Origin of the sequence: Siminovitchia thermophila (assembly GCF_016909185.1) — a bacterium.
Taxonomy (GTDB): Bacteria; Bacillota; Bacilli; order Bacillales; family Bacillaceae_C; genus Siminovitchia; species Siminovitchia thermophila.
This window is the reverse complement of sequence record NZ_JAFBFH010000021.1, coordinates 1-57,671: the sequence shown is the minus strand read 5'-3', so window position 1 is coordinate 57,671 and position 57,671 is coordinate 1. Positions and strand designations below refer to the sequence as shown.

The 57,671-nt window shown below is 40.7% G+C and carries 58 protein-coding genes; 3 read left to right on the top strand and 55 right to left on the bottom strand.

Features of this window, described 5'->3' with window-relative positions; genetic code table 11:
• Positions 1-42 precede the first annotated feature (42 nt).
• The 54 genes from JOC94_RS14490 to JOC94_RS14225 form a co-directional block, all read right to left on the bottom strand.
• The gene (locus JOC94_RS14490) at positions 43-1,245 is read right to left on the bottom strand and encodes a flagellin N-terminal helical domain-containing protein (protein WP_205179733.1); all 1,203 of its coding nucleotides are present in this window, start codon (positions 1,243-1,245) and stop codon (positions 43-45) included.
• Positions 1,246-1,675: 430 nt separating this feature from the next.
• Positions 1,676-2,539 carry a type II secretion system F family protein gene (locus tag JOC94_RS14485; protein WP_205179732.1) on the bottom strand — a complete coding sequence of 288 codons (864 nt, stop codon included), beginning with the start codon at positions 2,537-2,539 and terminating at the stop codon, positions 1,676-1,678.
• Positions 2,536-3,702 (bottom strand): ATPase, T2SS/T4P/T4SS family, encoded by a 1,167-nt coding sequence (locus JOC94_RS14480; RefSeq protein WP_205179726.1) that lies wholly within the window; start codon positions 3,700-3,702, stop codon positions 2,536-2,538. The genes JOC94_RS14485 and JOC94_RS14480 overlap by 4 nt, the downstream gene beginning before the upstream one ends.
• Positions 3,703-3,726: 24 nt before the next feature.
• Entirely contained in the window at positions 3,727-4,431 is a 705-nt protein-coding gene (locus JOC94_RS14475) for a flagellar assembly protein FlaJ (protein ID WP_205179721.1), read from the bottom strand.
• 41 nt (positions 4,432-4,472) lie between these two features.
• The gene (locus JOC94_RS14470; protein WP_205179720.1) at positions 4,473-6,416 is read right to left on the bottom strand and encodes a hypothetical protein; all 1,944 of its coding nucleotides are present in this window, start codon (positions 6,414-6,416) and stop codon (positions 4,473-4,475) included.
• 33 nt (positions 6,417-6,449) lie between these two features.
• Positions 6,450-8,204 carry a hypothetical protein gene (locus JOC94_RS14465; RefSeq protein WP_205179719.1) on the bottom strand — a complete coding sequence of 585 codons (1,755 nt, stop codon included), beginning with the start codon at positions 8,202-8,204 and terminating at the stop codon, positions 6,450-6,452.
• Positions 8,205-8,232: 28 nt separating this feature from the next.
• Positions 8,233-8,652: a hypothetical protein gene (locus JOC94_RS14460; protein WP_205179717.1), complete on the bottom strand. Its 420-nt coding sequence runs from the start codon at positions 8,650-8,652 to the stop codon at positions 8,233-8,235.
• 183 nt (positions 8,653-8,835) lie between these two features.
• Positions 8,836-9,012, bottom strand: a complete 177-nt coding sequence (locus JOC94_RS14455; protein ID WP_185830595.1) for a hypothetical protein — start codon at positions 9,010-9,012, stop codon at positions 8,836-8,838.
• 262 nt (positions 9,013-9,274) lie between these two features.
• Positions 9,275-11,932, bottom strand: coding sequence for a hypothetical protein (locus JOC94_RS14450; RefSeq protein ID WP_205179716.1), 2,658 nt, complete (start codon positions 11,930-11,932; stop codon positions 9,275-9,277).
• 457 nt (positions 11,933-12,389) lie between these two features.
• Entirely contained in the window at positions 12,390-14,447 is a 2,058-nt protein-coding gene (locus JOC94_RS14445; RefSeq protein WP_205179714.1) for a hypothetical protein, read from the bottom strand.
• Between the two features lie 17 nt (positions 14,448-14,464).
• Entirely contained in the window at positions 14,465-15,628 is a 1,164-nt protein-coding gene (locus JOC94_RS23225) for an S-layer homology domain-containing protein (RefSeq protein WP_205179712.1), read from the bottom strand.
• Positions 15,629-15,875: 247 nt separating this feature from the next.
• Entirely contained in the window at positions 15,876-16,535 is a 660-nt protein-coding gene (locus JOC94_RS14435) for a hypothetical protein (RefSeq protein ID WP_205179710.1), read from the bottom strand.
• 118 nt (positions 16,536-16,653) lie between these two features.
• Positions 16,654-17,400 carry a hypothetical protein gene (locus JOC94_RS14430; protein WP_205179709.1) on the bottom strand — a complete coding sequence of 249 codons (747 nt, stop codon included), beginning with the start codon at positions 17,398-17,400 and terminating at the stop codon, positions 16,654-16,656.
• 191 nt (positions 17,401-17,591) lie between these two features.
• Complete coding sequence (locus JOC94_RS14425; RefSeq protein WP_120118546.1) at positions 17,592-18,428, bottom strand: S1 RNA-binding domain-containing protein; 837 nt, start codon at positions 18,426-18,428, stop codon at positions 17,592-17,594.
• A gap of 858 nt (positions 18,429-19,286) precedes the next feature.
• Positions 19,287-21,014: a type IV secretory system conjugative DNA transfer family protein gene (locus JOC94_RS14420; RefSeq protein ID WP_236017104.1), complete on the bottom strand. Its 1,728-nt coding sequence runs from the start codon at positions 21,012-21,014 to the stop codon at positions 19,287-19,289.
• Between the two features lie 157 nt (positions 21,015-21,171).
• On the bottom strand, positions 21,172-22,002 hold the full coding sequence (locus tag JOC94_RS14415; protein ID WP_205179708.1) for a hypothetical protein: 831 nt from the start codon (positions 22,000-22,002) through the stop codon (positions 21,172-21,174).
• Between the two features lie 20 nt (positions 22,003-22,022).
• Positions 22,023-22,334: a hypothetical protein gene (locus JOC94_RS14410; protein ID WP_120118548.1), complete on the bottom strand. Its 312-nt coding sequence runs from the start codon at positions 22,332-22,334 to the stop codon at positions 22,023-22,025.
• 78 nt (positions 22,335-22,412) lie between these two features.
• Positions 22,413-23,081, bottom strand: coding sequence for a hypothetical protein (locus JOC94_RS14405; RefSeq protein WP_120118549.1), 669 nt, complete (start codon positions 23,079-23,081; stop codon positions 22,413-22,415).
• A gap of 36 nt (positions 23,082-23,117) precedes the next feature.
• Positions 23,118-23,684, bottom strand: coding sequence for a hypothetical protein (locus JOC94_RS14400; RefSeq protein WP_120118550.1), 567 nt, complete (start codon positions 23,682-23,684; stop codon positions 23,118-23,120).
• Between the two features lie 20 nt (positions 23,685-23,704).
• Positions 23,705-24,166, bottom strand: a complete 462-nt coding sequence (locus JOC94_RS14395; protein ID WP_120118551.1) for an RDD family protein — start codon at positions 24,164-24,166, stop codon at positions 23,705-23,707.
• Between the two features lie 96 nt (positions 24,167-24,262).
• Positions 24,263-24,457 (bottom strand): hypothetical protein, encoded by a 195-nt coding sequence (locus JOC94_RS14390; protein ID WP_205179707.1) that lies wholly within the window; start codon positions 24,455-24,457, stop codon positions 24,263-24,265.
• A gap of 19 nt (positions 24,458-24,476) precedes the next feature.
• A complete protein-coding gene (locus tag JOC94_RS14385) occupies positions 24,477-25,082 on the bottom strand; it encodes a restriction endonuclease (protein ID WP_120118553.1) in 606 nt (201 codons plus the stop codon).
• A 49-nt stretch (positions 25,083-25,131) separates the two neighbouring features.
• Positions 25,132-25,560: a hypothetical protein gene (locus JOC94_RS14380; protein ID WP_205179706.1), complete on the bottom strand. Its 429-nt coding sequence runs from the start codon at positions 25,558-25,560 to the stop codon at positions 25,132-25,134.
• Positions 25,561-25,861: 301 nt separating this feature from the next.
• Entirely contained in the window at positions 25,862-26,110 is a 249-nt protein-coding gene (locus tag JOC94_RS14375) for a hypothetical protein (protein ID WP_120118556.1), read from the bottom strand.
• On the bottom strand, positions 26,100-26,591 hold the full coding sequence (locus JOC94_RS14370; RefSeq protein WP_205179705.1) for a hypothetical protein: 492 nt from the start codon (positions 26,589-26,591) through the stop codon (positions 26,100-26,102). Before JOC94_RS14370 ends, JOC94_RS14375 begins: the two co-directional genes overlap by 11 nt.
• Before the next feature lie 21 nt (positions 26,592-26,612).
• Positions 26,613-26,864 carry a hypothetical protein gene (locus JOC94_RS14365; protein ID WP_205179704.1) on the bottom strand — a complete coding sequence of 84 codons (252 nt, stop codon included), beginning with the start codon at positions 26,862-26,864 and terminating at the stop codon, positions 26,613-26,615.
• A gap of 259 nt (positions 26,865-27,123) precedes the next feature.
• Entirely contained in the window at positions 27,124-28,152 is a 1,029-nt protein-coding gene (locus JOC94_RS14360) for a replication-relaxation family protein (RefSeq protein WP_205179703.1), read from the bottom strand.
• Positions 28,153-28,481: 329 nt separating this feature from the next.
• Positions 28,482-29,135 (bottom strand): hypothetical protein, encoded by a 654-nt coding sequence (locus tag JOC94_RS14355; protein WP_205179696.1) that lies wholly within the window; start codon positions 29,133-29,135, stop codon positions 28,482-28,484.
• Positions 29,136-29,442: 307 nt separating this feature from the next.
• Entirely contained in the window at positions 29,443-30,114 is a 672-nt protein-coding gene (locus tag JOC94_RS14350) for a hypothetical protein (RefSeq protein ID WP_205179695.1), read from the bottom strand.
• A 20-nt stretch (positions 30,115-30,134) separates the two neighbouring features.
• On the bottom strand, positions 30,135-31,166 hold the full coding sequence (locus JOC94_RS14345) for a C40 family peptidase (protein ID WP_205179694.1): 1,032 nt from the start codon (positions 31,164-31,166) through the stop codon (positions 30,135-30,137).
• Between the two features lie 83 nt (positions 31,167-31,249).
• Entirely contained in the window at positions 31,250-34,717 is a 3,468-nt protein-coding gene (locus JOC94_RS14340; protein WP_408021923.1) for a CD3337/EF1877 family mobilome membrane protein, read from the bottom strand.
• 91 nt (positions 34,718-34,808) lie between these two features.
• On the bottom strand, positions 34,809-35,450 hold the full coding sequence (locus JOC94_RS14335; protein ID WP_205179692.1) for a hypothetical protein: 642 nt from the start codon (positions 35,448-35,450) through the stop codon (positions 34,809-34,811).
• A gap of 85 nt (positions 35,451-35,535) precedes the next feature.
• A complete protein-coding gene (locus JOC94_RS14330) occupies positions 35,536-38,121 on the bottom strand; it encodes an ATP-binding protein (RefSeq protein WP_120118565.1) in 2,586 nt (861 codons plus the stop codon).
• Positions 38,122-38,138: 17 nt separating this feature from the next.
• Positions 38,139-39,494, bottom strand: coding sequence for a TcpE family conjugal transfer membrane protein (locus JOC94_RS14325; protein ID WP_205179690.1), 1,356 nt, complete (start codon positions 39,492-39,494; stop codon positions 38,139-38,141).
• A gap of 93 nt (positions 39,495-39,587) precedes the next feature.
• Positions 39,588-39,812, bottom strand: a complete 225-nt coding sequence (locus JOC94_RS14320) for a hypothetical protein (protein WP_120118567.1) — start codon at positions 39,810-39,812, stop codon at positions 39,588-39,590.
• A gap of 136 nt (positions 39,813-39,948) precedes the next feature.
• Positions 39,949-41,199: a conjugal transfer protein gene (locus tag JOC94_RS14315; RefSeq protein ID WP_205179688.1), complete on the bottom strand. Its 1,251-nt coding sequence runs from the start codon at positions 41,197-41,199 to the stop codon at positions 39,949-39,951.
• Positions 41,200-41,236: 37 nt separating this feature from the next.
• Entirely contained in the window at positions 41,237-41,461 is a 225-nt protein-coding gene (locus tag JOC94_RS14310; RefSeq protein ID WP_120118569.1) for a hypothetical protein, read from the bottom strand.
• 462 nt (positions 41,462-41,923) lie between these two features.
• Positions 41,924-42,475 carry a hypothetical protein gene (locus JOC94_RS14305; protein WP_205179680.1) on the bottom strand — a complete coding sequence of 184 codons (552 nt, stop codon included), beginning with the start codon at positions 42,473-42,475 and terminating at the stop codon, positions 41,924-41,926.
• A 123-nt stretch (positions 42,476-42,598) separates the two neighbouring features.
• Positions 42,599-42,970 carry a hypothetical protein gene (locus JOC94_RS14300; protein WP_205179679.1) on the bottom strand — a complete coding sequence of 124 codons (372 nt, stop codon included), beginning with the start codon at positions 42,968-42,970 and terminating at the stop codon, positions 42,599-42,601.
• Between the two features lie 60 nt (positions 42,971-43,030).
• On the bottom strand, positions 43,031-43,456 hold the full coding sequence (locus JOC94_RS14295; RefSeq protein WP_205179678.1) for a DUF5348 domain-containing protein: 426 nt from the start codon (positions 43,454-43,456) through the stop codon (positions 43,031-43,033).
• Positions 43,453-44,070, bottom strand: coding sequence for a thermonuclease family protein (locus tag JOC94_RS14290; protein ID WP_205179677.1), 618 nt, complete (start codon positions 44,068-44,070; stop codon positions 43,453-43,455). Before JOC94_RS14290 ends, JOC94_RS14295 begins: the two co-directional genes overlap by 4 nt.
• A complete protein-coding gene (locus JOC94_RS14285; RefSeq protein ID WP_205179675.1) occupies positions 44,070-44,927 on the bottom strand; it encodes a DUF6612 family protein in 858 nt (285 codons plus the stop codon). The genes JOC94_RS14290 and JOC94_RS14285 overlap by 1 nt, the downstream gene beginning before the upstream one ends.
• A 64-nt stretch (positions 44,928-44,991) precedes the next feature.
• Positions 44,992-45,423 carry a hypothetical protein gene (locus tag JOC94_RS14280; RefSeq protein WP_205179673.1) on the bottom strand — a complete coding sequence of 144 codons (432 nt, stop codon included), beginning with the start codon at positions 45,421-45,423 and terminating at the stop codon, positions 44,992-44,994.
• Positions 45,424-45,444: 21 nt separating this feature from the next.
• Positions 45,445-45,819, bottom strand: a complete 375-nt coding sequence (locus JOC94_RS14275; protein ID WP_205179672.1) for a hypothetical protein — start codon at positions 45,817-45,819, stop codon at positions 45,445-45,447.
• 21 nt (positions 45,820-45,840) lie between these two features.
• Positions 45,841-46,884 (bottom strand): ParM/StbA family protein, encoded by a 1,044-nt coding sequence (locus tag JOC94_RS14270; protein ID WP_236017106.1) that lies wholly within the window; start codon positions 46,882-46,884, stop codon positions 45,841-45,843.
• 67 nt (positions 46,885-46,951) lie between these two features.
• Positions 46,952-47,428, bottom strand: coding sequence for a metal-dependent hydrolase (locus tag JOC94_RS14265; RefSeq protein WP_205179669.1), 477 nt, complete (start codon positions 47,426-47,428; stop codon positions 46,952-46,954).
• Positions 47,429-47,776: 348 nt separating this feature from the next.
• Positions 47,777-47,959 carry a hypothetical protein gene (locus JOC94_RS14260; protein WP_205179668.1) on the bottom strand — a complete coding sequence of 61 codons (183 nt, stop codon included), beginning with the start codon at positions 47,957-47,959 and terminating at the stop codon, positions 47,777-47,779.
• Positions 47,960-48,033: 74 nt separating this feature from the next.
• Positions 48,034-48,285 carry a hypothetical protein gene (locus JOC94_RS14255; protein WP_205179667.1) on the bottom strand — a complete coding sequence of 84 codons (252 nt, stop codon included), beginning with the start codon at positions 48,283-48,285 and terminating at the stop codon, positions 48,034-48,036.
• Positions 48,286-48,322: 37 nt separating this feature from the next.
• Entirely contained in the window at positions 48,323-48,757 is a 435-nt protein-coding gene (locus tag JOC94_RS14250) for a MarR family transcriptional regulator (RefSeq protein WP_205179666.1), read from the bottom strand.
• Between the two features lie 231 nt (positions 48,758-48,988).
• The gene (locus JOC94_RS14245; protein WP_205179665.1) at positions 48,989-49,645 is read right to left on the bottom strand and encodes a helix-turn-helix domain-containing protein; all 657 of its coding nucleotides are present in this window, start codon (positions 49,643-49,645) and stop codon (positions 48,989-48,991) included.
• Positions 49,646-49,700: 55 nt separating this feature from the next.
• Positions 49,701-51,950 (bottom strand): SF1B family DNA helicase RecD2, encoded by a 2,250-nt coding sequence (gene recD2 / locus JOC94_RS14240; protein WP_205179664.1) that lies wholly within the window; start codon positions 51,948-51,950, stop codon positions 49,701-49,703.
• A complete protein-coding gene (locus JOC94_RS14235) occupies positions 51,943-52,911 on the bottom strand; it encodes a transcription termination/antitermination NusG family protein (RefSeq protein WP_205179663.1) in 969 nt (322 codons plus the stop codon). Before JOC94_RS14235 ends, recD2 begins: the two co-directional genes overlap by 8 nt.
• Before the next feature lie 100 nt (positions 52,912-53,011).
• Positions 53,012-53,287 carry a helix-turn-helix domain-containing protein gene (locus JOC94_RS14230; RefSeq protein ID WP_236017103.1) on the bottom strand — a complete coding sequence of 92 codons (276 nt, stop codon included), beginning with the start codon at positions 53,285-53,287 and terminating at the stop codon, positions 53,012-53,014.
• Between the two features lie 14 nt (positions 53,288-53,301).
• Positions 53,302-53,574 (bottom strand): helix-turn-helix transcriptional regulator, encoded by a 273-nt coding sequence (locus JOC94_RS14225; protein WP_213089069.1) that lies wholly within the window; start codon positions 53,572-53,574, stop codon positions 53,302-53,304.
• A 219-nt stretch (positions 53,575-53,793) separates the two neighbouring features.
• On the opposite strand from JOC94_RS14225, the gene JOC94_RS14220 reads away from it, so the two are divergent.
• The 3 genes from JOC94_RS14220 to JOC94_RS14210 all read left to right on the top strand — a co-directional run bounded on the left by JOC94_RS14220 (position 53,794) and on the right by JOC94_RS14210 (position 56,271).
• Entirely contained in the window at positions 53,794-54,171 is a 378-nt protein-coding gene (locus JOC94_RS14220; protein WP_120118585.1) for a helix-turn-helix domain-containing protein, read from the top strand.
• Positions 54,172-54,517: 346 nt separating this feature from the next.
• Positions 54,518-54,967 carry a hypothetical protein gene (locus JOC94_RS14215; RefSeq protein WP_205179662.1) on the top strand — a complete coding sequence of 150 codons (450 nt, stop codon included), beginning with the start codon at positions 54,518-54,520 and terminating at the stop codon, positions 54,965-54,967.
• Positions 54,968-55,062: 95 nt separating this feature from the next.
• A complete protein-coding gene (locus JOC94_RS14210; protein ID WP_205179660.1) occupies positions 55,063-56,271 on the top strand; it encodes a site-specific integrase in 1,209 nt (402 codons plus the stop codon).
• Between the two features lie 149 nt (positions 56,272-56,420).
• Here JOC94_RS14210 and JOC94_RS14205 read toward each other — a convergent pair whose 3' ends face one another.
• Entirely contained in the window at positions 56,421-57,386 is a 966-nt protein-coding gene (locus tag JOC94_RS14205) for an Abi family protein (protein WP_205179658.1), read from the bottom strand.
• Between the last annotated feature and the right edge of the window lie 285 nt (positions 57,387-57,671).

Sequence of the window (57,671 nt, the reverse complement as noted above, 5' to 3'; positions counted from 1 at the left end):
AGAGGGTTCCATGTTCCCTCTTCTTTAAGTAAGTCTGATCTGCTATGAGATTAATCCGATTATACGACTGCGATGCTCATCCATAGCACGAGTTAGCATATTTGCATTTACACTAGCCAACATTTGCTGTTTTGTCATTTCCATCATTTCTTTTGCTATGTCCGTATCTCGAACGCGATTAAGGTGATTCATCGCTTGATCATCCTCTTCTATAACCGAATTCAAACGATGTTCAAATCGGTTGGATTGAATACCTACTCCTGACCTTGCCTTTGCGATTGGTTCCAAAATATAGGTATCAATAAAATCTGTACTCAACAAGCGATCCATAACTGGATTTTTGGATTCCTTATCACTGACCAACTCTTCCTTCGGTTGTTGTTCAGTGATTGGATACTCTGTAATGGTTTCAGTGTGTTCGGTGGTTGTTTTGGATGACTCAACGACGACTTCAAATCCTCCCGACAGTCTTTCCTTCCAATCGCTTTTTTCCCCATTCGAGATTGCTTCTCTTACAATTCCCAACACACCGCCTAGAAGCCCACCAAGTTTTCCTGAAAGCCATTTACTCGTATTCTTTTCGGTTGAATTTTCTTGCTCGTATTCGAAACCGCCGCTTACAACTATTTTGTTATGCTCTTCCGTTATAGTTGTCGTTTTTTCTGTCACTTTAATCGAGTTGGAAGAGTTTGTTTCTGATTGCTGTGTTTCTTCTGATGAATTATTTGCAATTTCCTTCAACACATTCGCAGCTTCATTAAAATGGAGAGGTTCAATGGTGAGCGTATCCCCAGAACGATCACCTGCTTGTATGTAAACAGGGTCCTCACCAAATACATTCTTTTGATTGAAGGTAGTATTCTTGCTTGTATAATCCATTTCCTCCAAGAGAGACATGGCTTCCTTCTGGATAGCAGCTCGGTCATTAGAATGCAGGGTATCATTTTCATATTGAATCGACAATTCCCGAAGCCTTTGACCTAAGCTGTCCATCTTGGACAAACCACTTTCCTTCATTTCCAAAAACGATAAGGCGTCTTGAATATTTCGTTGAGCCATCCGGTTCCCTCGCATCACTGCTTCTGCCCTGCTCGCTTTTATTACATCAACAGGATTATCTATTTTTCCTTTGAAAGAATCTCCCGTTGAAATTCGTGACTTATGAACAAAAGCCCTTTCGTTTGCCATATTCATCTGATTGAACATTAATTTCGTTTGGCTCTCATAACCTCTACTGATATACAATTGGCATTTGCCCCTTCCTTTTGAATAACTATGATAAAATTTACTTTTAGAAGAAAGGCTTCCCCATCTAGCAAGGAAGCCTGTTTTCGTCTTATGGACATCCCGCCGTTTTGAGAGGATGCCGTTTCGCTTGGAAATAGTCAGTTACATAAACACTTTCACTTTGCATGTGCATTGTGATTAGTGATAAGTGGTAAAGGACAAAGGCAGGCAGAAAAAATACCTTTGACTCACCCTCAAACTGTGCCACATAAGGGACATTCTGAATTGTCAACTCTCCATTGACAAAATCCCGTAGTTCGATCGTTTCAGTATTTAACAGCAATATGGCAGAACCAATCAGCAGGCAATCCCCGGACTACTGGCAGGGCTTGAACACTTGCGACGATTCCATTTCTCTCCTTTCTTATGCGTAGCCGCTTATTTTTTCTTACAGGCGGACCGAAATATCGACCGCTTTCTTCTGCATGAAGTGCATTAGGACCAGATTCATTGCATAGAACGAACAAATGATGAAAATACTCGCCGCTTTATATGTGAGGAAGTCAGCCCATAGATTCGGCAGCATAAACGCCATCATGACAGCGATCGCAAGTACCATTCCTACCATGAACATAATGTTCATTTTCATGCCTTTTCGCTTTTTGAGCAGTTTGTCTCTTTTTTGTACTTCGCTTACCATGCGCCTTTGAATCAGATCGAACAATTCTTTCGCATCGCCCCCGCGATCATATTTGACTGCAAGGTTCTGATGAAACTGATTGAGCGAAGGGAAATCATACTTTTCGAAATGTGATGTATCAATCACCGTATCTTCCTTCAAAATTTCAACGGTCTTCTCTATGTCTTTCCCAATTTCAGGATTAACAGAATCGATGGACGCTTGAAGTGAACGCATAACATTCTCGCCTGAATGTAGGAGGAAACTCATATTGTTGACATACTTTAATAAATCCCGCAAGTTGTTCTGATAGGCTTTCAACTTACGATCTTTGTATGAAAAAACAAGGAAGAAAAATACAAGACCGACCGTTCCGAATACCACGCTGACAAACGGTTCCTTCGTTAGATAGTAAATATACGCCGTGTTCCCGCCGAAAAAGATAAGAAACAACACAATTAATTCAACAGGTGAATACAGGCTATAAAAGTTATGCCAGAATTGTTTCAGACGTTTCGAAATCGGTTCCTTTTCCAGACCCGCCGCAGGGGATCTTGTATTCTTTTGTTTTTTGGGTTTTTTGGAGCGCCTTTTCTTTTCTTCCTTCACAGCTCCGTTTCCTGTAAACATCATACCGCAAGCACTCCTTCCTCATTTTTCGGTAGGTATAATTCAGGAATCAAGTGATAGAGTTTCGCGTCCTCTAATCTCGACAGTAAATTTTCTGTCAGAGGGCTTGTTTCTTCCGTGAGTTCATACTCCTTCGTTTTTCTATTATATTTATTGGTTTTCTTATATAGATAATTCCCCTGTGCTCCCCGTACATCGTGGAATCCAGTAAACTCAACAATTTCCTTAATACCCCGAATAACCCCAACGCCTTCCTCTTCCCTAACATCAAGATGGACACCGATTGGTAAAAACTCAATTAATTCATTGGCGATCAGTGTATCACTCATATTCGAATAGGAGCCGCTTTGTCGAACCATCGACATATACCGGGACGGGATATTCATTGCACCTTTTGCGTGGAGTGTTGTAATCAGTGCATGGTTGGTCTTGGCCGCATCCAGCATGTCCGCAGCTTCCGCACCACGGGTTTCCGATACAATAAGCCAATCTGGTAAGTTACGAAGTCCTGACTTAACGAGAAGTTGTTGAGTGATTTTCTTTTCCCTTTCATCTGACATTAACACTTGAACACTTTTAATATTTTTGTTGGGATACAATGCTTTGATATGACTATCCCGCGTATCTTCAATAAGATAAATCTGCTGTTTATCATCAATGTATTTGACGAGCAACTTTTGTAATTCTGTTTTTCCAGAACCTGTAGCGCCACTAATGATAATATTTATTTTTGATTGGATTAGCACAGCAAGCAATTGTTCCACCGATTCTTGAATGATTGGATTTTCACTCATTACTGATTCCGCAATAGACTTCACTGCCAGTTTTGGCCTTGAAACCCGAAATGAAAATGTCATTCCATCAGGGCTGATCGCTTCGTGTTGAGCGTTAAGACGCAAATATCCAAAATCCGTATCTAAGATTGGATTTGCAACAGTTAATTCGTCATTTTGAAGGTCTGCGATCTGCTTAATAAGCTTTCGGACTTCCTCAATAGATGGATGTTTGTCCAGATTAATGGACCCTTTTTGATTGTGTTTAAGCGACAACTTTACTCCATCGAAGTTGATGTCCGTGATTCCTTCATCTTGTAAATATTCATGCAAGAAACTTTTCTCTAAAATCTGTTTTGCCCGTTGCTCAATAAACTCTTTGTCTTTATACAAACGCATTCACACCTTTCTATTTTTTTATCCACCAATATTCAAACTTCCCATGACTGGCCCGAACAATTTAATAATCATGACGACAAGGAAACCCATGACCAGATACATTGAAATGAAGATGGGAAGGAAACCGAGGTATTCCATGTCATTCATTTTTTTCGTGATGACTTCATCTTGCTTATTTGATTCAAGATCCATTACGAATCGTTCCAGCTCTTTCAACGGTTCTTTTTTGATTCCAAATTCACTAAACTGATAAATCATATCCATGACCATGTACGCTTCGCTTGTACCGATATAATCCGCAAAATCCATATAATGGTCCCGTCGGTTATCGTCCTCAATTTTCGCGATTAATTCCTCAAGTCCCGTACGTAATGGTTCTTTTGTGTATGGCAGCGTAGCAACAAGCGTCTGATAAACGTTCCCGGAAGAAGGTATCAAACCAATAAAACTTCCGAGAAAGTCCGGGAACAGGTATGAATTGTCATTGTCGATCCTACTCTTGTTCTTCACAATGTTGTAGTAGGGATACTTAAAACCAATTAGAAACAGCACTGGTAACGCTAAATAATATAATTGATTCCCCATCATATAAATCATCATTGCAGCAATGAGCGTGAGGATAATTCCATAGATGATACGGACTTTTAAGAAATCCTTTTTATCTTTTTTGAAGTAGGCTAAATGTTCATTCAGCCTACTTTCGTTTATTAATTCGAAGAACAATCATTCTCACTCCTTTTCTATAAATCTGTCAAACATGATTTTTAACGGTACTCGAATATGAGATCATATTGATAGCGGTTTTCGTAGGTTCTAGTATCCTCTCCTTTTTTTGTCACCGTCCCTTGATACTCCTGTGTATATTCGAACGTACGAGTGTCGCTTCCGCCTTTGGTAACCGTTCCCCCGTAGCGATATTCGCGAGTATCAACAGCAGGTTTTGTTACTGTGCCTTGATAACGGTAAACTCTTGTATCTTTTTCCGGTCTCGTTACGTATCCCTGATACCTATATTCCGTCTTTGTAGTCTGCGGCTTCGTCACGTACCCCACATAACCCATTTCGGTAATCATATAGTGGGTATTACTTACCCATCCACCGCTACTAACTTGTACCAATTTTCGAAGTGTACGCCAATCTGGTTTTAAAAATCCTGTTGCCATACCGTCATCATAATATAGCAAGCTCGGAAAACCGGAACCAGTATCTACTAAAACTTCTCTATCGATGGCTGAAGTAGTCATCCAATTTCCAGAGTTTCTTAAATCCCCAAGTGTCTTTATCCCGTTGTTCAAATCATTCCATACCTCAGAGCTTAACCGATATCCTCCCCACACATGATGGAGGTTCGTCTGTATCGGAATGTTTGTTTTCTTTTCAAAATATCCGTCCACATCTTCACATGGGTTTACAGGTCCCAAATCAGCTGTACAATGCTCTCGTGACAACTCCCCATTGTGAATACTCATAAGAAAATCCTTAAATTCATCATATACTGCCGAGTAATACTCTATGGCAAACGGACTTGGTATAACATCTTTCATTGTATGACCGCGATTGGTGTTCGTTATACCCTTATACATCATAATTTTTTGATGTTTATAGACCTTCTCTCCTGGTACTGTAACCTCTCTGTACTTATATCTATTCAATACTCCTTTATATCCTTCGGAGTTGTAGTTCTGCGATGTTTGATTTGTTACCCATTTTGTATCACTTGGAGTATAGCTACCGCTATGAACATACTGCGACAGTGTACCTCTGTACCCTTCTGAATCCGAATAGTTTGCCGAAGTTTGCGCTGTCACAAACTTATTCTGTGGAGGGGTGTACGTTCCGCTATGCACATAGCGTTCCAATGTGCCTTTAAATCCTTCGCTATCGGAATAATTGGGTGAAGTTTGATTTCCGACGACCTTTGTTTCACCGGGAATTAATTCTCCGCCCGTTTGCTTTGTTTTCATTTCTCCTGTTTTAGTAAGCGTTCCAACAAATCCATCCTTGTTATAGGTTATACTGTTTGGAATTTCAGATGACTTTGTACTAACCACCTTGTCGGTCACGATCTTTGTTTCATCCGCTTTTACACTACCACCTGTCTGGACACGTTCCTTCACGGAACCACCAGATGCTCGTATGGTCACGCGGTTTCCATCCACTTTCACTACTTGAACCGATCCTGTATTAGTAGTCACTCGAAGCAAATGATTCATATTCGGTATGATGAAGGTTTGCTCTTGCGTTGAATTACCGGATAATGTAGTTTTGGCTGTGAAAGTTTTTAGTTCACCACCATCAGTGTTTCCACCATTATTTCCTCCACCACCAGACCATCCCGGCGGATTTACACCATTCCGTTTTGCAATGAAGGCTTTATTCGTGGATTCAATCGTTTGGTCTTTGTACACACTTTTATAGGTGTACTTGAAATTTACATATACAGTATCACCGTAATTCATTATTCCGTTCACTGCTTGTCCAAACTGATCCTTGAATGTAATCACATATCCTTTTGGTTTGTAATCATTAACAACGGATTTGACTCGATCACTAACCCCGGCGTCTTCCTGAACAAGCTCTGTGATTTCCTTCGTTACTTTAGCAAAGGAGTTTTGATGCAGGCTGTCAATCGCAAACATCAAAAGTGCTGGGACAATAATTCCTATAAAAAACAAGGCAGTAAACACCGCTGACTTCATTTGTGACAAACTGAATTCCCTCCTTCCCGTAGATTAGTAGATTTACTCATATTCAAACGTCAAACGATATTGGTAATAAGTATCATAGGTCCGAGTATCGAGTCCCTTCTTGGTTGCAGTCCCTTTGTATTCTTGTGTGTATTCGTAAGTTCTTGTATCAACCGCAGGTTTCGTTACTTTTCCACCATAACGCCATACTCTTGTATCTACCGCAGGCTTTGTAACAACGCCTTGATACCGATACAATGGAATCTCTACAGCCGGGCGTGTCACATACCCTTCGTATCTCCACATCACCTCACCTTTTGAAAGATCATAGGCAGTCCCAGACAAAATAAGATGTGTTGTAATCTTATTAAATTCAATCCTATCCCCCTCTTTAGGGTTCGGAAATAAATGAGGGATTTCATCGACACTTACATTTCCTGATGAAGAAAGTTTCAACTCTTCTCTTGTTCCTGTTTTTATCCCCTCTAGGCTGGATTTGATTTTGTATTCAAAGTACGGTTGTTCTAACGTTATTTCCTCTCTTTCTGTATACCTGCCAAACCAACTTCCTTCTTCATAATAATTTGGCTGTCCACAACCTGATCCTCCCGATCTGCTCTTCCATCGACCATTTTGATACACATAATATCCTGAAGATATAGCATTATAGCAATTGATAGTTTCACTAACAGGCTTAGATGGGGCTGTCCCTATATAGCCGACATAATCGAGAACACCTACATATCCATCACGATTGTATTGGTATGTTTTCGAGCTAGGCTCGACCAATTTTCCCATCGCCGTTTCACCTGAATGGTTGAGTCTAACAAATCGGGTATGTTCAGGCGTCACTTCCACATCGTAAAGATATTTTGAAAGAATTCCTCTAAACCCTTCATCGTCAATATAATTTTGAGTTTCTTGCGCTTCCACAAATTTACTTTGCTCTGGCGTGTATTCCCCGCTATGCACATAGCGTTCCAATGTGCCTTTAAATCCTTCGCTATCGGAATAATCAGGGGATGGTTGGTTACCTACTTCTTTGGTTTGTGCAGGGATGAATTCTCCGCCCGTTTGTTTCTTATCAACGGCTCCGTTACGATTTAACGTTCCTTCATAGACATCTTCGCTATAAGTAATCGTATTTGGGAGGTCTTTTTCATTAGTCTTCACAATAGTTTCTGTTACGATCTTCGTATCGTCAGCCATGACCGTTCCACCAGTTTGAACCTTCTTACTTGGCGATCCATTTGTCGCTCTCACGGTGACACGGTTCCCTTCAACTTTCACCACTTCGACGGACCCTGTATTTGATGTGACGCTTCTTAATCGCGTCATACCCGGAATGACAAAAGTTTCTTCGTGAGTGACATTCTTCGATTCGGTTGTGAGCTTCACGACCGTACGTGGTTGCAATTCTCCACCATTATCCCAACCCGGTCTATTTTCTCCGTTGCGTTTTAGGATGAATACTTTATTGGATGATTCAAGTGTTTGATCTTTGAATACACTTTTGAATGTGTATTGGTAATGAACTTGTATTGTGTCTCCGTAGTTCGCGATACCGTTTACTGGTTGCCCGTACTGGTCAGTGAACGAGATTGTGTATCCTTTTGTTTTGTAGTCATTCACCACCGACTTCACACGATCACTGACTCCTGCATCCTCTTTAACCAATTCAGTAATTTCTTTGGTTGTTTTAAGGAATGCGTTTTGATTCGTACTGTCAATAAAAAACAACAGAAACGCAGGAACTATAAATCCAACAAAAAACAACATCGCGAGCAACATTGACTTCATTTGAGACATGTTTTCGCCTCCTTCCTTCTGTTGCTTATTAATTGCTTGGGTAGTTGAGCGCGAGCCTTCGTTCCGCCGTCGCTTTTACTTCCCCTTTATCATCCACATACTGCACCCGAAACTGGATGCCGCGGATCAGATTGTCGTCCTCCGTCACGTTCCCTTGATTATCAAGGAACACATAGTCAAGTTTCACATCGTATCCGAGTGTCTTTTGTGCTGTAGAAACATTGGCGACAAGGTTTGCGACAAGTTCTTCCTTATCAAAATGAAGGAAACCGTCTCCGCCTTCTTCCACTTCTCCACGGATGATGCCGGCACTGACACTTTCAGCCAACACTTCGATTTCGGATGTCGTAGTTGTAGCCGAGTTTTGAACAAGTCCGCGATAGGCAATAAAAAAGACAACAACGCCTACTGTTGCGGAAATGACAAACCATTTAAAAGGAGTGCTCATATTCACTCCCTCCCTTTTTAAATTTTTGTTGTTCTTTGTTCTTTTTAAAAAAAGCGCTTTTTTTAAAAATGCCCCTCACCAAAGGGAGGGGCAAAGACTAGGGGTGCAGATGAGATTGTGATTACGAAAATGAAAGATCATCTAATAGTGTTGCTTTAGGATAGTGGGTATTTTCCGAACCTATCAAGGCTGTGTTGGATTCTTCGGAATGTCAGTGAAGACATTTGTTACCATACCTTTGAATCCTTCGCCGATGTCTGTAAGGATTGGAGAAATGTAGTTTTCTCCGAAGAATACCCATACAGCGAATAGCATTAGAACTGCGATGAGTAATGTGATGGCTCCCTTATGCTCTGCCAATAGCTTTCCCTCCTTTTGTTAGTCTTTGAAACTCGCCATAAAGGAATCATCAGATCCGAGTTGCTTGTTTCAAAATATTTTAGTTGTACGAGGAAGTTTCACGTTTTGTTTGTCGCTGTCTTCCTTGTGACTTAATAATACCAAGCCCCGAGTACCTGCGAAGTCCGCAAAATGTACGCAAAATGTTCGCGAAAAGTCCGCAACAAAAAAGAAAAAGGAAGGACAGAAGCAAAACGCCACAGTTCTTCCTTTTCTTCAATATTCATTGGAAAAAGTCTACTAACCTATCTTTGAATGAACGATCAAGCAGCCTAAATTTGTGAATCCTCTCTTTTGGCCGTTTTCCTTCTTCCGCGGCAATGCGTTTCAGATCATCATATTTAATAATCACAGTATGAACTTCTTCGGGATTGACCCGAACTCGTGATTCCACTTGTTCGATTATCCATGCGTCATCCGCTCCTGACCCGAACATATACCGTTCAAATTGAAATGTTTGGTCGAATCGGAACGTGGCATCACTTAACCCCAAATTAGAAAGGACAATATGATTTCGGTATTGCTGGCCCGGATGTAGAATGGAATCTGGCGACACCGGCAACTGATAACGTTGCAATTTCTCCCGGTTATCCTTGCTGTCCGTATCTGTGTAAAGGACATCATCGACCAAACGGTATCCTGTTTCGCGCTCAAAGTTCAAAAGAAGTTTTGTTATGCCCTCAATTGTTACCATCGAAAAGGATGGAGATTCCTTATTCACAAGAATCGCTTCTTTTGCCGCATCCGCATATGGGTAGCCGACAATATAGCCTGTATGCTTCCCCATAAAGAAGAAATCACCCACGTAGTCCATGCTGAATGACCTCGTATTTCCTGACGTCCCCTTATCGGTCATGACATTTTGTTGTAAAGGGAACATGTACTTGTATTCCGTGTAAGCTGTCGTGTTCTTGTAGTCTTTTTTTAAACTATCATCAACATCCGGCGGAAAGAAAGAACCGGAACTCAATTCGTATTTCATCGGATGGAATGAAGGTGTCAGTTGCAAACCAGACGGAAGCGATACTTCATAGATTACCCCACCAACTGAAACTGGAATAGCCGATTGAGTTTTCAAAACGTGTTCTGATTGATAGTTGCTATCTGGGGATTTCCGCCACTGTTCGAAGAAATCTTTTCTTGAAAGCTTAGTTGCACCATTCCAACGATCTTCTTGCCCGACAAGCAACTTTTGTTTCAAGGCTTCTTCTAATGTTGAAAATTTCAAAGTGTCGCCCTGTCTATGATTCATCGTAAATGTATCCATAATTGCGAATGTCTTTCCAAGTTCCCATACAGGCGTACGATCCTTGAACTCCCATTTGAAACAATCCTTACCCTGCTGCTCAACACATACATAATTGTCACGATAGAAATTTGTATATTCATAGGAAAAGCCGTATTGATAGGTATCCCCTTTGACGAGCGATCCTGCTGCGACATCTTGTATCGGATTCTTTTGTTCTATGAAACGTCCTGCAAAATCAATGTGATGTTTTTGATTCCTAACAGCATAGTGCTTCCCTGTAATAGAGAATTGATTGCTAACGGACACATCACTTGCTTTCGATCGATCGTTCCGCCTCAGTTCCCAATAGGCAATCCCATCTGCCTTTCCGTCCGTCGTTCCCTTCTCTTCATAGTTTTTGCTCGGGTCAGGAAGGGATCTACGATACTTAAAATCTATGGTTATTTCTTTTTTTATGATTCCTTTGAAACTTTGGTTTGCGGGGGACGCGACATATGGATTTCCATCTTTATCTTTGAAAAATCCCGAGCCTTTTGGCTTTGCCGCAAACTCATGATTGAGAATAACCTTTTCCTTTTCGGTTCCGAGGACCTTCCCGGTATCACTATCAATATGCCGGATGATGACATCTATTTTCTTTAAGCGATAGCTCAAAGTTGCTGTTGTTCCTCCAAAAGTCCAATAACTAGAAGATGTCCACCGTACAGCATTACCGTCATGCGGACTTCGCACACCATACCAGACAGCGACACCCGTGCTCTCATCCTGATTCACACGTTGATATGTCTGACCCTGCACAAAATACTTGCGGTTCTCACTTGGATTAACCCCTCTCGGAACAGCTCTGCGGATCACGTTTTCAGCATTCATCACTAATTTGTTCGTATCCTCACCGCTATCAAGACTTAATTCACCATTAAGGAAATCCAGACGATCAAAGGCGAACGGCATGATAAGTTCATCGTAGACGATATGCCCGTCCACATTTTTCACAATGTAGAGAATCCAATCTTCTTCCTTATCAGGATCAGGAAACAATTCATCAAGAGGGAGCCATGCTTTAAAACCGACCCATTTGTATTCCATGTTGCAGACATCGGAAGGCACATTTCGAACGCTGCTACCACAAAGGTTGTTAATCGGTCCCGTCGCTGATGTTTTCCCAAATTCCATATCCTTCCCTGCATTAAGGTTGGTCATTTCCGCCTTCACGATGACCTCCTGCTTTGTCCGTTGGTTGACAGCAACGATATACGTTGCCTGATTATCACGATTATGATGCTGTCTCCCCTCAATGACACTCCAACCGTAAAATTGAAGGAAGGACTCCAATCCGCGCCCCTTGTTTGCTTTTGTGATGGTCCAACTCCGTTTCAGGGAATCGTTTGAAGCCCCTGAATAAACATCGTAGACGAGTTTTCTTCCTGTTCCGGGACGGTATTCTTTCCCACCCTTTGTTTTTCTCCAATTTTTCTTGACGGTAGAATCGACCGCAAACGGATTGAAATTGGCTCCCGTAGCATTGCTATCTGAAATAGCAGCTTCAATATGATGAAAGAGAGGAATAGAAAGCATTCCTAAAGCAACAAATAACAGAAAAAACTTTAGAACAAAACTCCTTTCGTTTTTCAACTAAAAGCCTCCTTGCTTGTTTATTAAGTTGTTAAAAGAAAATACAAATAGGCTGCCCTCCTTTTTCTACAAAAATCGACAGGCACAACAAAAAAGCCCCCACCAAACGTTTATTAAACGCTTAGTGGGGGCTATTCCAGAAGGTAAAAAGAAACATCTTTTCCGTTTTGGATTTACATAACACAACATGTTGTGCCTTTTTACGCTTCTGTTTATAAAATATACCATATATTGTAGACGCTTTCAAATCAAATTATCAGTTTTATTTTTTTTGATTCCTTTATCCTCTCTTACTCTCACTTTCTTCCTAAAAAAGCTAGGGAACATATGGAAACATAAAGTATTTTTTATGTCACTGATCAGAAGTGCCGTATGTATCATAATGATGACAGATAATATCCTATAAACAAAAAAAGCGTCTATCTTTTTAACTTCAAGATAGACGCTTTCTGTCTTTTTATAATCCGAGTTCAAGAACTGCCTTTACTTTATCGGTGAAATCCCGGTCCGCAAACCGGAGCTTGTGCATTTTCGTTGTGGTCCGGTTCATCTTCATTTGTGCGAGTTCTTTCACTTCCTCATATGGAATAAGAATCGTATGCACATTTTCCATTGAACCGATACCTTGCCTCGAATCGACTTGCTCGATGTAGAAGACGTCATCCGCACCTGATCCGAACAGGAATCGCTCGAATGTGAAGGTCTGATCAAATCCCACCTTTAAATCGCTAAGGCCCATGTTTTTCAGAATCGTGTGGTTCTTGTATTCTCGCATGGGTTCAAGTGGAGAATCAGGATCTACAGGAATCATATACCGTTTTAGCTTATTAAATTCGTTTTGATCAGTATATAAGATGTCGTCTTTATAAACTTCCCCGACTTTATTTGCAAATGCCGCTTCGGAAAGGCTTCTTCCTTGTGACATTAGCGAAGAATGTGATGGAAGACTTACATTGTTTACAACACTGTTTTTCACATCCGCCGCATACCCATAACCAGTTTGGAATCCGGTATGTTTTGTCGTGAAGAACAAATCCGTTTCGTACTTCCAATCAAATTTCCGTTTGTTTCCGCTCATGCCCTTGTCATTCATGATGCTTTGTTGCAATGGAATTGCATAATCATAACCTGGCTCACCTGTATTATTAGCGTATTCTGCTTTCAGACTGTCATCCACATCCACCGGATAATAGTGGCCGTTTGAGAGATCAGATCGTAATACTTTGTAGCCAGCATCCTTATGAGCTTCGGAAGGTACTTCAACTTGATATTCAAGATCACCCGGTAAGATAGGCAATGTAGATTGCGTTTTTAGTTCGTACCGTGATTTGTTTGTATTGCTGCTCGCCTTATTCCATTCTTCGTGGAACACTTTCGATGTCTTACTTGAATCGTTCCATAGGTCTTGGCGACCGACGACGAACTTTTCCGCGACTATATCTTCAATTGTATCTTTACGGATTGTATCCCCCTGTTTGTGATCTACAGGGATGGAGCCTGCAAGATTAAATTCTTCGGCCGCCCTCCAATCCGGGCTTGAATCATATTCACAGGTTTGTTCCTCCCCGGACCCCGTGCAGACCCAACCAATCTCTTTGTTTGTGTATTCGTAACCAAATCCATATTCCATGCTGACGCCTTTCGCTTCCTGCGCGTTCATATGAAATTGAATTGGTCCTTTCTGTCGGACATGCTTGCTAGCAATTGTGACGGTATGTTCCTCGTTTCGAACCGCCACGTGCTTTTCATATGGCACTTCGAACGCGCTGTATGCATACAGTTCACTTGGGGCATTTGGGTTTGTTCTTTGAAGTTCCCAATAAGCTTCCCCGGTAGAAGTCCCGTTTTCCTCGCCTTCCCAAGTTACATCGAATGTCATGGTGATATAGAAATCCAAGTTGTTATAGAAGTAAGCTAACTCCCCGTCTTGGCAATCTAAAGTTCTTGTGTCATTACTGTAGATTACATATTTACCTGTGGGACCATGGTGTGCGTTTTGTGGTGTATTGATAAAGCGATCGGGTATTTTTGAATCGGGATCGTAATGAAAATGTTGTCCCGACTCGACAGCCATATCATACAATTCCTGTCCGTATTTCGAAATAATTTCATTCCGGAATTTAGTGGGACTATGTGTGACATGACTATCAATGGTGTTCCATCTGTCGTCTTCTTCCCATGGTGACCTTGGGCTTCCATCATCATTATATTTTCGATTTCCGTTCTCATCAAAAGCTAAATCCCTGTTACATACAAAAGCAGCTCCACTCCAACCAGATCGTCCGGGTTCACTGGCCCCTCTTGTTTTGATCAATTGATGAATCTGATTCACATTTGTAGGTTCAACCCCATGAGATTCGCCTACAGTATCAGGATATAGCAATGTAAGAGTATAGGAATCAGTGACTGGTTCAGAAGCTGCTTTTACTGGTGCAACTGTGCTTCCGATAAACGAACTAGAAAGTAGAATGCCTGCACAAAAGGCAATTCCAGCTTTCTTGAAATACCTCTTCAAATAACGTCACTTCCTTTTTATAAACCTTTTCGGATTCCAGACAAATGAATTTGCCCATTTGTGTAGTCATAGAATACTGTGAAAGTTTTACCATCATGAACTTTTCCTGTGTCAATTGTCCAATTAATAATTCGAACAAGTTCATCTTTAGAAATCCCAATATATTCGGCATCCCTTTGAACTTTTTCATCTAAAGTCTTTGAGAGAATACTGAAAGACGCTCTAAAACCATGTTGGTTTTCTTTCATGATTTTCTCTACAATGGCATTTTGTTTTTCAAAATGTTCGCCTGGTACATACCCATCTGGTCTTGGCACATCATTCCAGTCCTTTACATCGCTATATTTAATTTTTGATTCATCTTCTTTCGGCTTTTCTGGCTTTGGATCAACAGGCTCATCAGGTTTTGGTTGTTCAGGCTTTGGTTGTTCCGGTTTTGGTGTTGGTTCAGGCTTTGGCTCCGGCTTCGGTTCTGGTTTTACAGGTTCGATCGGTTTTGCTTCAAAATCCTCGTCCAAATTCATCAACCGCTGCAAGAATGCCGCATAATGCGCCCTTGTGACCGGATTATTCGGTTTGTAGTAGCCGCCATCCCCCATCGCAATTCCATTGGAGTATAATGCACGAACATGTTTATTACCCCAATGTTTAGTAGGAACGTCAGGGAAATCATAATCTGCCTTCACTTCAAGTCCAAATGCCAAGTCCAAAACTTTTGCCATCTGTACACGGGTCAGTGGAGCTTCCGGGTTAAAGTTTCCTTTCTCATCCCCATCGATGATGCCTGCCATTTGTACCTTTTGAATGACGTCATGATACGGGTGCGACTTTGGAACATCTTTGAACTCCTTCGCTTTCCGTACCGGTTCTAATGGCAACGCTCGATCCAAAAGTGCTGCTACGTGTTTACGGGTAATGTTCTCGGATGGGCGGAATGTACCGTCCGGGTATCCGTTGATGATTCCTTGATCTCGCATTTCATGAATCGCGTCATATGCCCAATGCGATTTCGAAACATCTTTGAATGGAGAAGTTGCCTTGACATTCACCACCTGTAATTCCTTTGAATCGTTATTTTCCTTCGCCGCTTCGGAATGGACCGGGGCAACAGCGGATGGAATTGCAACCGCCGCGGCAAGTGTCGCCACAAATAATGCATTTCGTTTTTTCTTTTTCGTCATTTCGCTTTCCTCCTAATGGTAAATAATTGTGTAATGTCCTTTGACGCTTCCGAGGACAAAAAGTTCCCTGTATCGCCTTACAAAATTGTAAGTTGTCACAGATTACAATTCCGATTGCGTCGGTACTGTACCTTCACCATAGCACGCTGTTTATTAAGCCCTCCACAAATCGTAAGGAAGATATTTTTATGCAGAAGAGCCACAAACGCGAACACAATACACAATTACTCCCGTCACAGGCAATCCCTTAACTACTCGCTTCTTCTTTCTCTCCTTTTGTCCAAAGAGCCAATCCTAACCAGTAGAGGGCTTCCTTCTTTCGTTCGTAATAAAAAGTTCTTCCGATGTGCATTTCACTGTATACGAAATCATCAATTGGATAACTTCCTGACACTTGAATTTGAAGGTATTTCCTTTCGATGATCTCCCGATGAAGTTCTGGCAGTTCGTGAAGCTTGCTATGAAAGAAATCAATCCACTGTTTCGCCTGATAAGAATGACTATATGGATTTTCCACCCCTTCGGTTGTTGTTTTCTTTTCTGCTGCCAACTTCATTTCGTAATATTTACTGATCCACTCATCAAGGGCATACTTTACGAATCTTTCCTTTTCATCATTGAATTTTTTCTTTGCCTTCTTTTTGCTTGAATGGATTTCTAAATGTGTATTCACCATGTCAAAATCTTGATAATCAAAATCGACCAAGTTATGAATGTTCATATACTTGAAGATATGGGATAATTGGAATAGTACCTCATATGGAATAAAGCCCGATCCCTCATTGTCATCGCTTGGAAGATAAGGCACATTGAAGACTTTTAGATTCCCGTTATAGAATGTCTTGAATGCGATTTGTTTTCCAGGCTTCACTTGAAATATCTCGATGTCTCCTTTTCTGGTAATCATCAATACCGTCTTTCCCCCTAATCTATTGTTGTATCCTTTACCGCTACCTACCTTCGTAGAAGGCATCAGTAAAGAATCGACTAACTACACCACCCCCTATATCCCGTGACTCTGAAAACTACTGATCTTTTACGAAGTCCCCATCTTTTAAGAAATAGAAGATATTCTGAACATGTTCCGCTTCCGAGAGAAGATCGGAGTCGAGCGTAACTCTCGCTTTCAACGGGAGCAACGCATGTTTCAGCAACTCCAAATGGCGGATTTCTTCCGCGATGACAATGACTCGTTCATTGAACCCATCACCTTTCCATTTCATATACATGAGAAAATCGTTGATGTCGCCCCTTACCACGTATACATACAGAAGGGATTGCCTGAATTGGATTGCGCCGATGAATGGGTTTGGCGTAGGAAAGATGGCGGATACGGCTTTCTTTTCCTCCGCCCCGCTTCCATGAAAACGTTCGTACAGTTTAAAGAACAGGATTCGTTTCAAAACGTCTTCTGTTTTGTACTGCACCCAATAATTTAATTCATAAGCATCTTCCATTCCGGCGATTAGTGCACCGTTCATCCCGAGCGTATAGATGGGAATGATTTTTCCGTCGAGCCGCATTTCATGGCGTACAATCTTTTGCTCCGCGACCATGCGTTTCAGCCGTTTTTTGTCGATATTGAACAATTTTTGTAGCTGCTGCCCTCCGATGACACCTACTTTGCTAATCGCGTCAATTGCCTGTTTCTCCTTGTTTGACTCCGAACTGAAATGCTGAATGCGTTTCAAATTGGATGGTAGCCGTTCCCAATGCAATGTCCATGAGTGGGAAAGAGAAAACGGACTGATTGTTGCATTGGCTACATTCACTCTATTCACCCCCTTCTTTGCCGGATTGTCTGCAATTTAATAGTTGAAGTAAAAATAGCGGAATATTGCTACTGCACAGTTCAGGTATATGAGTGTTCTCAAAAGTTTCCAATAAGAAGGATGCAATGTTTGATCACCTAAATTCAGACGATTTGAAAAGGGATTGAATAACAACCCCTTTTCTTGTTTGCTTAATAAACAACACGTACAATTTTCGCCCGAATTTGTTGTTCCTTTTCGTCAATCCCAATAATCCGCACAAGCACCCGGTCCCCTCTTTGAAGGTTTTGATATTTCAAGTGGCTTGCAAGAGAGTCTACGCCAGCTTCTAAGTTGACGAATACGCCAAACTCACGAACACCGGAAACCGTTCCGACGTATTCGGCTCCGCGCTTATATCTAGCCTTGCAGTCCTCCCACGGATTCTTCATGAGTGCCTTCGCGCTAACTCTTACTTCTTTCTTCTCTGTATCAATATCCAACACCTTGACTCGTAGGTGGTCACCCGGCTTGACTTCTTCCGTCAAATCGTCGATCCATCCATATCGAATCTGATCGAGTGGCAATCTTACTTCAATGCCACCAATATCAGCACGGACGAGATTAGGACTGACTGTGCGGACAACAGCGACAATTTCATCTCCTGTTTTGATCCGGCGAAGTGTAATTTCCGCCATTTCTTCAAGAGCCGCTGTCCGGGACGCCATAAATATTTGCTTTTCTGCATCCTCGATATATTCAAGCACCTTAAAGGCTACTTTTTTTCCAGTCAACGCACGCAACTGACGCAAGTTTTCGACTCCTGTAAATTCCATTGGAATATAACCTTTGATCTTACCAACATGGACTACCGCACATTCCTTACTTCCGATATTCTCGATCCCAACAATTTCAGATTGGAGAATCTTATCGTTTTGCCTTGCCCCAACTACCTGTTGCCAATCTTTATCGTATTGTTCCTCTGGGGCGAGTTTCCTCGCGTCAAAGCCTTCAATCAACATGGAAGTGACATTCAATTCTTCCGCCATTCAACAAACACTCCTTTTTTATGTTTTGTATCGAAAAGCCCCCACGAAATGATTCATAGGGGCCTGATACTAAGATGAAATTGTTAATCGACTTTTTGTTTTCTTTTTCTATTTTTCAGCTGCTTCCTTTTGGACTTTTTCTCTGATTCGATCAATACCAAGAATATTTTTCTTCTGCTGTATCTGTATTTTTCACCGGCAAATATGCAGCAATCGTCTGTTTTGACATCCTATATGAACTTGTGCCTATCCACTCCTTTCCATCGTTTTGACTATTTTTCTGTATATACACAATACGAGTAGAATATTCGTATTATACACACATTGTAGACCAAAGGAAATACCAATACAACGGTTTGTGGAATTGAAAAACAAAAAATAACCCGACGGCACTTCCTTGCTTCGTTGCAAGAAAAACCGCTTCGGGTTATTTTTCGGAATAGATCACACTTCGGGAAAAGGTAGGTGCAATAGTTTCTGGTGTCTGTTCTACGGAACATGTTCATTACATGCCACCATTTAATGTCTAAATGTAAGTCGAAACATTTTGAGAACACCGCTTCGTATTATACAAGCCACAATTTATAAAAGAGTGAATTCCAAGGTTCAATTTATACCTGTATACGGGCTATTGATAGCAGCTGGAATGATGGCTTTTAATGGAGCGGATATGAGTCAAGCAACAGAAGTGTACCTTAGCTTCTTAGCTGTTGCGTGTCCGATCTATTTTCTCAAGTAATGCAGACAAACCATCAGCAAGACAGACACCAAAACTATTCATTTTGTGTAGCCCTGCGCCGACTACACCTTAATACTACACAATATGAATATAAAATACAACAGTTTGTGTAACTTTTTTTAGTCCCAGAACCCATCATCGGATCGTAGTACCACATTAGGCTTATCTTCCTCTTGTTTCGGTTGAGTGAACACTCCCCCTTCTTGTCGTTTCGAATATGCTCCATCCTCTCTTTTTGTCTTCGGGGATGGGGGCGACTGCTTCCGGTTGTCATACGTTTGCACTTCCCTTTGATCGGCACTTTCTTTCTTGACTCCATGAAGGGATGCCAGCTTAGGCTCCCGCATCTGTGTATCGGAAGTCGCAACCTGTTCTTGGGGGATTGCCTGCATGTGAGAATCTTGCGTATCTTCTTTTGGTGCTTCGATGTATCCGCTGATGACAGGTTCCTTTTTCTTGTTTTTTCGCTTATACAGCAACATATTCAAAACACGTTTCATATCTGCACGATTATTCTTCGTCGGACTTTCAGTTTCCCATTCTCTACGTTCTTTCCAATCTCTAGGGACGAATATTCCCTTGCCAATCGCAGGTTTTTGTGGTGTTCCATCTTTCAACAACTTGTGAATGAAATGAAACTTCGGCAGTCCATCCATTAAATCGGTATAATCAAATCTGTATTCCTCTTCTTCTGTATCTCTATAAGAATCAGGAAACAAGTTTGGTAACAGGATTCTATTTTTATAAGTGCTTTGTCGCATAATAATTTTATCTTTACCAAGTTCGTCAGCAAACTCTTTAGCATCTTCACTCTTTATCCCACCGAAAGTGATGATATTGCGGCAACCACCTAGAATCGCCCTTTTCATTGCTCTGGCGCTTAATTTTCCTGATTCAATTTCTAATTGACCAAGTGATTGAGTGGCAAATATTCCTGCAACTTTATATTCCGCCGCTAAGTTAAGGAAGATTTCAACATCTGGGTTAATATAACGCGAATATTCATCCACGATTAAGTAATGAGGAATTCGAGTGTCTTCTGTTCCTGGTCTACGAAACGTCCCATTTTGTAGATGCATGATTACAAACTGCCCAAAAGCATCGCCTGATGTGCGTAACTTACCCATTGCTGTATTCACAGCTAAGATTCCGCCATTTTCGAAATGTGCATCAATATCAATACTACTCTTTCCGGTCATGATGCTACGAAGTGCATCGTTTGATACCACGTTTTCAAGTTGGGCCCGTAAACCAATAACAAATTGACGGTACTTATCCCGCATACTTCCAAGAAGTTCTGATTCAAAGAAATGAACAAGATCCGTCATACCGTCTCTTTGTTTCAATTCCGCCACTTTCGCTTCAAGTACAGCTTGATCTCGCAGCGTGTTCATTACGTCTATAATATCCATGTTATCGCCATGAAGTTCTTTCAATAGCTTCGTGACGTTCCGTGCGGATAGCTCCTGTACAGTCGCAAAGAAGGCATCTTGCTTTCCAAATAAACCTTTCAGGACGACGACTGTTGCTTCCGCAACATCATTAATTTCTCCCTCCATCGGATTAAATTTATCAGTCGTATCAGGTTGCATTGGATCAATATGTGTATAAGGCAAGCCCATCTCCCTAGACATTTCTGCAACCATAGCAGCCACGTCCCCTTTCGGTTCAACAACCGATAGACCAAGAGGAATGCCACGTTTCTTTTGAAGTAGCAACTGATAGATGATCGGTTTTAATATCGTGGCGGTTTTCCCACAACGGGTCGGGCCGACAACCAACATATGGGTAAAACAATCACTTCCGCCCCATGTGATCGGTATGATCTGTGGATTCGCTAAACTCATGCAAATAAAACTCCTTTCTTTTTTAAAAAAACAACAACAAGCGACACCCTCTATGTTTTGAAGGCATCGCTTGTTATCAACTTTTTTATTGGATGTTCACTTTGCTATTTCTCCCGTCATACATTCGAAATGAGCAAAACATCTTTCTTTTTCGGACCTATAATCGTATGCTGTAGAAACCTCCGTATGGCTGATATACGTATACTGTTTGATAGGGACGGGAATCCCCACTTGCATTCTTTACTCGCCATGCGAATGGATTGACGCTCTTTACGTCCTTCCTTTTGAGCAGCTGCTCATAGTTCCCGGTATAACTGAAATAGAATTTCAGAAGCGGAATGTTCTTTTTGGAGTAATAGAAATCCTTGAACCGAATTCCGAGCAATATATAATAATGCAGATAATCATTCGTCATTTCCGACACTTCTATTGGCTCGTCGTGGCGTACACTCTTGAAAATATAAGCTGTCATATCAGGATCGAACATTTTGAGTTCATGATAGATGGTATCGGCAATTTCGATTTTCCGTAATCTTCCCTTTACCTCATAATTATCAGGGTGTGTTTTCTCCACTTTGAAGTATCCGTCTTCAATGAAGTGAACTTCGTCCTTACCCATGACAAGTTGCTTCAACCCTTTGTAGGCCACTGCATAATACTGATTTTTAAACCGTATGAACACATATTTGCTTTTCGGCATCAAGGCGTGTTTCACGCATTCTTCGAGAGTTTTAAAACCGTCGAAGAAACGGTAGCTGCCTTCGATATGGTCGAGCCATTGATTCAATTGAAAATCATTGATTTTGATAATGGGGTGCGCGGACCGAGCATTCTGCAAAGAATACAGAAATTGCCGTTCATCATACTCTCTAATTTTGCCGCTTTTCTTCAAATACGAAAGGAACTGTTGCTTATCGAAGGGATATTTAATATTTAGCAATTCCCTTCTTATTCTTGCATAATGATTGGACTTATCGGCATGGTTCATGTAAACAAAACTCCTTTTGTTTATTTAGTTTCTTTGTAATATCTGACTGATAGAACCAACAAAACAACAGCTACACTAAATTGGTACAATAGAGACAAAATGCTTCCAGATGGTGGTATTTTTAACAGTAAGAACAGTGATGTATAGACAAACAGCCAAATTGAGACAACAACTATTCCTGCAATCGCATAGCCTACAAACAACTCTTTCTTTGCTTTGTACATTAAAAACAACAAAATGAATAAGCCTACTGTTAAAGCGAACATGTCACCCACGATAAACAACCAGCTATAGATAACAAGCGAAATAATAAAACTAAATCCCTTATCCAATCTTATCCTCCCTTTCTTTTGCTTGAAAAATAAATACTAAAAAGCGACATCTTCTAATTCAGAAGACATCGCTCTTTTTCACTGTACAACTTTATTTATTAATTCCACTAATTTCTTGGATGGGTCAGCGAACTTTGGCAATACGCTTTCGAGTTCTGGAAGAATCGCTATGAGTTCCTTGTTCAACTCTATTCCCGGCTGTGGCATTCCCAACATGGCAAGTATTGTGACGAGCGATGAATAGGCATCCCCAATAAAAAGGGCTTGCTGATTGCAACGTTTCCGCATTTCCTCTCCGTTCGGGGCGGCTTTCGATTCCTCACCCTTCACCAACATCCCCACATCTTTGGATAATTGGTAGACGAGAAAGCCGAACAGTTCCTTCTTCTCATCTTCCGAAGGGATTCGTTCCCGTCGCTTGAACACTTGATCCGTATAGGAAAAGGACGTTTCCGCCGACAGTTCTCGGATAAGACCGAAACAGGAAGCTATCAGCGCATCCTTGATTTCCCTAAGCAGCCGCTCCGTCCGTTCGTTCTCACCTGCCTTCTGCATGTCCTCTTTCGAAAGACTTCGAAGCGCTTTGATGAGTGAGAAGGCGATCTGCGAATTTTGGGTATTGTAAAATTCCCTTTCAAAATCCTCTCGTGTGAGGGGAATTTCTACATTTTCCTCTTTTCGACCCACGTCTTCTTGCTGTTTCTTCTGTTTCTCACCTTTCTCATTGTCCTTCCACCATAGCCACATACCTTTTCCTCTCCTTCAAATCAAAATGTGTTTTGTTTATCCTGCAAATTGATACGTGATTCCGCCACTCTCGTCCTTTTCATATTCAAACCCTGCTTTATCAAGCACTTTCACCATCGCAGCATCACGCTTCTTCAAATGGGCGTTGTAATCCTCAATCGCTTCATTCAATTCTTCCAATGTTGTTTCTTTGGACACGAAGACATCCGCCACATGTTTTGCGATTTCTAATTGTTTCTGGTAATACTCACGTAAAGGCGTTAATTCTTCAATATCTGTCTCTGTTTTTTCTTCAAGTTTCGTAATAGCCTCTGTAAACAAAGAGACGGATTCCTCGCTTGGCTCCGCTTCCTCCATAAGCTTGTTCAAGTGATCGGCAAGCAAAGTATCCACATCAATACTAAACATCTTTTGTACGTACATATGAATTTCTTCTTTCAAGACATCTTCCTCCGACACCTGTTCAGCCTTCACTTTTTCCGTCAGCTTGTGTAAGGCATCCGGGAAAAGGGCGTAAGCAGATGCGAACACTCCTACGCCAAGGAAGAAAGCCAGAAATCCGAACCATAATTTGTTTTTTTGTTTTTGCTCCTTATTTTCCAAATCCATTTCCTCCGCTTTAATTAGTTTTTCACGACATATGTTTTTGCGATGAAGTCATGCAATGCACGTTTTTCCTTTGTGAATGCTGCCATGATGTATCCAACATAAAAGATCATGCCGGATAGATACTTACTGAAATATCTTCCGATGGCCCGTCCAACAGAAATACGTCCGCCATTTTCATCGACAACTTTGATACCGAATACCATCTTTCCAATTGTCGCCTGCTTCTTTGAACTTTCCATCAGAACATAGTAGATAATGGTCGCGATCATCGAAAATAAACCATTTACAAATACTGCTGTTATATTTGCAGCTGCCATTTGTGATTCGTTTCCCATTACAGGGACCAAAATGAGCAAATTAATAAACATTTGAATGAAGAACAGTGGGATTCCTAAAACAAAACCATCAATCAGAGATGCTACAAATCGAATCCAGAACCCCGCGTATTTTCGTTCTGCTATTGCCATGTTTCTCATCCGTTAAAACCTCTTTCGTTTTTCAGTTACTTCTACACTTTACGTGTAGGTTGAAAGCAAAAAAATGCAATTAACTACGCCTTTTTCCTCTTTTCCTTATTTCGTTAATCTTTCTTTAATCCGCAGAATGCTAATTACTACGACATAAAGAACAATCACAGACAAGATTGAAATCATGAGCAATAGAAAAAATTCTTTATTACTTCCACCATTAATCATAAAAAGAATATAGATGGCAAAAAAAACAATTAAGTTGAACCAAAATCCTCCATTTCTTGCTCGTTCCGTCATCTATTTCATCCTCTCTGCGTTACGGTTTTAATTGTTCATTCATTACTGCATATTTCCCTTCCTTCTCTTGCTTCGCTTCCACGTTTTTCCACATCGCTTCCTCAAACAGTAGCTTAATACTTTCCCTTACCTCTTTCGGGTCCGCATCTGGGTTCACGGTCAAAATCAATCTTTGCAATAGGAATCGGTCGATCAATTTCACCTGACATGCTTCGGCCAGAAGACGGGCGTTTTCCGTGAAGACAGTGTTTGTTATGAGCCAGGCTTCTTCCACTCCATGGTAAATACGCGCCGCCACGATTTCTTGAACTGCACGGACGCCTACCCGTGTATTTTCACCGAGACGATTAATCTGCAAAACGGCTTTTGTTTCCCCGTCCAAAAGGAAATCCGCCCCGAACAACACTTCCTGTTCCTCGACTTCAATGCTCTTGAACCCGACTTCTCTGAATAATAATTTGATGAAAGCACCGAATTCTTTTTCATCCATCCGGTCAATGTCCCGAATGCCGGATTTTCGTAAGTTCTTTTCGTAATTCCTTGCCCTCAAAACATGAACAAGACTTGAAATGGCAAGTGTAAGAACCAGCACTGATACTACCCATCCGATCAATTGTTGTGACAAACTTCTTTCTCCTTTCCTTTGTGTTTATTGGACTCCCTACCATGACGTTTCAAGTAACCCCAAGGTTCCTTTCGAGTAAGGAACGCAATTCTGAATGAATATCCTTCCTCATGAACGGCTCATAGTACATGAGATTGATAAATTCATAGCAAGCACGCATGTATTTTTCATCCTGAAGCGCTATTTCGATGTCCTTCATATTTTTCTTGTAAAGCTCTGTAGCTTCCTTATCTACCTTTTTCGACGTACCAACTTTCACAAGCTGCTTATAATAAGAATGCAAGGCGGCTTTTGCTTCCAAATTCTTACGCCTTCTCTCCGGCGGTTCACAATCCTTCGCATTCCACCAGTCATCATGGTTTGTCAGGACCGTGTACAGCCGGAACAGTTCCATGTTGGTCGGCTGCTCCCTTTCTGGTTCCTTCTGATGTTTCTTCCTTCCGCCGAATAATCTTTGAACAATATTCATTCCCTTCATTCCTTCCCCCATTCAACTTCCATTACCAATTCTTGAAGCAGGAATCAAACAGAGACTGCGAGTATGGTGAGAGCTTTGCATTTTCACAACTTCGCATCTGTCGAATCACTTCATTCACACTTCCCATTTTTCTATGCTTCGAGACGACAAAACAGATTTTATATTCCATTCCTTCCTTCGTTTTAATCACGATAAGCTTTACAATTTTTCCTCTTCTTGAACTTGTGGATAACTCTGTGGACAAATTTACTAACTTCCTTTCTTTCAATCTGTTTTCTTTTTGTTTATTTCAAAACAAGTTTTATTTTTCCCGCTGTTTCCCTACCGGCTCGATCATATAGATATTGGTCTTTTTCTCATACACATCGACCATGTCGTCCACCGGGCCTTGTGCCATTTTCACAAAGAAAATGACCGTTCCCCCTATAATTAGAAAAAACAAAACGAGGATGATATTCAAAAAATATCGTCCTCGCTCGTCACCACTCTTTGCTGTCGCCCGCAAGTTTTCAAAATATCGATCCTTGCTGTCATATGGTTTATTCTTCATTGTCAGTCGATTCCCCCAATACGATCATGACTTCCTGCTTCGGTTTCTGCTTTCGTTTTTTCCACTTTTCATATGCACTTTCCTGTGGCGGCTCCTTAATCCGTTGATTTCCCCGTTTCTTTTTATAGGACGATTCAGCTCGAATGTATATAAAATTCCCGTATACTCCTATCAGCAGAAGCATGAACAGAATTGCTTTCATTATCATTTCAGCACTGAATATCTTATCGAACGTCCATACTGAATGGAGGTAACTCGACAATAGCAACGCTATATAGACTGTCAGAGAAAACACGAGCAGCCGTTGTAATTTCCGGCTATTCCTCTTTGTTATGAAAGCCGCCACGTAATAACCGATCGTAAGCGTCACCCCTGTTAGTAATATCAATTTTGGCGAGGGAATGTAATCTCCCCCAAACATTAACGCGACACCTATTCCCCCTACTGCAAAATGGAGTAAAGCTATCAGCAGTTGTACCAAATATTGCCCCCTCCTTTCCGATTAATTGAAATCACCGGCCATTCGATTTCCTGTATAGGGTTCCGATCCATGTTTTTCTTTGAATGCCTTTCTTCGAATTTCCACTTCGAGAATAAGCGCCATTTCATCCGAAAGGACGTCTTTTACGATTTCGAACATTTTCTCTTGTTCTTTCTCGGTCAAATGCTCGCTGACTTCCTGCGCCAGATAGTTTCCGTTGTTTAGTAAAGAAAATAAATGCTTTAATTCAGGTGTCACTTTATACTGTGTCAATGTGAAATGCCATCCTTTCCATTCCTTTATCTTGTATCCGGCGCAAGACATAGTTTTTTGTATCCTTTACCGTTCGTGTAATACCTACTTCTTTGTTGCTACCATCCGATGAAAACAAAACGTCTTTTGATGAACAGTGTGTAATTGAATATGAATAGTGTCGGGCTACCTACTTTTGCTATTTCGTACCTCATTACAACTAAATTCTTGTTGAATTCAAAACGTGTTTTGAAGGACAGGACGGTTCCTGTTCGCTGCCCTATTTCAAGTTGTTCAAGTAGGACATGACTTGATTCGGACCTGTTTCCAAATAATCAATGTGGCGGATTTCTTCCAGCAGCTCCTTGTGAAAGGCGATCTGACTAAGAACAAGTAATTTTCTTCCGTCTTCTGCATATTTCTCCTTCCGGTATCGAAGCAAGTTGAATATTTTTTTCAAATCCGTATCAAGCAGGTTCACAAAATACTTTTCCTCGCCTTCGTGCCAAACGACTGTATCTAAACCATCGTGGCGGATGGATGAACCTGTGAGTTTTTCCTTGAACGCTACACCCATTTCCGAAACAACAAAGCCAAGTATCTTGTCCTCATTGTCATAGTGCTGCAAGTAATTTTTTCCGAATGAATGGGGAAATATTTTGATTCTCCTACGCTTCCCGACCACGCTTCCGCCATCTTCATCAAGAAGTCCTTTTGCAATTGATTCGAAACTTTCCTTTCCTTTGGTGAATATCAAGAAATCGTTAATCTGATCATAGTCCCCAATTTCTCGAATTGTTTTCTGCAAGTTCTTTGGGCTGGTATTTGCTGAAAGAATGTAGATTCCATACTCATCCATCGTGTGGCGGTGTAGCAGCATTCCTTGTATATTGTCACTTCGGTTCAAATTGAATCTTGCTTTCGTATCACGACTATCCGATAGTGTCCATCCGTAGGGTTCTAAATCAACAAGCAAGTCATTCGTCATTAAGACAAAAGGCAAGTGGTACTTATCAATTTTCAATTGGTACGCTTGCCGCTCGACAAACATCCCCTGTTTTCGCAAACAGGTGATGCCCGTCTCGCTAATACGATGATATTTTCCCTGACTCCGTTGTGAAGTTAAATAGCCAGAAATCGGTTCGCTATGCAACAGTTTTCGCTTCCGCAACACATGTAACTTTTTGTACGTATACGGCATCGACATCCCGTACATACGTCCGATCTGCTCCGTTGTCAACGCACGGTACTCATAAAGCCCCGCAAGAATTTTTGTATCTAATTTGCATAAACGTTCGTTTCCTTCCAAACGCATGTCCCCTCCTACTCCCCTGCAAATGGAGTCTGTATTCCTGTTTTTTGCGATTCATTGCCATATTGAGTGCATGGATTGTTTCGTTACGCCACATTGTCATGAATAACAACATGGCTAACAAAACTTCGTGGATTTTCACCCCCATTCCGATATTGGTAGGAAAATAGCATAAAACCAGCAATATCAAAGTCAAAACCGATCCGAAAAAGGTATAATTTAAACGTAAAACCGAGGTAAGAATTAAGGCTTTCATAAACCCATTTAGTTCTTACCTTTGCGGAAAGGTATAATCTATAAATCGGAAGGTATAATTTAAAAGAATATTAGTCCCAATATGGATTAGAATCACCTGATACTAAGTTGCTATTATTCTCCTTTTTTACGATCTCTTTAATTGAATTAATATCCACATCACTGAATATTATTTCATCATCCACATCATTCCTCTTCTTACTCCGCCATTTCAAAAAGCGAATAAAGTTATCCCTTTCTAATACAAAAACATCAATATAAGGGTCTCTCTTGGTCAAGTTTGCTTCCTCAAACAGTGTTAAAATTTGTGCATTGTCATCAGGTATCAACCCTGTCGCTCGAACCGCATCAATCAAATATTTCCGATTTCGGTTATCCAGATCACGTATGCTCGCATCCTTAAAATGATGTTCAATTACTATGGCAGCACGCTCGAAACGGAACTCGATAGATTTGAAATTATACTGATTGAATGTTGCTTCCAGATACATCCGACGAATAAGCCCCTGATACTCCTTGTCATATGAATCGTATAGCGGCAATGTTCCCGGATATGAAAAACGAAAAACAGGAAAGCCATCTAGTTCAAGTGGCCCCGACTGTTTTTTTCGAAAATTAATTTCGGGTACATAACTCAAATCTTCGGAAGAATAACCAGTCTCTTTTATCAAACGAACCCGAAAATCCTCTAAACTTTTTAGCAACGGACTCATTTCTTTCGGCAATGTAAATACCTCCTTCGTTATGACGTTGTTTTCCCTTGCAAAGCATTGAAATCATTGAGATTTCGAAATCTAACGTCGGACAGCTAAACAGCCTATTTCTAACTTATTTTTACTTTGTCAGACGAGAGCATTAGATAGTCGAATCAAAACGTTGATAAATGCGCCTTCATAAGCTCCCAACAACGTCCAACAGGAAAATTTGATAACGTCCGACAAGAAGGGGATTGACCTCTTTTCAACCATTGATAAAGGATCAGTTCCCCTCATTTTTACTGTCAGACTTACCAACCTCTTTGCATAGAAACAATCATTTATCTGAAAACACCCTGTCAAGCCCTTCAATTTCATTGACAAGCCACTTCTCATTCAACTTGACAAGATCGGCATAATACATTTTTCGTTGTGTACTTACCGTCTTCACGCCGTCCAATAGTTGCCAGTCCGCAAAGATAACGAAACGCATTTCATTTTCATTCTTCGGTTCAGTCGCAAAGATTTCCAGATTGGAAATATCACGTTTCTTATCATCTTGGCTTAATTGAATATCCTTAATTGCTTTCTTGTAGAAATGCTCCGTAGCATACGGTTGCCATTCGGCTTCATTCGTTTCATCTAACATCCATATTGCCATCGTTTTTGTGACAGTTATCCTTGCTTGATCGACTTGTTCTTTTCCATACTTTTTTACAAATTCAGCTTCAAAATCAGGTTCAGTAGGCTGATCCACCGGGGCTTCCATTTCATCCTTTGCTGTATTGTCTTTTTTCGTCTCGTCTTTTTCGACAGTTGGCGTCACTTTCTTATCTGGAATCTTTACTGGTTTTTCGTCTACTGAATCATCTTCGCTTTGGACAGCTTCTTCTTGTTTTTGCGGTTGTTCTTGTACTTTTGGCTGTTCCTTCCCTTTTATCAATGAAAAAATGACAAAGAACAGAACAATTGCCATTGCAACAATGCTTATGATTTTCGTTTTATTCATGTTCGAAATCCTCCTGTACTTTATTCCGAAAAGTCTGCTACTCTACCGAACCCGACAATTTTCGGCTTCCAATAGGAATTAAAAGCATCGGAATATCCGATGCCCGAATGGTTAGAATCGTACATTTTTCCGTTTCCGACATACATGCCAACATGAGTGACCGGCGCATAAGTATCTGTACTAAAGAAAATTAAGTCACCTGGTTGTAATTCATCCTCTGTAATACGCTGGCTGAACTTGTACTGTTCATAAGATGTCCGAGGGAGTTGAATACCTGCTTTGGCATACGCCCATTGCATCAATCCTGAACAATCAAAACCAGTGGAAGGATTATTGCCCGCCCAGACATAACCCCAACCTTGATATTTCAGCATTTCTTCATAGATAATCTGAAAAGCGTCATTTCCAATCGCCGGGATTCCTTCACAATTCATGATAAGACCGCCAAGTTCAGCCGCAAATTCCGTCACTTTCGGAACCCAATGCTGATTTAATCCGTTCGGATCATTTTCCGCACCAATAGGTGCATATACTGCACCAAGTTTTTCAATGGTATCAAGTCCATCATCAATAATCCGTCGTTTCAAGTTTGCCATCGTATAGCGTAAGCCTTCCTCCATGGTTGGGAATCGCATGAGACGGGACCAACCGGATGCAGGGTCCATGATGCCCCCCGGATTGTTATAGTTCCTCACGGCGTTTGAAGTGCCTCTCCCCGTTTCATGCAACATAATTGCAGATGCAAGTACAGGGTCAATCCCATATTCATCCGCAAGGCTAATGATTGTATCTCCATAACCAGCAAGAGCACCGACTTTGGAGGGGTCTGCAAAATTTGCGTCCCATATATCGAAATCCACTTCTCCTTCAAGCCGGCAGAAAGAACCAAAACTGCTTGACCGTTCCTGATCTTCTTCATCTACGATAATGATGAACATGCCAGCTACAATAAGGAGGAATAGACCGATCAGCAACAAAGGAAGGCAACCAAGAGCCGCGCCAATACCAATAAGCCAACCTTTACCGCTTTTTTTGTTTTGTTCGTTTTCCATACCTCATTACTCCTTACATGCGTACTTGTGTCAAAAAACAATAGGAAAAAGCGTGAGGACATGCCTTCACGCTTTTCTCAACATTAATTTGATTTATTTTCTCCTGTGTTTCTCGCACCCTGTTCAGGATTTAACCGTTCTGTTTCAGGAATCTGTGATTGCGTACTGTTATTTAGATTACTTGAAGCAGGAGTTGATTGAGACGGTTCCTGCATCGTTCTATTGCTTTCAATCGGTTTTGCTTCAAAGGTGCTTCCTCCAAAAGAACTTTGTTCAAGTGGTTTGGCGTCCATCCCTTGCCCTTGCATAGAAGTGCTGTTCATAGATGTGCCTTCCAAAGATGAGCTTTCCATGGAAGAACCACTCATGGATGAGCCTTTCATTTCACTCCCGCCCATTGGCGAACCTTCTATGGACGAACCTTTCATTTCTCTGCCGCCCATTGGAGTAGTTTCCATCTTCGAACCGCCTAACGGATTTGATTCAAGTGGCTTGCTTTCTATCTGATTATTGCCGAGTGGATTATCTCCCATCGGTCTTGATTCCATTCCCCCGCCTTTCACCTCATTTTTATCAAGAGGTTTGCTTTCCATTTGACTACCGCCTATTGGATTATTGTTCATTGGAGAATCTGAAAATTTATTACCGCCCATATCACCGCTTTCCATCTTCTTTGCGTCCATATGGTTACCGCTTACCGGATTATTGCCAACCGGGTTTGTATTCATTTCCTTTCCTGCAAGAGATTCGTTTTCCATTGGTTTGGTGTCCATTGTATTGCCTTGCAATGGTGTTTCTCCCATTGGTGAAACATCCATATTTGTTCCGCTCATTCCTTCGCCTTTCATGGAATTTTGGTCAAGTGGCGTTGCATTCATATCGCTCTCATTGAGAGAAGTTGAATCCATACGTCCGCCAGTTGTTGAATTTCCTGTTACAGGAGTGGAATCCAAACCTTTTTGGTCCAACTTTGTCCCATCAAGAGAACCATGTTCCATCGGTGGAGCATCTGAACCAGATGTGTCATATTTCTGACCATCCATCGGACGAACTTCTGACTGCTTGCTACTGTATCCTGCGGTCTGAATTGGATTGCTGCCGATAGGTGTGTTTTCCGATTGGTTGGTATTCTGATTGTTTGCCCTGTTAGGAATCGGACCAACATCCATAGGACCGTCTTGCACAGGTCTGGAATCGTCTTTACTCTCGTCCATTGGCTTAGTATCCATTGAAGTTGTATCTCTAGGTTCTTGGTCGTAAAGTGATTTCAATTCCATATCATTGTTTTCCATTGGGATGGACTTTACTGTAGAAGGTTGCTCGGCCCCATTATCTACTGTTTTAATTTCAGATTTTGCATTTGCAAAAATACGTTCATGCGACTCATAATTTGCATCCTGCATTCGTTGTTCTTGAATGCCAGTAGCGAATTCACTAGCAAAATCGCCATTGAACTTTCCTTTATCGAATTGTGTCTGCATACGAGCGTACTGTGCTTCCATTTCTTCCATACTGACATCTTTCAAACCTGCTTTTTCAAGGTTTCCAACGACATCTAATGTAGCATGATGTGCACCTTTCTCATGGAAGAATCGGGCAGCGTTCTCGGATGTTTCTGTAGGTTTCTGTTCCTTTTCGAGTATACGTTGCTGTTCTTTAATCCGATTGTCTGCACGCTGTTCTTTAATCCCTGCCGCCATCACTTGGGAGAAATCTTTGTCTAACTCTTCCCCTCTTGCATCTTTCGCCATCTTTTCATACTGCTCTTCAATTTCTTCCTGTGAAACATCCTGCAAACCATTTTTCTCAAAGGCGTCTATTGTATCCTTGATTGTCTGATCGTCAAAACCTTTTCCTTTCATGAATTCAGTAATATCTTCTTTCTTTTCCTTACCAATTTCAAAGTCAATATTCTTTCTGGCATCAGACAATTTACTTAGCTTGCTAAAATTAGCTGCACGAGACGTTGCAGAAGCAACTTCTGCGACTCCTGCTTCGCCTGTAACCGCTCTGCCTGCTGTGCTACCGATAGAAGCTCCCATAGCCGCTCCTGCTGGACCTGCCACTGCCGCTCCTACTGCTACTCCTGCAACTGTTGCTGTGCCTTGAACACCTTTTTTGGCAATAGTGAACGGATTTACAGGACCAGATGCTTCACGCAAGCCAGCAATCATTTGTGAACCGGACGCGAAGATATTGGAAATTCGCTTTCTTAAAAGGAATAGCGTAATAAATAGCACGAAATGGAATACACCCACTGCGATATAGTCAATGATGGATTGCGCGTTATAACGTTGTGCAATACTCATTGAGAACAACGCGTCCGAAAGGACCAGCAATAGTACAGTGAAGAATGCGAAGAAAACTTTAAGTCCAAGTGGAATCACGAATTCAATCGCATACCGTTTAAGAACCCCAAAGAAGCCTGGAATCGAAGCAACTAATAAAGCGAACGGTGCAATGGCCGCAATGATGAGGAACCAAAATTGCAATACAATCAAGAGAATTGCAAGCATGAAGATCGGCATTGAGACGATTCCATTCACGACCAGATAAAAGGCGCTGAATGATAACCTATCAAGCACGGAACTATGAACCATGAAATCGTTGTTATGCCCTGCGACTTCATTCGTCAACACTTTTTCATATCGATCTTCTCCTGTAGGTGTTTTCAACAAGTCTTCTACCCTGCTCTTACCAATCTGACCCACATCATGCGTACCATATTGCATATACAGATAAGGACGATCGACGAACATCGTCCACAAGGAATCCTTCATTGTAGTTTTCGTATTGCTATCAACAGTAATGTTGCTGTTTTCATTCCATGTGGTCAAACCGATGATATACCGGGTTGCATCATGAGTGATACTTTGCGCCCCGCTAATGAAAGTTGCATAGTTAGAGAACAACAACAATGATAAAGAAAGCGTAACGACCGTTTTCATCAAAGAACCGATGGATTCAAGGAAAGCACGGCGAATGATGAAGACATACAGCATATAGAGAACTGCAAGGACAGCCACCATCTTAATTAAGCCACCAAATAAGCCACCGCCGAGGAACTTTCCACCCGAAATACCAGTCATATCTTGGATGCTATTTTGAAGATCATGAACCAATACGCCAATAATGTCGATGTCAAACGCAAAATCAAGCACCATTATCATAGTGTTCGTCATAAAAAGGTTCATCTTAAAAGCCATATTGACGATCATGTTTAGGAATGTATTGAACTTATCCATGAAGTTCCCGCTGAAATCTGTCCAACCGAACAGCTTATCCTTGATATTTTCCCACACGCTATCCTCTCTTGCTTTTTTCGCATCGCGTTCCGTGACTGAATCTAAATAATAATAGTTTCTCCCTCCATCCTTAAATTCTCCCATTTGCTCTCTCTCAAAAGCATCCACGATTCCCTGATCGACACGTTGCGAATCTTTTTCAGCAAACGCAGGCGTGGGGGATGATGCCCCGATTCCCCCGATGAAGACAAGTAACGTGAGAACCAAAAATACTTGCTTAAATATAGATATTTTTCTTCGTTTCATAAGATAAGGGGAAAAAAGAAACTCCCTACCATGTAGGGAGAATCCTTGTTCACACCTTTTACCTCCTTTCTAAAATACAAAAGTATAAAGGTTAATTGTTTTTTATCAAATTACCTTTGCCATCAAAATGCAATTCAGAAGCCGTACCTCCGTACTTTTCCATTGATTGAGGAAATATCGAGCTTCTTGTTCCGCTTTCTTCTACCCTCCATTCATTCTCATCATTCTTTGTTAAAGCAAGATTTACCGAAACCGCGGCTGTTCCATTCACATTACTTCCGCTTCCATACACATAGGTTTGATAATACAATTTTCCTGTTTTCTCATATTCCGACGAGTATCGAATAAAATAATATTCGTCTATGTCTTCAGAGAAAACTCCGTTATTTTGGGCTGACAAGTTTTGGCGATCATACTTTTCAAAATCCTCATAACCCTTGCTGTCCGGTAGATATAACGCTTCTAATGTGTCTAGGTCGCTTTCAAATCTTGCAACAAGGAACTCGCGGACAACTTCATCCGCATCTTTAAATTTTTCGTTCATTTCAGCCTGCATTTCTTTTTCAAGTTGTAATTCATCCTTTGATTTACCTTTGTCAATTTTATTGGTATCCTCCGTCTTTGGAGCTGTCTGTTCACCGCCGGATGAACCTGAACACCCACTAACAACAAGAGTAAAACCTGCAATCACGGCAATCCCGAATGCTCGTAAACTAATTTTCTTTTTATCCATTTTCATCATCCCTTTGTTTGTTTTCTAGTTTACAAGCATTATAGGACATCCGCGGCCGGACAGACAAAGGATTGACAGGAAAGATTTACCGCACACGTTCTTTTTCGCGTTCTCGTTCTTCTTCGGTCGATGTGGACGAGTCGAACGCATTCAACAATTCTTCAAAGACCGGATTGATACGAATGACGGCGGAACGACCATAGATGTCTTGAAACAGAGCTTCCCCACGGTCGAGCCGTTTGAGCGTGTCGATGTTCTCCTGCGTTCTTGGCAAGTTCAAATAATCAAGCATTTCTTCGCATTCACTCGTCTTCCGCAAACCGAAACTGAACTTCATCCCGATGTTGGCGACGTCCTGCCCGTGGTCGGAAGCGTTTTGAGAACCTTTCATGAGGGTCGTATTATAGTAGCGCCCCATCCGAACGATAAAATCCATCAATTCTGACCCGATTGCGCTTCTTTCGATGGCACTGGCTTCGTCTTGAAGGATATATTTATGGACACCACGTTCGCTATTGAACATATATTGCTTTGTCCATGCTGTTATGGAAATCATAATGGCTTCCGAAATCATATGGATTGGACGTTTGTTTTCCAATTCGCTTCCTCGTGGGAGATTCAAGTTCTGGATCATCAATACTTGAATTGGCTGTTCATGTTGCAACACTTTGTAATTTTGTCCAACTTCCCCAAATAGCAACAAGGACAATTGATTTCGCTTCAATGTCGTCAGTGTATTCAACAAGCTTTCTAATGCTAAATAACGCTGATCGGACATGTTTGCAGGTCGATTGTCATAAAGATTATGCAAGTAGGACATCACAACTCCAATACATGGATCTTCATGTTGTGGTACAATTTCAACCGCTTCACTTAAAATACTGTAGGCTACATCGTCTATACTGACTTTCGCCAAATAAGATAGGATGTCCATAGTGATGTCCTTCGCTTCTTCCATACTCGTACTAGTACGGAAAGGATCAAGTGAACCTGCATCGTTAGGGTCAGTCCCTAATGTCCAAACCGAAATGTATTCTGGTGGAATAAACGGCAAGCCTTTATCCCAATCCATTCTATCGCCTTTAGGGTCGATAACCAGACCTTTAGAACCTGTGAGGGTAGCGAGATAGACGAACAAGTTCATGAAGAACGATTTCCCTTTCCCTGTCATCCCGGCAACAAGAACAGAAATGGAATCTACAATATTTCCAATATCGAATGCCTTCGCTGCTAAATCAGGTTGAACAAATACAGGTTTCGATAATCTTGAAGTATGGCCGATATAGAATCCACGGTTATCACCAATGTTTGTTGTTGCACCGAACATCATGCCGCCAAGAATACCCGGCGAAACTTCGATCTTGTAATCCTCATGCATTTTCTTAGAACCCGGAATCATTTCAAGTAACAAAGGAATCTGGTAGCCATATGGCGAAAGGACTTTCAGACCGAATTTACTCATTTCGTTTCTCAACATATCAACACGTGTTTTTAGTTGTTCCTCATTTTCTGCTGTTACTTTCAAAACAAACGAACACGCATAACCTGGATACCCCGTCTGTTGGAAATAGTTCTCCATTTGGACAGTTCCCTGCTCTGACACTTCAACGTTCATGTCAACACCCTGTCCGCCTTTCCACGCTTCTTTACGTTGGTCTTGAATTTCAAGTTTGGCATTACTAAGTCGTTTCTTCACCATTTCATTTGGTTGGTGATCTGCCCGGATAGAAATTGTAACAGGGAACGGCATCCTCAATTTGATATAATAGAGCCATTCAAAACCCGGATGAAAATGGACATCGCCCATATCAGCGATAACAAGATGCTGACAGAGCAATTCTTCAATTTCGTTATCGTCTGTGATACGACTTAACAAAAGCTCTTTCGGGTTAATTTCCTCGATATTAGTCCCTTGCAAGTCGATGAAATCTCTCTTATCGCTTCGGATCGCCTTATGCTTGACGCCTTTCTTATCAACCCCCTCAACAACCCTTCCAGACGCAAACCTATTTCTCAATTTTACGTCAGAGTTATTGTTCCGCGTGCTGAACATCTTTTCTGCAATGTATACCGCCTCCGCTGTCGTAACACGCGAAATGCGAGATGAGAAGGCATTTACAAGTGTCGTTTCGATCGTTGCTGCTTGACTACGGTATGCTTGTATTTCACTTTCAAGAATATCGTTCGGGTAAAGACCAACCGCCTGATACACAGGTGAGTTGAAACCGTTGATAAAACTCTTGAACGCATTAATTGTGTCTATCCCAACATTCCCGGACGTATATTTGTTTCGTTCTTTGTTCAATTGAACACCAAGATAATCATGATATTCACTAGATTCATTGAGTTCCTTTTGATCTTCAAGCGCTGCTTTCACCCGTTTCATAAATTCGATTCCATTTTCTTGGAGAGGATAATTTTTTCTTTTCATTTCTTCAATTGTTTCGTCTAATATACCCCCAATATCAGTTGGATTCGGTATGGAGAGAAAATGCAAATCAAGTCCAATGTTCGTGAAAAATGACATTTGCTGTTGAAATGGAACACTTTTTTCATCATCGTCTAGAAAATCATAGTTAAATCCGTCAATTCTAAAATAGGCCCATACGGTGTTATCGTGGGCAAACACAAGATTCCCGTCAATGTGTTTAATTGGAAAATCAATCTTCAAAGATCCCACACTCCTTTTTATAAAAGTCTCCGTTTTTTCTTCATTTGATTACGTTCCGTGCGTGACCCGACTTCCACTAACTCTTTTTCTTCGGAAGGTGTTTCAACCTTTATCGGATTTAGGCTAAGCAATTCGAACACTTCCTTCTTCACTTGCTCCTTATTTTTTTCCTCTTTGCGCTTAGCGGTGAGGGGATTGAGTGGTTTGAGGGTTGTCAATATAGCTTTGCCTACCGGTTCCTGTTGCTTTGACTGTTCTGTCATGTTGCTTTCCATCAGTTTTTCAAGTGAGACGACCTTCTGTTCAAGTTCGGACAGCCGCTTTGATTCCTCTTGTTCAGCCTCTCTATTTATGCTTTCCGACGTATGGGCTGTATCCGACTGTTTCGGTTCTTCGTAAAAATGGGTTTGGGTAGACAAATCGTTTTCTTTTTGATAAATCGATGGATCTGACTCACTAACTTTCGTCTCTTCCTGTATTTCGGTTTGGGCGTTTATCTCATCGACTTTCGCATGTACTTCTATTGGACTAACCGGTCGGACAACTGTTTCTTCGTTGATCTCTTGTACTTCTTGAACATCAACTATTCCTTCACTAACCGGTTCAGTTACAAAAGAAGTTTCGTTTTCGTCCAATTGTCTTCGAACGACTCTTTCTGCTACTTTGACTTCTACTTTTTCCGACTCCATTTTTACATGTGCTTTTCCTGTAGGAACCGGAATTGTTTCTAGTAAATCATTTTTTTCGGGGACGGATACCCGTTCCTTCGTCACATTTAGTGAAGGTTCGGTAGAAAAATTCGGTTCTTCCACAGTTTCCTTCTGTTCCTTTCTTTGCTTTGCGAATTTCTCTTTATGTTTTTTCAGAAGTATCCAAGGAGAAGATTTTGCAACTTTCTTCTTAGGCGCATCAGTTTCAACTTGTTTTGTTGATTCCAACGCTAATTCTTCAAGTGCCTTTACTTCTTCGTCTGAAACCGTATAAGTAAAATAGTTTTTGAATTGGTAGACCGTCTCTCTTGGAATTTCTTTCCCACGGTAATACGTCTTCTTTGTTATAAAATTCCTAACCTGATAACCAATAAACGAACGGAAAAAGTAGATTGGTGATCGGTTCTCCGTACCGACGTCGGCAAGCAACCATGCGAGGCCGATCGGAATCAGGACCAGTACACCCTTCGGCATCCAGTTAACAAGATTTCCAAGATACGGAAGGTTATAGAAAACGATAGTTCCGACACCAAAGACAATTCCATACAAAACTGCCTTCATCCGTAATGGTCGTCCTAGTTTTAAACCAAAAACCTGATAGATTTTCTTTTCGAATTTCAAAAAGTTGTTCAGGACATATAACGGGATTCTATTAATCACCATTCACCACCTGTTTTAGATTTCAAAAACAAAACAATGGGAATCTATAACGGATTCCGCCGTTACAAACTCCCATTGCTGTTATGAGAAGATGCGTTATTTTCCGCCGAAATTGAGCAATCCTGTCAGCCATTCAGCAAGTGTGATAATTAAGTCAGGCTTCACAATGAACATACCAATAAATGCAAGTCCGATGACAACACCGACCATCGCGATCCAAGCACGCTTAAAAGCCGTGACGATTAGCAGGACTAAGAGAGCGATGAACAAAGCCCATTTTACTTCCCCTGCTAACCAATCGAATAAATTCTCTATTGACATTTACCAACTAACTCCTTTCAATCGTATTCATTGAAAAATATAATTTGTTTTTCATTCCCAAAAACCGTATTCTCACAACCGCAGCATGAATGCCTTATATTGACAGAACCACCCCCAACAAAGGCAATCAAGGGAATTATTCTTCCGTAGATTGCTCTTCCTGTTCTTTTTCTACTTCATCGCCTTTTTTATTGTCTTCCGACGAATCTACATCGGTTTTATCAGCAGTCTGTTCCGCATCGTTTAGCATATCGTCAATATATTTCTTGCTATTGAGATGCTTAACAACGAAACGATCCTGTTTCTCTGCCACGACAATTTGATAGTTTGATGAATATTCAATTCCGGTATCTGGCTCGGCAAAGATGACCGTAGCACTTACGACTTTTTCTTTTTCGTTTCTACCTTCATAAACTGTGACATTCTTGACCGTGACAAACTCCATAGTCTTGTTTAATCCACTTTGACGGCGTTCATCATCGAAGAGATAACTTAGCTTCTCGCTCGAATCGTTTGCATAGGCTTCAAAAAATGTATTCAGAAAATCTTTGACAGCGTTTGTTTCGTTTCCAACAACAGTACGCAGGTTGTCCGTTTCCATTTCAGGACCGGATGTATTCGGCGTATCTTCGAAATAGGTGAAGCTTGGAATCTGATAGATTACAAAACGATTTTGGTCTGCATCGTAATACAAATGAATTGTCACAAACTTTTTCTTTGTGATTCTTTTAACAATCCCTTGTTCATTCACCACAACATCCATGCTGTCAGGAGATAGATTTTCTACAGAATAGGTATCTTCCCCGTTCTCGCCAAGTGCACTTTTTTCCTTTTCAATCGCAGCAAGCGTCTTGTCATAGGTAATGTTTACTTGATAAGTCAGAATGGATTTATTGTCGCCTAGATCCTGTGCTTCTTTCAAAAGGACTGCATCCCGTTTCAATGTAGAATGCCAGGTTTTCCCTGTTATTCTCCCAATCTGGTCAACAATATCTTTTGATACAAAATACGAAAGCGTTGCATCCCGGTCATTTTGATCCAACTTATCGAGATTCCACGTGAAATATTTCGAAAGGAAATCCTTGGAGAATTCTACAGCTTCCGTCGATACTGCTTTACTTGTAGTCGGCTCGTTAAGAACCATCGCTTCTGTCTGTTTCTTACCCCCGCCCGAGTTCACAACCACAATCAAAAACATTAGGACAAGCATCACCCAAAAGGTAACAACACCAGCTTTTCGTGCACGATACCCTTTTGGCTTCTTTTGTTTTTCCTTCTTCTTTGCATCGCTTTTTCGTTTTTCATTTTCGTTCATTTTCAGCGCGACATCTTTGATTTTTTCAAACTTGCTTACTTTTTTTGTTCTCCGATGAGTAAGTTTGCTCAATTATTTACTCCTTTCTCGCCATGCTATTGACGTAGATTCAAATTTTCTTGTTAGATGAGCCAACCAATATAACGACAGCCACAATAATCATGAGTGTTGCGGCAGTTCCATACTTAACGATAGACATTTCATACAGATTAGTAATGTGCATCTTGAACTCTTCCCACAACGGCACGAGGCTCGGAAACTGATCCAAAACTATATTACCGACGACCGCGATCAGGAAAATCATGAAGATAATCCCGAGCATCATCCTGAACATGCACGTTCCTCCTTTTCAAAGAAATATTTATTTATAGGGACTGCCTGTAAATTTACATGTCAACCACCACCAATGAGCAAACATTCGATACGCTGTAATGAAATAACGGGATTACCTTCAAGATTTATTGAATGTTGCGCCCCCTGTGGTAAAGAAAAAGAAGAGGATACTTTCATTCCCCTTCTCCATCTCACTCGCCTATCCACTTTTAGGGATGAAAAACAGAATATCCTGTCACATCGCTTCCACTTGCTTCAATTTACGGCAGACCAGATATGCGCCTACTCCTGCTACCGCAACAAGTGATAGCAAATATCGTTTCTTCAACCTACCCCTCCCCTTCGGCTTGCCTGTATGTTGTTATCTTCATTCTAACAACCAGCACCGGTAGTGGAGTCCGCAAAAAGTCCGCGAATGGATTTTGGTAAAGAAAAAATGCCCGACCGATTTTGGCCCGACATTTTATTGGTTCAACATATATGGAAATTCGTTGCGGATAATCCGCATAGCCTGTTCAACGTTTGCTGCCCGTTCCTGACGGATAAATAGGATCATCGCTTCTAACACCTTTTTGCTTTGGTACTCCGCCGGGATCGCGCATTTCTCATTGAGTGCTTTTTCGATCGTGGCGTAGTTATGTTCCGCTGCCTTTGCGAACTCAAAACAATTCAAGAACTCTCTGTCCCGTTTCCCTTTCAATACATTCGTCCGTTTCTTTATGGCATTGTATACACGTAAGCCAAGCAATACCGAAAGTGCGACGCAGCCGCCCATAAAGAAGAATAGAGGGAACCAGATAAAAAGTTCCCGCATTGGACGGACAGTTGAGTTTAGCAGGAAGAAGATGAATGCAGAAGCACCCATTGTCGAGAGAACAATCCGTAGTATTGTATTTTTCTTTACAATCCCTTTTTGCAGAAAAGCATCTACTTTCGCTTTCCATTCCTCCCGTTCTTCCGTAAACATCTCTTTCAGCAGCACCGCCTTGTACGTTTGCTCCAATGTCATCATCATAACCAACTCCTTTTTGTTTTTGATCTTACACCAATGATAGCACCGTCTACAGGTGTTCAACCAATTATCGTAAGGAGAGTTTTCAACGTCATGAACAAAACGTCTTTCGTTCTGAAAACAAGACTAATTAACAAGATATTGCGGTTTGCATTCCTGTATCAAATACCCGAGCCATCGTTTCCCGATCGTTGTGTTCAGGAATTTTTCTGACAAGTTGATACTGTTCCAATGCCGGATAATACCCCACTCCATGAGCCAAAGCACGGAAAAGGCATCTGAAATGATGACCTTCTTTCCATTGATGAGAGTTTCAGCCTTGAATTCATGAATGCTAATGTCGCCGTTGTTTTTGCATGTATGCACACGCACCTGTTGCACAAGAACCTTTAATGGCCCATGTTCCTTTTCCATCGCTTGTATGGCTTCTACTACATTTGCTTTCCACTGCCACTTGTCTAAATGGTGGAAAGCCGGTTCCTTAACTTTTGATTCCAACCTCTACACTCCTAATTCAAAATGAAACAAGCAACCCTGCTGACAAGGTTGCCCGTTCTGCTATCGGCGGATTCTCGCCTTCCTACCTTCAAGTTCAAGACTTGGCTTGTCGAAAGCGTAATAATCACCCCTGTGTTCAAGGCGAGTAAACAGATAATATCCACCTGCTTTTGAATCCTCATCCTCTACCCAAATGTCGAGGGAAGAGCCGCTTGACAATTCATATTCCCCTATCGCATATCGACCATTACTTTTCTTTTTCAAATAGCCCTCTATGAAAGTTGTTTTGCTTAACTCTTTCATATAGTTGTGTGCTTTATCAAGAGCTAAATGGCTTTGGTAAACCAAAAGATATTTTTGATATTCGTCGATGTCAAGAATTAATGTATTCGTATTATCGAACATTTTGTCAGTATCCTGTAAAAGAGACTCAATTTCCCCTCCGATCTTTTTATACCGTTTTACGATTTCCTCCAAATTACTCATTTAGCTATCTCTCCTTTTGGTTGAATGACAGACATATCAAACCCTTTTTCAGTTACATATCCCGAGACACCCCAAATGCCAACCTTTTTCTTTTTCGCTTTTTCCTCTGCCTTCTCGAACTCTTCAAGATACTTTGTATTCGGCGGGTAAACATAAGCTACACGTGCATAACCTTTCTCAATCATATGCTGATTGAAATTCACACCATCGACCCAAATATAGGCAAGCAACCGATCGTAATTATCACGCTCCGGGTTCCCGATTTCGACAGTAACCTTCCGGCCTTCCTTTAAATATTGTTTAGCATAATCTGATGACTCCTTCCCAAGCCATTCAGGTTCCTTTGAGGGATGGACGCTTTCAGGAGTGTCGATCAAGAGCAGCCGAATACGTTCCTCCTTTCCTTTCAAATCGCCTTCTGAAAAACGGACAATAACCGTATCGCCGTCTACAGCCCTAACAATAGAAGCTTTCGTTTCTCTTAATTGAAAATCGTCTTCTTGTTCCGGCGACGCAATTTCAGAAGGGGCTTCCTTCCCTCCACCTTGCAGAAGGACCGCCATTAGAATGAATAGCGCGACCGCCGACAACAATGCATTTGATAAGTTTTTCATTACTTATCGGATTCTTCCGTTGCAGGCTTCTCTATCTGCAATTCCTTCGCATTTTTCTTCACGTCTTCTGGTAGGCTGACAGTCGCCTTACCATAGTCACTGACGGTGAGCATGGCGTCTACATGGACATCCCCCTTACTTCCTTTTTCCTCACGTGCAACGCCGGACAAATCAAAGATATAGTGTAGGGACTTCAACTCGTGACTATCTTTGTCAAAAGTGAAATTCACGTCCATCTTAGTAATTTCCGCACCTTCCGTATTCATGAGCCAACTAGTGACTCCTTTGTATTTCTCTGTCAATTCTTTCTTGTCAGCAGTAAACGCGAAATGGTAGGAACCATCCTTTTCCGTCACTTTGAAATCATCAATATTACCCTTGAAGGCATTGAACATGTCTTGGATAAAACGGTAGTCATCATTGATGTACTCGTTCCCCGGTTTTACTTTATTCCAGCTTTTCTCGGTCGTCTCGTTTTCAAAAGCATGATAATGGTATCCGTCCACCCAAAACATTTCAGTTTGATATTCTCCAAGAGGGGCGATATTGGCTTTCGTGATGACATGGGCCATCACTGGATCTTTCGAGAATTCTGTTTCCTTTGTGATAGAGCCGGAATCTTCCTGATCACCGAACTTAAATGTCTGCTTGTTCTCTGTGACGAATTTCATGCTTTTTGCGTTTTCGAATTTCGTTTTCGCTTGTTCGAAAATCTTTTTCGCGTCTTCATCCACTTTCTTTGCGACATCTTCCGTTTTTGTATCTGTCCTTGGTGCATTTTCTGTATTGCTGCATCCAACCAACCCTATTGCAAGTACACCAACTGATAAAACTTTCAACCATGTTTTCTTTTCCATCGTTTTCCACTAACTCCTTGTCTGTTTGTATTTTCTGTTAAATTATGAATTTCCTTATATCGGCTTACATGACCTTATCCGTTTTCCATCCCTTACTTTGATAGATTTTATCTAAAAAACCATTCAACTGTTTCGGATTGGAAAACCCGAGCGCATGTTGAATAGATTTCTTTGTCGCTCCCTGTTCGAGCAAATATAGGACTTCATCCGCTGTTAAATTTTCCCCTTTGGAAAGAAGAAATTCAATGTTTGTATCCTTTTCCCAAAGTTCGGCTCCCGCACTTCGCAACCTCTTGTAGATGGGACAATTTCCACATACCGACTGATAGGAGTTAGGTTCCTCTGGGGCAGCATCGGAAATTGCCTGTCCATTTTTTGGACAGGCGTCACAGATTTTAAAGCATCTGCTGATTTCCTTGAACATTCGTTTTTTCTGTATTCGCGTTTTCTCCTTGAAGCCACTCTCTATCTTTCTTTTAGTCTTTGCATCTAGCATGTATATCTCCCTTCCATATGGCTACTCCACACCGCCGAAAGAGGTAAGGAAAGCTTGCGCACTGTTTCTGATGGCATCTTCCGATACGGCATCCTCCTGTTCCACTTCTTCTCTTGCATACTGACCCGGAGCAACCTTGATCCCTTTGCGTAATTCCTTTAATAGTTCTTCATGTTGCAATTGGTATGATTCCTTGAAATCAAGCAACGCCTTTTTCAGTTCATCCAGTTCCTTTTTCTCTTTCCGTTCTTCATTCATCATGCGGTATGCGTATTTAAGCATATTCCGAATCATTTCACTTTTTTTGCTGTCCGGTACATTTTCAAGCATTTGGCCGAGGTCTTCATCGCCATCCGTTAATCGAAAGCTATACCGCTTTTTCCAATTCGCAGTCATCGTCGTTCACCGCCCGCTACCTTATTTCCGATGATTGAAAATGGCGTTACCAAGTCGCAAATACCCAATCGCATTTGCGAATTGGCTTTCTTGAATCTTAATTAACCGTTCATCGAAAGGTTTCTGAATAAATGGCTCAAATAATTCGCCCCCACCACCTGCAAGGAAGATGGCATCGAACAAATCCGATTCTTCTCCCCACACGTTTTTAAGTCGATCTACGATATTCATAGCAATCGACTTTTTGCTGGAATGGATAACATCTTCAAAATCAAGTGTTTTTCCTTTATAAGTCAGCCTTTCATCCTGCATGACACGATTCAAATGAAATTCGTTCAAATCCGCTCCACCTGATCGCACCTTGAACGCTTGTCTAATATCCCGTGTCAAGTTAATAACGCCATCGTCAATTGTACCGGACAGTTTGGTCATAGGCATAAATCCATTATTCTCTTGAATTTCGACAACTACAAAATCTGTCGTCCGATATCCAATGTCGATTAAACCGATAAGTGCTCCTTTATTCATGTATTGAGGATATGTCAATTTTCCTTCATGGTTGAACAGTGCTGCATATACTGCCGATGCCCCTTGAGGAAACACAAGTGCATCTTCAATGTTGATCTGCTCGGTACGTCCGGCAAGGGAACCCGATACCCATTCAATTGCAGGATGAACACCTTTGATAGACTGTTGAAAATCCTTTGCCTGTGCGCCATAGAAATCAAGTGGCAGACCCGTAGATAATTTCACAGAACCACTTTCACCTTCCGTCACAAGCTGAATCGCCGTATTCAACAAGATATGAGTATACAAATGGTTAAACCTCTCCCGTTCAAAAATCCGAGATAAAGAACGAGACTCCTTTGCCAGTTCACCGACGAAGTAGTTTTCTCCTTTGTACATGACGTTCATATTTGAAAGTGTGTGTTTTTCCTCTCCGAACATGTTCGTAAGTCCTCGATCATGTCCCTTACCAACAAGTGATGGAAAAACGACCCTCTTGCCTGTCGATGACATTGCCTTAACCCACCCGTATCCTAAATCTACTCCTACATAAATCATATTCAAGCTTATATCCTCCCTTTCGGTCACTATCAAAAAAATCTTCCACTCTCTTAATTTTCTCTAATCAATTAGCCAAACTCAAAAAATAATCAGTGAAATCTTTCCAACCAAAAAACAATAGCATCAACATCATAGCAACTCGGCATATTCGATCATTCACAAAGAACACGAATGGAGATACTTTCATGCCAACTGATAGTTTAAAAGGGTAAAATAACTTGACCCTTCCTGTCAGCATATCCCCCACGGCGTGTGCGAGAACCCCTGCCGCAAACGCAAGACCCACATTCATGTTAAAAAATAAAGCTAATGTCAACCCTGTTGCTATCGCGAACAGAAGCGAATGGGTTAGCGTTCGATGCCCCACCAACTGATTAAGCGGAAGCGACACGGGAATTAGAATCTTCCCAAATTTCGATTTCGGTTCATCCAGATCCGGGAGAATACCGGCAATGCCTCCGATTAGTCCACCTTTCCAGTCACCACCCGTTATCATGTATCCAGCAACAACACCGGACAACATATGCGTTTGCCACTCCATCAGTAGGACGACCTCCTTTCGGGATAGGTTCCAACGCATTCTACTACCGACGATGACCTGTTGAAAAGCCTTTTGTCCTCTACGTGAGCCGTTGTCTCTTTGCAGCGATAACACCATAGATGTTTAATATGCCCGTCCTTTTTCTGTTTCCCTTTGTGCCGGAACATCGGGTAGACGTTGTCACATACGCTGCAAATCAGAAATGTTTCAACCGTCCTTATACTTTTCCGCCCCAAAGACTGTCACCTCCCCTTTATTTGCTTTATCCTCTTTGTTTCTGTCGGGGGGATTGCCTGTAGTTAGGCAAGAGAATGGCGATCTTCCCCTGTATTCTTTGGTTCCTGAGTCTCATTTCTTGAAAGTCTGCTGGCTCCTGCTCACTTTATCGTTCAGTTCGTTGTAAAGTTCTTCCAGTTCCGCATCCGAAAGATTTTGGTAGAAATCCCTGCTATAATTTCCCCATACATAGCACCATTCCTCCATAAACGCCCGATCCGACAACAAAGCTGGATCTCCATCTTTTACCGTCATACAACCCCCTCTTTTCCATCCACACAAAAAGGGGCGACCCTTATCAGGTCAATCCCCTTGTTTGCATGTTTTTTTCACTGGACTTTGGAAGTACCACTAGATTCCTTGATTTTCTTTTCCTGATAGAAGTCGGCAACTTTGAAGACGAAAATTCCACCAAGCAGAAAGAATAAGATGCCGCCAGAACATATGCTTAATATCAGGTAAAAGAGAAATAAGGCTTTCACTTGTGCTGCCGAAACAAGTAAAGTGTACGTTAGGTACGTCCCTAAAACGCCGGATAGTAAACCGACTGTGTACGCCCATATTAATGTGCGGTTAAACATTCGCGGAAACCAACCACCCCCTTTCCGTTGATTACTGTTATACCTTGAAAGGTAATTCATCCATGACAGAGTTACGGACGGATTCTGCAAAAAGATGCTTAATAGGTAATGGAACTGTACAAGATGTTTCGCCATAAAACAGAATATTAGGATTGACGAACACCTTGTATTGAGCCGTTTTTGAATTAGTTTCATTGTTCGTTTCCTTTTTAAGCAGCCCTTTCCTTTCCAAAGCTCTGATTAAACGATTTGTATTTTCCCTAGACATCTCCATACGTTGGGCTAACTCACTTTGAGTAAGATACCGTTCGCCTTCGCGATTGATGCAATTCTCGGCATCGAGAACAGTGGATAACCGGAACAAAAACGCCATTTCCGCATCAGAGAGATATTTCTGTTCAGTGAAATAGGAAATATTGGGCGTCACAAAGGTTACGACGTTGGAGGCCGTTTTTGACTCTTGGATAACCAAGTTAACCAACTCCTTGCCTTTTTGTCTGAATTATTAAGAATCTGACTCTATATATAAGAGTAAGAATAGCGCCATCGGATCGAAATACGAATAACCGCGTGGAATCAACATTTTTAACCTTTTTAGGGTGTGACTTTTACGTCACGCGAGCGTGATTTTTAAGTCACACCCCTAACGCACTATTTTGGCGTAAATTCTAATGTGTGAAAAAATAATCACACTCCTAAAGACTCACTTTTTCTTACTTTGTTTCTTGTATTTCAAATAAGTGGAACGACTCAATATCTTCCCCGCTTTCTGGTCATGTGTATGCCATACTTTCCATTCAAGCAGGACTTTGTTTTTTTCGATGTAGTCATATTCCATGACCATGTCACAAAGCATCGGATCGATTTCATCTTTGTTGCCTTTGTACATGATTTCGGGATTCACGAACAAGGGCCGTGCATTGACATTCCGTTTATAGAGCTTGATTTCTCGTGCGCTGACAATCTCATACATCAATCCCTTGTCTAACATTTTCTTTATCGTCCTGCTTAGGGTTTCCCGTTTGAACCCTAACACGTTTGCAATTTCGGTAATGGTCATGAAGTGATCCGTTTCGGGATGTTTGACGGCATTAGAACCCATTGCAATAAATGGAGAGAGAGCCGATAAAAACCCAAGTTCATTCATCGTCATATACTTTTCTTTGATGAGTATGTCGATGTTTTCGTGGAACATCTGTACAAAAGGCGTTTTGTTCTTCTTTTTAATTTTGTATAATCCGTATCCCATTTGATTCGCCTTCTGCTCCTGCTTAGCGACCTCACTTAGATCGACACGCCTTTCGGATTCGCGTTGTCTGGCACGTTGTTCCGCAATCTCTAATTGTCGTTGTAGTTTCATTCGTTTCCACCTCTGTATCCCCTGTGTGTATTCCATAACGCACAATAAAAAGGAATCAACGGAATTCGTTGACCCTTTCGTTTTCCTTATAGCGATCGTTATAATGGATTTCTGCTATGATCCGTTCCGATAATCGACTATTGCGTTTTGTGATTTTATCGTTCGCGATTGCCATATTCATTGCTTTGTCCGTTCCAATGAAGACCGCCTTTTCCTTCGCTCTCGTCAGACCCGTGTACACAAGATTCCGTGCAAGCATAATGTAATGGCTTGTAGTCATAGGAATGATGACAATAGGGGCTTCTCCACCTTGTGACTTGTGTATCGTAATAGCGTAACCGAGTTCAATTTGATCCAAGTCCTCACGCTTATAAGTCACGTTCCTGCCGCCAAAATTAGCAGTAAGGATTTGGATGTGTTCATTTAACTCCGTGTCGAAATATTTGTCGATGGCACGAATAATGCCGATGTCACCGTTGTATACATCCTTGTCTCGATTGTTCTTCTTTTGAAGGATTTTATCCCCGACACGAAAAACCCGGTCCCCAATTTTCCATTCATTTGTATAGGCGGTTTTTGGATTGATCGTATCTCGCAACATTTGATTCAATACGATTGTTCCGACAGGACCTTTCTTCATTGGGCTTAATACCATAATGTCAGATAAGTCATATCCAAGGTTCATAAAACGGACAACGCTCAAAACAATGAGCTGCGCGATATGTTCTGGCTGATCATTCCGAATGAAATAGAAATCGTTCTTAGTCGTATCAATCAACAACGGTTTCCCTTTATTGATTCGGTGAGCATTGGTTACAATTTGACTTTCCTCTGCCTGCCGGAACACATCAGTAAGTCGGACTGTTGGTATACCGGCTTGAATCATATCAGCTAAGACATTACCAGGACTTACTGACGGCAACTGGTCTGTATCCCCAACAAGCAGAATTTTTGTATCATTTTCGACGGCTTGAAGGAGCAGGTGCATTAGGTGAAGGTCCACCATCGACACTTCATCCACTACAAGAAAGTTTGCAGGGAGTTTGTTATCGTTGTTGTATTCAGCCTTGTCTCCGGGACGGTATCCAATCAAACTATGGATTGTTTTTGCTTCTTGTCCAGTGACATCTGAAAGCTTTCGGCTTGCTCTTCCGGTAGGGGCAGCAAGTGCTATTTGTGCTTTCGGATAGACGGATTTAAATACATCAATCATTGCCTTAACGACAGTCGTCTTGCCTGTTCCGGGTCCCCCGGTCAAAATGAGCATCTGCTCAAAAAACAGCCGTTTGACGGCTTCACGTTGCTTTTCTGCAAGGATGATTCGATTCTTTTTTTGGTATGTCGTAATCTGTTTTTCCAAAAAAGACATGGCTTCGCCACCCCGCGAACCTCTCAATCTTGAAAGTTTCCGGGCTAAGCTTTTTTCATAATTGAATAATCGTTTTGGATAAATACTACCGTCTTCGTCGATGACAATGGTGTCCCCGTCGAGACGAAGAACGCTTTGTTCAATTTCTTCCATTGTGACAATATCATCCCCTGTGGAATGATGATTAAGGGCAAGTTCGACTTGCTTGAACAATTCATGTTCTTCCACATAGCAATGCCCGGAACTATAACATGTCTTTGTTAAGACGAATTCCATGCAAGCATCAATTCGGAAACTCGAAATCGGAAGTATCCCGATTTTCCTTGCAATTTCATCGGCTTTAAGGAAGCCGATATTGTCGAGTTTTATCAATTCATATGGATTTTCCAGTATGATCGCAGCGGCATTCGGACCAAATTCCTTATAAGCTTTCATGGCTACTTCCGCCGTAATGCCGTATACGAGCAATTCACTAATAACTTTTTGAACCTCGAATGTGGAACGAACACTTTCCACAATCTTGTTTCGCCTTTTTGGACCAATACCCTTGATTCCTTCCAGGCATGATTCCCCTTCTCCACTTATGATGTCGATAGCATTTTCCCCTAACTTTTCATAAATCATGACCGCTTGCTTAGGGCCACAACCTTTCACAAGAGGGGAAGCTAAAAAAGCGATGACTTGTTCTTTTGTCTGTGGAATAGGTCGTTCCCATGTTTCAACTGCGAATTGCCTTCCATATTTAGGATGAGTTTCCCATTTTCCTTTGATTGCTATTTCTTCGCCTTTTTCCACGCCGTACAGACTACCTTTTATTTTGATACGTTCTCGTTTATCTGTTTCCATATAACCAATCAAAAAGTCTTCTTGCCTGAAAACCACGTCTTTTAGAGTACCTAAATGTGATTCAGGCATGAGAGCTTGTTCTTCATTCATGATACACACACCCTTTCTCGGTAGATTCACAGAGCAAATCTTTCAATCGTTCCAAGAAAAGATGGCGGTCTTCCATCACAAACACGTTCTGTTTCGAAGGAATTGAGGTATTGGGATAAACAGTCTCAAAAAGGGATAGTGGCATTCGGATACGCTTTTTCCTTTGCCGCACTGAAACATTTATAGATTGTATTTTTGAGTGGATGGGATTACCTGTCCACTTCTCTTTTTGTCTTTGGCTATATTCGGAAAGTATATCTTCGATTTCTTTCTCGATAGGTTTCCTGTAATTATCCAGTCTGTTCAGCAACCATTTTTCTTTTGGGCTTCCGATAACCTCGTTTGCTTGTTCGATTAGTTCGTGTTTTACTTGTTCATCTTCCTCAACGTCAGAAAACTCGTCCAATTCGATTTCAATTTCAGGCGAAATATCGATTTGTGTGAAAAAGGAATCCACTTCTTCTTGCGGTACATTGTTTTTACTTGGCAGTCCAATGATCTTTGGGATGCTATAAATGATGTGCAATAAGTCACTAGGAAAACGGCTTATATTTTCATGAGTTTCAATGAGAATATAACCATTTAGGACCGACCCGATCCGCTTGCTTCCCTTACGCAATTCTTTCAGTTGCTTCGTAAGTGTGCGGATGTTTTCTCGGTAGGAGTCAAGAAGTACGAGCGTATCTGCATCCTCGTACCTTTTCATGGCTTCGCAAGCATGGCGAAGGTTTGACAATCCCGCTTGCAATCGTTTCGCGTGAAGATGTTCAGATATTTCATCGCGGTCGAGTTCAGTAAGCTCTTCTAAGTCTTCACTTGCCTGATAGACGGACTCCACTTTTTCCATTGCATAGATACATTTGACTGTTCTGTTGTTAGTTCTTGCCAAAACACTCTGCAACATTTCTTTGGCTTCAATTTCAAATCCTGTATGAACCTGCAAGACAAAGAAAGATCCCATTTCCAACCATCCTTTCTTTTAGTGTTTATGCTCTTATGTATAGGAACGAAAAATAGTTTCATAGGTTCCTTGCAGACGACTCTCTTTATGTAACCGAGTTTCAAACGCTGTTTTCTTCCATCCACTTAAAAACTTCATCCCTTGGATACCTGGCTGAAACAAAACGAGCTTTCGGAAACCCTCTTCTTCCGACAATTTTGTTGACTGTGGCTTCCTTTACTTGAAATATTTCTGCCAAATCTTTTTTAGTCAGTAGCAACGGGTATTTGTATTGCTTTTTAGAATCTTGAATACCGAGTTCATATGCTTCTTTGAAAAGTGCTTTTAACTCTTCTTTCATCAATTCCGATTTCAAATGATCTAACATAGAACTCATGATTTTCCTCCTCCTTAGTTACCTTTAAATGAATATTTACAAGGTGTGTATATTTTAAAGAAAAATTGTACACAATATGTGTATGTTTTAGTCAAAAAAAGGACGTGAAAATCCACTTCAATAATCTCTGAAATCATTAAAGCTGTTTCAAGTGTTAATTTTATTTTTCCGCTTTCAATATTGGCATATCCAGAAGGTGTTTTGTATCCTAACCTACGCGCCATATACGTTTGGGATATTCCTTTTTCAATCCTAATTCGTTTCAGTCGATTAATGTTATAGTTCATTAGATTCATGATTACATCTTTCAACAGCCTTTCATTATTTATACACGTTACGGGTAACTTACCAACATAGTAACTTACTCACATCGTGTATGTCAACCTAACTATTTGTCAAATCGTGAAAAAACTTTCATATTTTGTGTAAGTGTGTTAATATATTTATAAATGTTTGGAAGTCCGTTTCTTTATTTTTTTATAATTTGAGGGAAAAGGTGTGTATTAATGAAAAATAATCTCTCGGAAAAGTTAAAAGCGTTACGCGAAAGTAAAAGTTGGTCCAAGACCCATGTTGCAAAGAAATTGAACGTCAATACTTTATCGACTTATGCAAATTGGGAATACGGGTTACGGACACCAGATAACGACATGATCGCCAAAATAGCCGAGCTTTACGATGTTTCCACTGATTACCTTTTAGGTATTACAAGCAAGCCTACTTCTGCGCACAGGAATGAAGAAGAAGAAGAATTTTTAAAAGCGATAAGCGATCCTAATTTAAAAAGATGGTTTATAGATCTTTCTAAGTCTGACCAAGAAGATTTAGAAAAATTACGGACTATGTGGAATTTGATTAAAGGTGAAAAAAGAGACGATAAATAAATAAAAAGAGATAAACAAACATTTTTTGTTTTTGGTTAAAATATAGAGATTTTAAAACGCGTTTAGAATTCAAATCTGAATACCTACCGGACGGTTTTTATATCTACCTATCGGTAGGTATTAAAAATGCCTTTTAATAGAACGTGTGTTTCGTGGAATTTGTCATGGTATAATAGTCATTGTTATATATGGAAAATATTAGAAGGTGAGGGAATCCGTTGATTGGTTTAGGGCTTCGATACGGCCAGCCGGGCAGCGATACATCCTAGTAATTCCTTCAAGTTGGCTGCTGTGTCTTTAATTTATATCTATAGCAACTATGAACAAGATGGGAGGAAAAAGCATTATGCATAATTTCATTAAAAACATTTATTCTGACATCAACATTCATCGGTGGGAACAATTGAAAGATGCATCAGTGGAAGAAGTCATCTTAGATATTTCAGAAAAATTAGGATTACATATACACTTTTATAATTACCCGACCGAACTTAACAATCTTGGTGGGGAGTGGAGAATTTACTTAAACCAAGAGCAAAGCAAGCATGATCTTTGGCAGGACTTTGGAAGAAGCATGGCTGTTTACGCTTGTTACCAAATGTTTTTGGAAGGTAAAGCAACTAGAGAATTGCACAACTTCCATTTGTATTTTTGTGTACCAAAATTTCTTATGAACCAATTATCTTTATGCGCCCAAACTATGACAAGGGAAGAAATCATACATGAAATTTCAAGGGTGTTCCATGTTGAATATGATTTTGCTGAATTGCGCCTACAATTACACTGTGCATCTTAACTAATAAGCAATACCGCACAAATCTTTTTAGGACTAAGTATGAAAGGAGGGAATCGAAACAAATATTTTGAATGCTGAAAGGAGAAATCGAAGGAGTGGCATCATTTTACAAATACCAAACAAAAAACGGGGTGTTTTGGAGGTTTGTAATTGATAATGGAAAAGACCCAATCACAGGAAAACGAAAACAGACAAGCCGGCAGGGTTTTAAAACTAAGCGAGAAGCACAGGAAATGGCTTATGAATTGGAGAAGGAAATCAAAGGTAAGGGGAGTATTTTTCAAGGAGACAACAAATCTTTTTATGATTTTTGCAATATGTGGCTAGATATTTATCAAAATCAACGAGCTGTAAAACCGGGAACTATTAGGATTAGGAAAAATGAAATCAATAATTGGCAACACTATTTTAGACATATTTCGATTGAAGATATTACCCTAAAGATGTTCCAAGATGCAATTAACGATATGAAAAAACGGTTCTCTGAAAGCACATTGGAAGGAATCTATATTACCGGAAAAATGATTTTCGAAAAGGCGGTTGAATTGGAGATTATTAAAGAAGACCCAACACGCTACAGCTACTTTCCAAGATATACGAAAACAGTTGAAGAAATCGAAAATGAAGAAAAGCTACCTAATTATATGGAAAAGAATGAATTGTCTAATTTCCTGAAAACCTGTAAAGATCATGGTCTTCTTCATGACTATGAAATTTTTCTTACATTGGCATATACCGGATTGAGATTAGGAGAATTGTGTGCTTTAAAAACAACAGATGTATTCGAAGAAGAAGGGACTTACTTTCTAAAGATTTCTAAAACACTTTATAACCCAAAGAATATTATAAAGGATTATAAGCTGGTGACTACTAAAAACAAAACATCGAGAAGAACCATTGATATTGCACCGGTCGTCTACGACGCTTTACAAAATGTCATTTCTTATAACGAGCAATTGAAAGAAGCTACGGGAGAAGATTATCACGACGAAGATTTTATTTTTGTTAATAGCAATAAATATCCGGGGTATCCACATTACATTAAATTTGTACAACATCGAATGAACCGAATTCTCCGAATCGCAAATATGAATCAGCATTTGTCTCCACATGCTTTTCGTCATACGCATACCTCTTTATTGGCAGAAGCAGGAGTGGAATTAGAACGAATTATGAAAAGGTTAGGACATGCAAATGACGAAATCACTAAAAGGATATATCTGCATATTACTAAACCAGTTCGAGAAAAAGATGCAGAACGATTTAGTCAGTTAATGGATCAGGTTATAAATATCGAAACGTAGAAAACAACACGATAATGAAGCTTCAGAAAACCTTCAAAACCATTCGCAAAATGAAACCAACCCGTTTTGAAACAATCGTTCAAAACGGGTATATTCTAAAAAAAGACCACCATTTTTATGAGGGTCTTTTTTAAACCTATATATTGATACTAAAATCTCGTTTCCCAATTATACCGAAAGCCCATTTTAAAAAGAATATCATCGAAGCTTACAGATGAAAATTTATTTTCATATTCATTAAAGAGCAGTTTAATTTCTTTAATGAGTTGCTTATGATCTTTTCTAGGTAAAACAAGTTTAAGGAACGTTATCAAGGTAAACAACCTTCCATTATTTATATGATTTCGTGGAATGCCTAATATTTTTCCAATTTGAGCGTTTCTGGGTGGGTTGTGTACACTAAAGCTATACATTCTTTCTTCATGAGCACATACATTTCTAAAGAAATTCGCCATTTTTAGTACATCCAAAATTATAGCCGGTGTTATTTGGCAATTTTGTTGGTAATCTCTATTAAAGTTTATTGCAAAGTCCTTAGCGATAGTGTTCTGTAAACTATCAGTGAGACACATGTAAAAATAATTGATGTTGCCTAATGTTAAATAATTTACTAAAACCCATAGCGGAACACCATCATGAAAATCCAAATAATGTTTTATTGGATTCTCACCTTTTGCTTTACCTTTTTTTGATATAGTATTTGAAATTGTTGATATTAAATCAAGTACGTTTTTTAATTGATCAGGATTACGAGTATAATTCTTCAATACTAAATAAGCATGCTGTTCTTTATACTTCTCCGAAAAACGATAAGAAATTTTTGCTTTAATACTACTTTCAAACATTAATATATATTCTAATATTAAGTTTCTCAAACTTCGATCAAAAGAATAAAGCTGATATATTTCATCAAAGGTTGTACCTTTTTTATATTCCTCTGGATCAAGTGGTTTACCTTGAGTATCTAATTTAAGAAAAAGATCCTTATACCCATTTATCAAAGCATAATATCCTTCTTTTTCGAGTATTCTCAATGCTGTTGATCCATTTTTAACTTCTAAACCACGGTCACGTAAGATTCCCAATTGTTGTCTATGAGTTTTAAAAGGTTTCAAACGTCTTCATCTCCATAAAAATAGCCCAGTCCTCGTAAGGATCTGGGCCTGATCGCTAAGATCATTATATAATATGCACAAAAACATGTCAACATAACCGGTAAAGGTATAGTATAGGAAAAATCTTTGATTGAGCATATCTAAAGAGACAAATCTTTATAAAATCCACATGAAATACCGTTGTCTTTTTGGTTCTATGTCAAATGTTGGGGTGGAGTGAGATGGAATCTCACCCTACCCAACATGACTTCCAATTTTTTTATACTTATGTAAAAGAAGTATTCT

Bases quoted from the DNA above. Each gene is read 5' to 3' on its own strand.
- JOC94_RS14260 (WP_205179668.1), bottom strand. From the start codon at position 47,959: ATGACGGTAAAAGATGGAGATCCAGCTTTGTTGTCGGATCGGGCGTTT.
- JOC94_RS14375 (WP_120118556.1), bottom strand. From the start codon at position 26,110: ATGAAGAATAAACCATATGACAGCAAGGATCGATATTTTGAAAACTTG.
- JOC94_RS14220 (WP_120118585.1), top strand. From the start codon at position 53,794: ATGAAAAATAATCTCTCGGAAAAGTTAAAAGCGTTACGCGAAAGTAAA.
- JOC94_RS14350 (WP_205179695.1), bottom strand. From the start codon at position 30,114: ATGAATAAAACGAAAATCATAAGCATTGTTGCAATGGCAATTGTTCTG.
- JOC94_RS14225 (WP_213089069.1), bottom strand. From the start codon at position 53,574: ATGAACTATAACATTAATCGACTGAAACGAATTAGGATTGAAAAAGGA.
- JOC94_RS14255 (WP_205179667.1), bottom strand. From the start codon at position 48,285: ATGTTTAACCGCACATTAATATGGGCGTACACAGTCGGTTTACTATCC.
- JOC94_RS14325 (WP_205179690.1), bottom strand. From the start codon at position 39,494: ATGGTGATTAATAGAATCCCGTTATATGTCCTGAACAACTTTTTGAAA.
- JOC94_RS14390 (WP_205179707.1), bottom strand. From the start codon at position 24,457: ATGACGGAACGAGCAAGAAATGGAGGATTTTGGTTCAACTTAATTGTT.
- JOC94_RS14285 (WP_205179675.1), bottom strand. From the start codon at position 44,927: ATGGAAAAGAAAACATGGTTGAAAGTTTTATCAGTTGGTGTACTTGCA.
- JOC94_RS14265 (WP_205179669.1), bottom strand. From the start codon at position 47,428: ATGGAGTGGCAAACGCATATGTTGTCCGGTGTTGTTGCTGGATACATG.
- JOC94_RS14345 (WP_205179694.1), bottom strand. From the start codon at position 31,166: ATGGAAAACGAACAAAACAAAAAAAGCGGTAAAGGTTGGCTTATTGGT.
- JOC94_RS14380 (WP_205179706.1), bottom strand. From the start codon at position 25,560: ATGAAGGGAATGAATATTGTTCAAAGATTATTCGGCGGAAGGAAGAAA.
- JOC94_RS14320 (WP_120118567.1), bottom strand. From the start codon at position 39,812: ATGTCAATAGAGAATTTATTCGATTGGTTAGCAGGGGAAGTAAAATGG.
- JOC94_RS14310 (WP_120118569.1), bottom strand. From the start codon at position 41,461: ATGTTCAGGATGATGCTCGGGATTATCTTCATGATTTTCCTGATCGCG.
- JOC94_RS14245 (WP_205179665.1), bottom strand. From the start codon at position 49,645: ATGAAACTACAACGACAATTAGAGATTGCGGAACAACGTGCCAGACAA.
- JOC94_RS14460 (WP_205179717.1), bottom strand. From the start codon at position 8,652: ATGAGCACTCCTTTTAAATGGTTTGTCATTTCCGCAACAGTAGGCGTT.
- JOC94_RS14405 (WP_120118549.1), bottom strand. From the start codon at position 23,081: ATGTGGCTATGGTGGAAGGACAATGAGAAAGGTGAGAAACAGAAGAAA.
- JOC94_RS14465 (WP_205179719.1), bottom strand. From the start codon at position 8,204: ATGTCTCAAATGAAGTCAATGTTGCTCGCGATGTTGTTTTTTGTTGGA.
- JOC94_RS14340 (WP_408021923.1), bottom strand. From the start codon at position 34,717: ATGAAACGAAGAAAAATATCTATATTTAAGCAAGTATTTTTGGTTCTC.
- JOC94_RS14290 (WP_205179677.1), bottom strand. From the start codon at position 44,070: ATGAAAAACTTATCAAATGCATTGTTGTCGGCGGTCGCGCTATTCATT.
- recD2 (WP_205179664.1), bottom strand. From the start codon at position 51,950: ATGAATGAAGAACAAGCTCTCATGCCTGAATCACATTTAGGTACTCTA.
- JOC94_RS14395 (WP_120118551.1), bottom strand. From the start codon at position 24,166: ATGAGAAACATGGCAATAGCAGAACGAAAATACGCGGGGTTCTGGATT.
- JOC94_RS14435 (WP_205179710.1), bottom strand. From the start codon at position 16,535: ATGATTACCAGAAAAGGAGACATCGAGATATTTCAAGTGAAGCCTGGA.
- JOC94_RS14275 (WP_205179672.1), bottom strand. From the start codon at position 45,819: ATGACTGCGAATTGGAAAAAGCGGTATAGCTTTCGATTAACGGATGGC.
- JOC94_RS14425 (WP_120118546.1), bottom strand. From the start codon at position 18,428: ATGGCGGAAGAATTGAATGTCACTTCCATGTTGATTGAAGGCTTTGAC.
- JOC94_RS14420 (WP_236017104.1), bottom strand. From the start codon at position 21,014: ATGAGTTTAGCGAATCCACAGATCATACCGATCACATGGGGCGGAAGT.
- JOC94_RS14295 (WP_205179678.1), bottom strand. From the start codon at position 43,456: ATGAGTAATTTGGAGGAAATCGTAAAACGGTATAAAAAGATCGGAGGG.
- JOC94_RS14230 (WP_236017103.1), bottom strand. From the start codon at position 53,287: ATGAGTTCTATGTTAGATCATTTGAAATCGGAATTGATGAAAGAAGAG.
- JOC94_RS14270 (WP_236017106.1), bottom strand. From the start codon at position 46,884: ATGATTTATGTAGGAGTAGATTTAGGATACGGGTGGGTTAAGGCAATG.
- JOC94_RS14235 (WP_205179663.1), bottom strand. From the start codon at position 52,911: ATGGGATCTTTCTTTGTCTTGCAGGTTCATACAGGATTTGAAATTGAA.
- JOC94_RS14305 (WP_205179680.1), bottom strand. From the start codon at position 42,475: ATGATGATGACATTGGAGCAAACGTACAAGGCGGTGCTGCTGAAAGAG.
- JOC94_RS23225 (WP_205179712.1), bottom strand. From the start codon at position 15,628: ATGACGAAAAAGAAAAAACGAAATGCATTATTTGTGGCGACACTTGCC.
- JOC94_RS14335 (WP_205179692.1), bottom strand. From the start codon at position 35,450: ATGGATAAAAAGAAAATTAGTTTACGAGCATTCGGGATTGCCGTGATT.
- JOC94_RS14215 (WP_205179662.1), top strand. From the start codon at position 54,518: ATGCATAATTTCATTAAAAACATTTATTCTGACATCAACATTCATCGG.
- JOC94_RS14415 (WP_205179708.1), bottom strand. From the start codon at position 22,002: ATGAACCATGCCGATAAGTCCAATCATTATGCAAGAATAAGAAGGGAA.
- JOC94_RS14485 (WP_205179732.1), bottom strand. From the start codon at position 2,539: ATGATGTTTACAGGAAACGGAGCTGTGAAGGAAGAAAAGAAAAGGCGC.
- JOC94_RS14280 (WP_205179673.1), bottom strand. From the start codon at position 45,423: ATGCTAGATGCAAAGACTAAAAGAAAGATAGAGAGTGGCTTCAAGGAG.